Origin of the sequence: Streptomyces cirratus (assembly GCF_014650775.1) — a bacterium.
GTDB classification, from domain to species: Bacteria; Actinomycetota; Actinomycetes; order Streptomycetales; family Streptomycetaceae; genus Streptomyces; species Streptomyces cirratus.
On the sequence record NZ_BMVP01000028.1, the window covers coordinates 1 to 43,587 of the forward strand.

44 protein-coding genes and 7 pseudogenes are annotated in these 43,587 nt (G+C 70.0%); 22 read left to right on the top strand and 29 right to left on the bottom strand.

All coding sequences use genetic code 11. The annotated features are described in order from the left end of the window. The first annotated feature begins 167 nt into the window (after positions 1 to 167). Together IE207_RS31960 and IE207_RS31965 are read left to right on the top strand one after the other, a co-directional pair. On the top strand, positions 168 to 560 hold the full coding sequence (locus IE207_RS31960) for a peptidase inhibitor family I36 protein (protein WP_190187831.1): 393 nt from the start codon (positions 168 to 170) through the stop codon (positions 558 to 560). Positions 561 to 692: 132 nt separating this feature from the next. Further along, positions 693 to 1,250, top strand: a complete 558-nt coding sequence (locus tag IE207_RS31965) for a hypothetical protein (protein ID WP_229874244.1) — start codon at positions 693 to 695, stop codon at positions 1,248 to 1,250. Positions 1,251 to 1,470: 220 nt separating this feature from the next. Here IE207_RS31965 and nadC read toward each other — a convergent pair whose 3' ends face one another. Together nadC and IE207_RS31975 are read right to left on the bottom strand one after the other, a co-directional pair. Continuing rightward, positions 1,471 to 2,358: a carboxylating nicotinate-nucleotide diphosphorylase gene (gene nadC, locus IE207_RS31970; protein WP_190187832.1), complete on the bottom strand. Its 888-nt coding sequence runs from the start codon at positions 2,356 to 2,358 to the stop codon at positions 1,471 to 1,473. A gap of 280 nt (positions 2,359 to 2,638) precedes the next feature. Then, positions 2,639 to 2,944, bottom strand: a complete 306-nt coding sequence (locus IE207_RS31975) for a DUF1330 domain-containing protein (RefSeq protein WP_190187833.1) — start codon at positions 2,942 to 2,944, stop codon at positions 2,639 to 2,641. 116 nt (positions 2,945 to 3,060) lie between these two features. On the opposite strand from IE207_RS31975, the gene IE207_RS31980 reads away from it, so the two are divergent. Next, positions 3,061 to 4,035 (top strand): LysR family transcriptional regulator, encoded by a 975-nt coding sequence (locus IE207_RS31980; protein WP_308433701.1) that lies wholly within the window; start codon positions 3,061 to 3,063, stop codon positions 4,033 to 4,035. A 123-nt stretch (positions 4,036 to 4,158) separates the two neighbouring features. Here IE207_RS31980 and IE207_RS31985 read toward each other — a convergent pair. The 3 genes and pseudogenes from IE207_RS31985 to IE207_RS31995 form a co-directional block, all read right to left on the bottom strand. Beyond that, positions 4,159 to 4,862, bottom strand: a pseudogene (locus IE207_RS31985) (Tn3 family transposase); the annotation flags it as partial. Between the two features lie 434 nt (positions 4,863 to 5,296). Beyond that, positions 5,297 to 5,557: a hypothetical protein gene (locus IE207_RS31990; protein WP_190187834.1), complete on the bottom strand. Its 261-nt coding sequence runs from the start codon at positions 5,555 to 5,557 to the stop codon at positions 5,297 to 5,299. Then, positions 5,554 to 5,865: a DUF6247 family protein gene (locus tag IE207_RS31995; protein ID WP_190187835.1), complete on the bottom strand. Its 312-nt coding sequence runs from the start codon at positions 5,863 to 5,865 to the stop codon at positions 5,554 to 5,556. Before IE207_RS31995 ends, IE207_RS31990 begins: the two co-directional genes overlap by 4 nt. A gap of 302 nt (positions 5,866 to 6,167) precedes the next feature. Here IE207_RS31995 and IE207_RS33645 point away from each other — a divergent pair. After that, positions 6,168 to 6,579 (top strand): annotated as a pseudogene (locus IE207_RS33645) (actin-binding ADF family protein). Between the two features lie 381 nt (positions 6,580 to 6,960). Here the strand turns inward: IE207_RS33645 and IE207_RS32005 are convergent. The 5 genes from IE207_RS32005 to IE207_RS32025 form a co-directional block, all read right to left on the bottom strand. Next, entirely contained in the window at positions 6,961 to 7,284 is a 324-nt protein-coding gene (locus tag IE207_RS32005; protein WP_190187837.1) for a nuclear transport factor 2 family protein, read from the bottom strand. Between the two features lie 272 nt (positions 7,285 to 7,556). After that, on the bottom strand, positions 7,557 to 8,609 hold the full coding sequence (locus IE207_RS32010) for a phage tail sheath family protein (protein WP_229874249.1): 1,053 nt from the start codon (positions 8,607 to 8,609) through the stop codon (positions 7,557 to 7,559). 432 nt (positions 8,610 to 9,041) lie between these two features. Further along, a complete protein-coding gene (locus IE207_RS32015; protein WP_190187839.1) occupies positions 9,042 to 9,254 on the bottom strand; it encodes a cold-shock protein in 213 nt (70 codons plus the stop codon). 119 nt (positions 9,255 to 9,373) lie between these two features. Then, positions 9,374 to 9,949, bottom strand: coding sequence for a hypothetical protein (locus IE207_RS32020; protein ID WP_190187840.1), 576 nt, complete (start codon positions 9,947 to 9,949; stop codon positions 9,374 to 9,376). A 31-nt stretch (positions 9,950 to 9,980) separates the two neighbouring features. Continuing rightward, a complete protein-coding gene (locus tag IE207_RS32025) occupies positions 9,981 to 10,514 on the bottom strand; it encodes an EF-hand domain-containing protein (RefSeq protein ID WP_190187841.1) in 534 nt (177 codons plus the stop codon). Between the two features lie 329 nt (positions 10,515 to 10,843). Between IE207_RS32025 and cqsA the strand changes: the two genes are divergently transcribed. Continuing rightward, entirely contained in the window at positions 10,844 to 12,037 is a 1,194-nt protein-coding gene (gene cqsA / locus IE207_RS32030; protein WP_190187842.1) for an alpha-hydroxyketone-type quorum-sensing autoinducer synthase, read from the top strand. An 878-nt stretch (positions 12,038 to 12,915) separates the two neighbouring features. Here cqsA and IE207_RS32035 read toward each other — a convergent pair. Next, positions 12,916 to 13,368 (bottom strand): hypothetical protein, encoded by a 453-nt coding sequence (locus IE207_RS32035; RefSeq protein ID WP_190187843.1) that lies wholly within the window; start codon positions 13,366 to 13,368, stop codon positions 12,916 to 12,918. 505 nt (positions 13,369 to 13,873) lie between these two features. Between IE207_RS32035 and IE207_RS32040 the strand changes: the two genes are divergently transcribed. Next, positions 13,874 to 14,682 (top strand): IS5 family transposase gene (locus IE207_RS32040; protein ID WP_373304810.1). Its coding sequence is split into 2 segments (ribosomal slippage): positions 13,874 to 14,221 and positions 14,224 to 14,682, totalling 807 coding nucleotides; the frame shifts between segments, so codons are not numbered across the junction. 927 nt (positions 14,683 to 15,609) lie between these two features. Then, positions 15,610 to 15,765 carry a hypothetical protein gene (locus IE207_RS32045; protein ID WP_190187844.1) on the top strand — a complete coding sequence of 52 codons (156 nt, stop codon included), beginning with the start codon at positions 15,610 to 15,612 and terminating at the stop codon, positions 15,763 to 15,765. Between the two features lie 352 nt (positions 15,766 to 16,117). On the opposite strand, the gene IE207_RS32050 is transcribed toward IE207_RS32045, so the two are convergent. After that, positions 16,118 to 16,315: a hypothetical protein gene (locus IE207_RS32050; protein ID WP_190187845.1), complete on the bottom strand. Its 198-nt coding sequence runs from the start codon at positions 16,313 to 16,315 to the stop codon at positions 16,118 to 16,120. A 426-nt stretch (positions 16,316 to 16,741) separates the two neighbouring features. Between IE207_RS32050 and IE207_RS32055 the strand changes: the two genes are divergently transcribed. Next, positions 16,742 to 17,431, top strand: coding sequence for a HEAT repeat domain-containing protein (locus IE207_RS32055; protein WP_190187846.1), 690 nt, complete (start codon positions 16,742 to 16,744; stop codon positions 17,429 to 17,431). Positions 17,432 to 17,720: 289 nt separating this feature from the next. Here the strand turns inward: IE207_RS32055 and IE207_RS32060 are convergent, their stop codons facing one another. From IE207_RS32060 to IE207_RS32085, 6 genes are all read right to left on the bottom strand, one after another. Beyond that, positions 17,721 to 20,282, bottom strand: coding sequence for an ABC transporter permease (locus IE207_RS32060; RefSeq protein ID WP_190187847.1), 2,562 nt, complete (start codon positions 20,280 to 20,282; stop codon positions 17,721 to 17,723). A gap of 78 nt (positions 20,283 to 20,360) precedes the next feature. After that, on the bottom strand, positions 20,361 to 21,134 hold the full coding sequence (locus IE207_RS32065) for an ABC transporter ATP-binding protein (protein ID WP_190187848.1): 774 nt from the start codon (positions 21,132 to 21,134) through the stop codon (positions 20,361 to 20,363). Between the two features lie 198 nt (positions 21,135 to 21,332). Next, positions 21,333 to 21,521 carry a hypothetical protein gene (locus IE207_RS32070; protein WP_190187849.1) on the bottom strand — a complete coding sequence of 63 codons (189 nt, stop codon included), beginning with the start codon at positions 21,519 to 21,521 and terminating at the stop codon, positions 21,333 to 21,335. A 144-nt stretch (positions 21,522 to 21,665) separates the two neighbouring features. Then, on the bottom strand, positions 21,666 to 22,958 hold the full coding sequence (locus IE207_RS32075; RefSeq protein WP_190187870.1) for an ATP-binding protein: 1,293 nt from the start codon (positions 22,956 to 22,958) through the stop codon (positions 21,666 to 21,668). 17 nt (positions 22,959 to 22,975) lie between these two features. Beyond that, on the bottom strand, positions 22,976 to 23,704 hold the full coding sequence (gene cseB / locus IE207_RS32080; RefSeq protein WP_229874252.1) for a two-component system response regulator CseB: 729 nt from the start codon (positions 23,702 to 23,704) through the stop codon (positions 22,976 to 22,978). Between the two features lie 478 nt (positions 23,705 to 24,182). Further along, complete coding sequence (locus tag IE207_RS32085; protein ID WP_190187850.1) at positions 24,183 to 25,409, bottom strand: serine hydrolase domain-containing protein; 1,227 nt, start codon at positions 25,407 to 25,409, stop codon at positions 24,183 to 24,185. A 495-nt stretch (positions 25,410 to 25,904) separates the two neighbouring features. Between IE207_RS32085 and IE207_RS32090 the strand changes: the two genes are divergently transcribed. Then, on the top strand, positions 25,905 to 26,681 hold the full coding sequence (locus tag IE207_RS32090; RefSeq protein WP_229874254.1) for a polysaccharide deacetylase family protein: 777 nt from the start codon (positions 25,905 to 25,907) through the stop codon (positions 26,679 to 26,681). Positions 26,682 to 27,006: 325 nt separating this feature from the next. Here the strand turns inward: IE207_RS32090 and IE207_RS32095 are convergent. After that, positions 27,007 to 27,213: pseudogene (locus IE207_RS32095) on the bottom strand (transposase); the annotation flags it as partial. Between the two features lie 258 nt (positions 27,214 to 27,471). Between IE207_RS32095 and IE207_RS32100 the strand changes: the two are divergent. Further along, the gene (locus IE207_RS32100) at positions 27,472 to 28,188 is read left to right on the top strand and encodes a hypothetical protein (RefSeq protein ID WP_190187851.1); all 717 of its coding nucleotides are present in this window, start codon (positions 27,472 to 27,474) and stop codon (positions 28,186 to 28,188) included. A 122-nt stretch (positions 28,189 to 28,310) separates the two neighbouring features. Beyond that, positions 28,311 to 28,875: pseudogene (locus tag IE207_RS32105) on the top strand (GyrI-like domain-containing protein); the annotation flags it as partial. Positions 28,876 to 28,930: 55 nt separating this feature from the next. Here the strand turns inward: IE207_RS32105 and IE207_RS32110 are convergent. Next, entirely contained in the window at positions 28,931 to 29,872 is a 942-nt protein-coding gene (locus IE207_RS32110) for a GlxA family transcriptional regulator (RefSeq protein ID WP_190187852.1), read from the bottom strand. Positions 29,873 to 30,013: 141 nt separating this feature from the next. Here IE207_RS32110 and IE207_RS32115 point away from each other — a divergent pair. Beyond that, positions 30,014 to 30,916: pseudogene (locus IE207_RS32115) on the top strand (NAD-dependent epimerase/dehydratase family protein); the annotation flags it as partial. A gap of 294 nt (positions 30,917 to 31,210) precedes the next feature. Here IE207_RS32115 and IE207_RS32120 read toward each other — a convergent pair. Further along, on the bottom strand, positions 31,211 to 31,432 hold the full coding sequence (locus IE207_RS32120) for a Tn3 family transposase (RefSeq protein ID WP_190187854.1): 222 nt from the start codon (positions 31,430 to 31,432) through the stop codon (positions 31,211 to 31,213). Between the two features lie 83 nt (positions 31,433 to 31,515). On the opposite strand from IE207_RS32120, the pseudogene IE207_RS32125 reads away from it, so the two are divergent. The 5 genes and pseudogenes from IE207_RS32125 to IE207_RS32145 all read left to right on the top strand — a co-directional run. Then, a pseudogene (locus IE207_RS32125) lies at positions 31,516 to 31,785 on the top strand (XdhC family protein); the annotation flags it as partial. A 69-nt stretch (positions 31,786 to 31,854) separates the two neighbouring features. Further along, a complete protein-coding gene (locus IE207_RS32130) occupies positions 31,855 to 32,271 on the top strand; it encodes an SRPBCC family protein (RefSeq protein ID WP_373304809.1) in 417 nt (138 codons plus the stop codon). A gap of 161 nt (positions 32,272 to 32,432) precedes the next feature. Beyond that, positions 32,433 to 32,870 (top strand): hypothetical protein, encoded by a 438-nt coding sequence (locus IE207_RS32135; RefSeq protein ID WP_190187872.1) that lies wholly within the window; start codon positions 32,433 to 32,435, stop codon positions 32,868 to 32,870. Beyond that, positions 32,867 to 32,989: a hypothetical protein gene (locus IE207_RS32140; RefSeq protein ID WP_417814623.1), complete on the top strand. Its 123-nt coding sequence runs from the start codon at positions 32,867 to 32,869 to the stop codon at positions 32,987 to 32,989. The genes IE207_RS32135 and IE207_RS32140 overlap by 4 nt, the downstream gene beginning before the upstream one ends. Then, positions 32,986 to 33,570: an ABC-2 membrane transporter-related protein gene (locus IE207_RS32145; protein ID WP_190187856.1), complete on the top strand. Its 585-nt coding sequence runs from the start codon at positions 32,986 to 32,988 to the stop codon at positions 33,568 to 33,570. The genes IE207_RS32140 and IE207_RS32145 overlap by 4 nt, the downstream gene beginning before the upstream one ends. 191 nt (positions 33,571 to 33,761) lie before the next feature. Here IE207_RS32145 and IE207_RS32150 read toward each other — a convergent pair whose 3' ends face one another. Next, positions 33,762 to 35,681, bottom strand: coding sequence for an SMI1/KNR4 family protein (locus tag IE207_RS32150; protein ID WP_190187857.1), 1,920 nt, complete (start codon positions 35,679 to 35,681; stop codon positions 33,762 to 33,764). A 245-nt stretch (positions 35,682 to 35,926) separates the two neighbouring features. Between IE207_RS32150 and IE207_RS33655 the strand changes: the two are divergent. Both IE207_RS33655 and IE207_RS32155 read left to right on the top strand, forming a co-directional pair. Further along, a pseudogene (locus tag IE207_RS33655) lies at positions 35,927 to 36,108 on the top strand (antibiotic acetyltransferase); the annotation flags it as partial. A 219-nt stretch (positions 36,109 to 36,327) separates the two neighbouring features. Next, the gene (locus tag IE207_RS32155; protein WP_190187858.1) at positions 36,328 to 36,990 is read left to right on the top strand and encodes a DUF4232 domain-containing protein; all 663 of its coding nucleotides are present in this window, start codon (positions 36,328 to 36,330) and stop codon (positions 36,988 to 36,990) included. Positions 36,991 to 37,031: 41 nt separating this feature from the next. Here IE207_RS32155 and IE207_RS32160 read toward each other — a convergent pair whose 3' ends face one another. Then, entirely contained in the window at positions 37,032 to 37,547 is a 516-nt protein-coding gene (locus IE207_RS32160) for a pyridoxamine 5'-phosphate oxidase family protein (protein WP_190187859.1), read from the bottom strand. Between the two features lie 861 nt (positions 37,548 to 38,408). On the opposite strand from IE207_RS32160, the gene IE207_RS32165 reads away from it, so the two are divergent. Then, positions 38,409 to 38,570 carry a hypothetical protein gene (locus IE207_RS32165; protein WP_037792689.1) on the top strand — a complete coding sequence of 54 codons (162 nt, stop codon included), beginning with the start codon at positions 38,409 to 38,411 and terminating at the stop codon, positions 38,568 to 38,570. A 749-nt stretch (positions 38,571 to 39,319) separates the two neighbouring features. Here IE207_RS32165 and IE207_RS33660 read toward each other — a convergent pair. Both IE207_RS33660 and IE207_RS32175 read right to left on the bottom strand, forming a co-directional pair. Next, positions 39,320 to 39,511 carry a hypothetical protein gene (locus IE207_RS33660; RefSeq protein ID WP_229874256.1) on the bottom strand — a complete coding sequence of 64 codons (192 nt, stop codon included), beginning with the start codon at positions 39,509 to 39,511 and terminating at the stop codon, positions 39,320 to 39,322. Further along, positions 39,502 to 40,113 carry a Ku protein gene (locus IE207_RS32175; protein ID WP_229874258.1) on the bottom strand — a complete coding sequence of 204 codons (612 nt, stop codon included), beginning with the start codon at positions 40,111 to 40,113 and terminating at the stop codon, positions 39,502 to 39,504. Before IE207_RS32175 ends, IE207_RS33660 begins: the two co-directional genes overlap by 10 nt. Between IE207_RS32175 and IE207_RS32180 the strand changes: the two genes are divergently transcribed. Then, entirely contained in the window at positions 40,061 to 40,366 is a 306-nt protein-coding gene (locus IE207_RS32180) for a DUF1203 domain-containing protein (RefSeq protein WP_229874263.1), read from the top strand. The two genes, IE207_RS32175 and IE207_RS32180, sit on opposite strands and share 53 nt — an antisense overlap. 23 nt (positions 40,367 to 40,389) lie before the next feature. Here IE207_RS32180 and IE207_RS32185 read toward each other — a convergent pair whose 3' ends face one another. Genes IE207_RS32185 through IE207_RS32200 form a run of 4 tightly spaced genes read right to left on the bottom strand, consistent with a single transcriptional unit; the run spans position 40,390 to position 43,185 of the window. Further along, a complete protein-coding gene (locus tag IE207_RS32185) occupies positions 40,390 to 40,755 on the bottom strand; it encodes a VOC family protein (protein ID WP_190187861.1) in 366 nt (121 codons plus the stop codon). Between the two features lie 29 nt (positions 40,756 to 40,784). After that, positions 40,785 to 41,450 carry a response regulator transcription factor gene (locus IE207_RS32190; RefSeq protein WP_190187862.1) on the bottom strand — a complete coding sequence of 222 codons (666 nt, stop codon included), beginning with the start codon at positions 41,448 to 41,450 and terminating at the stop codon, positions 40,785 to 40,787. Then, positions 41,447 to 42,658, bottom strand: coding sequence for a sensor histidine kinase (locus IE207_RS32195; RefSeq protein WP_190187863.1), 1,212 nt, complete (start codon positions 42,656 to 42,658; stop codon positions 41,447 to 41,449). Before IE207_RS32195 ends, IE207_RS32190 begins: the two co-directional genes overlap by 4 nt. A gap of 2 nt (positions 42,659 to 42,660) precedes the next feature. Next, positions 42,661 to 43,185 carry a hypothetical protein gene (locus tag IE207_RS32200; protein ID WP_190187864.1) on the bottom strand — a complete coding sequence of 175 codons (525 nt, stop codon included), beginning with the start codon at positions 43,183 to 43,185 and terminating at the stop codon, positions 42,661 to 42,663. Positions 43,186 to 43,302: 117 nt separating this feature from the next. Here IE207_RS32200 and IE207_RS32205 point away from each other — a divergent pair, with 117 nt between their 5' ends. Continuing rightward, positions 43,303 to 43,467, top strand: a complete 165-nt coding sequence (locus IE207_RS32205; RefSeq protein WP_190187865.1) for a hypothetical protein — start codon at positions 43,303 to 43,305, stop codon at positions 43,465 to 43,467. The last annotated feature ends 120 nt before the right edge of the window (positions 43,468 to 43,587 follow it).

Genomic DNA, 43,587 nt, shown 5'->3' on the forward strand with positions numbered 1-43,587 from the left:
CGGTCAGTTCATGACGACGTATCACGAAAACATGATCCACCACCGAACGATCTTTTGAAGACAGACCCTAGACCGAAAGGGAGCGCATTTGGTTGTGATCAAGCGGAAGCTCGCCCTCTGGACGGTCCAGGTGATGACCTGCGGAGGGAGGGATCGTTGAGCCTGGCATGAAGCACACCAAGCGAATCCTTACCGGGCTGGCCAGCGCAGTGGCAGCCCTGAGCATGGCGTCGGTCTCCCCCGCCTACGCGGCCGACGGGTATGACCGATGTCCTGTGGGCTACTACTGCATGTTCTCGGGTCTGGACGGCACCGGAGACATGATCAAGCTGACGTCGAACACGCCGGACCTCGGGGCACTCGGGATGAACGACCGGGCCCAATCCGATTGGAACCGAACCTCTTCGACCATCCACCTGTGGTCCGACACGGGCTACACCGGGTGCACGACGGTCACGCCCGCTGGGCCGACCGGCAAGGGCAACTTCTTCCCGACCTATCGGGACTTCTTCAGCTCAGTGCAGTTCGACGGACCCGACAGCCCGATCTGTGCCTCCTGACGGAACGGGACACGTACGCATTGTCCCCGGCGACCGCGTCGGGGACAGTGCGGGGACGCGGCCGGCAGGCCGCAGGCATGAAGCAGGACGGATCGGAAGCCAGGGCCACGGGCTTCCAGAAGGACGGCGGCCATGAGGAACACCAAGGCGTTCAAAAAAGCGGTCGCCGACACGCTGGCCGAGCTGGCCCACCGGGGTCTAACCCTCCGCCCGGGCACGGTCGCCGACACCGTCGAGCGGAACATCCGTGCCGTCGCCGAGCGGCTGGGGAACCAGGAGCACTCCGCCTGGCGGTACTTCGACCCGGCCGGCCTCGCGGCCAGCATTGCCCAGCAACGGCAGGCAGCCGAGACCAACAGCCTGCCCGGCCAGGTGGGACGCGCGCCGATGCCGCCAGTCGACAACCCGGAGCTGGCGCTCATCCTCGGGGGCGTCCCCGACGCCTTGGAGGAGAGCGGCGGCGACCTCTACAGCGTCATCGTCAACGTCGCCGTCAACGCCTGGATGGCCGGCCACATCCACGGCGAGGACGGTTGCACCGGCTGCCAGGACAAACGACCCACCGGCACCGACTGGCAGGCCCGAATGGAAACCATCACCGCGATGCAGCCCGACATCACGAAGTGGTTCAACCGCGAGGTCTGGACGGCCGCCCTCAACGACACTGGCTACAGCGTCACCCGCCGCTGACCCAGGCCGTGCTCATCCAGCGGCGAGCGGGCGACTCTGCGAGGGCTCGGCGGTGGCTCCGCACCGGTCTCAGCCCCGCGACCGGTCCGGACGGTGGGGCCGGTGGGGCCGGCGCCGGCACGGAGTCCGGGACCTCTACCTGGCCGGGGTCCCGGATCTCGTCCGGCCACCGCGGTCGGGCTGCCGCCCCGGCCCTGCCGCTGACACGCGTCAATGACCACTACCTCGGGCATGGCACCGGGTCGGTCGTCAGCAGCATCGTCAGGTCCAGCGCGGGCGCGCTGTGCGTCAAAGCGCCGACCGAGATGAGGTCGACTCCCGTCTCGGCGATGGCGCGGACGCTGTCCAGACGGACGGTGCCCGAGGCCTCCAGCAGGATCCGGGAGGCGTCGGCACGCTCGGCCCGGATTTTCACGACCATTTCGATGTCGGCCACCGGCATGTTGTCGAGCATGATCCAGCTGGCCCCGGCACCGAGGGCCTCAACGGCCTGCGCCACGGTCTGCACCTCGACATCGGTCTCCACCTTCTGCCCGGTGCGCGCCATCCCGCGCCGGACCGCGTCGATCGCGGTGGTCACGCCGCCTACCGCGGCGATGTGGTTCTCCTTGAGCAGCACCATCGCCGCGAGGTTGAGCCGGTGGTTGCGGCCGCCGCCGACGGTCACCGCGTACTTGTCCAGGGCGCGCAGGCCCGGCGCCGTCTTGCGGGTGTCCAGGATGCGCGCCTCGGTCCCGGCCACGGCTTGGACGTAGCGGTCGGTGAGCGTCGCGATACCGCACATGCGCTGCAGGAAGTTCAGCGCCGTACGCTCCCCGGTGATCAGGCTGCGCGCCGAGCCGGACAGGTGCACCAGGACATCGTCGCCGGTCAGCCGGGCGCCGTCGGGGACGAGCGCTTCCACTGTGACCTCGGGGTCGACCTGGGCGAAAACCTCCGCGACCACGGGTAGGCCAGCGGCGATGCCGCATTCCCGGGCGCGGATCTCGGCCACGGCCGCCATGCCTTCGGGAACGCTCCACGCGGTGGTGATGTCCTGGCCCGACTCATCCTCGGCCAGGGCAGAGGCGACGGCGGTTCGCGCCGCCTGTGAGGGGAACTTTGTCATGGTCCGTGGTCTCCAGTCCTGTGGTTATGGGCCGGAAATCTGAGGTGTCCCGCGCGGGGACCGCTGTCAGAACCGGTTGCGCTGGCACCCTCGGCGGCGGTGGGCGGGGCGTCGGCAAGCTTGGCAGCCCACCGCTGCGACCACTCGGTGACCGAACGCAGGGCCTGGCGGCCGTCGTGGCCGAGCGAGGTGAGGGTGTAGCTGCCGTTGCAAAGCACCTCGGCGAGTCGAGCCTCTTGGAGCTCTGTGAGCCTTCAGTGAAGATCCGACTGGACCTCGGTCAGTCGATGCCGTCGATGATGCGGAAGTCGCGCTCGAAGCCGTCGGGGAGGGCCACCAGCGCCTTCTGGTACGCCTCGCTCTCGTATGCCGCGACGGCCTGTTCAAAGCTGTCGAACTCGATCAGAACGACGCGTTGCGTGATTCCGCCCTCGTGGGCGACGACTCGACCGCCACGGGACGGGATCCGGGACAGGACGCGGCCGCCCAAAGCCTGGACAGCCGGACCGGCCAGCTTGTCGTAGGCAGTCAGCCCCTCAGGGTCGGAAATGGCAGGGTAGACACTGACCCAGTAGCCCTTAGCCATGGAAACCTCCTGTGTTGGGCCGGACACTTCCGACTTCGAATTGACACTCAGATCGATCGATCCCGGCGACGGGTACTGCGGTCAGTTGAACCGTCATATGCGCAGGTTAGGGCTCGATGTGCGGGCGAGGGAAAGACCGGTACGGGATAGACTCAGAACGGATCGTTATCAATCTGCAGGGAGGGCACGTGGCGCCGGATACGGTGAGCCTGCGGTACTTCCTGGTGCTGGCGCAGGAGTTGAACTTCACACGTGCGGCCGCACGGATCGGTATCGCACAGCCCGCACTCAGCGCCCGGATGCGCCGATTGGAGGCGGAACTCGGTACGGCCCTGCTGGTCCGCGACACGCGTAGCGTCGTTTTGACCACGGCCGGTGCGGCTTTGGCGGAGTCCGCGCCGCCCGCGCTGGCGGCGCTGGACCGGGCATGGGACACCGCCCGGAGCGCGGCGGCCGGTGAACTGGGCACGCTGCGCATCGGATACAGCCTCAGCGCCGGGGCCGAGACGGCACCGGCGCTGGTGGACAGGCTGATTCGCGGCAACAGCGGACTCGGGGTCGGCGCGGTTCCGATGGCGACACCGGACATCTCCCCCGCGGTCGCCGACGGCCGCATCGATGCCGGGATCACCCGCGGTGAACAGCCGGGCCGTGGCGTGTGCCGGTTCCTGCTGCGGCGTGCGCGCGTCGGGGTCCAGCTGGCGCAGCACCATCCGCTGGCCGAACGCCCGGAGATCGAGATCGCCGACGCGGCCGCGTATCCGCTGCGACTCCCGGACCGTGCGGCCAACCCCGTGATCCACGATCAGCTGTCCGCGCTGTTCCGAGACATCCGACCGCACCCCCGATTCCAGACGCCCGCAGTCTCTTTCGACATGTCTCAGCGCGACCTGCGCGACGGGGTCACCCTCGCCCCGGCCGGAGAAGCCACGGTCACGGCACAACCGGCCGGTCTCACCTGGCGACCGCTGCGGGGCGCGCCCAGCCTGACGTTCCATCTGGTCCTCCCACGCGAGCAGTCGCCGCTACACCGCCGCATCCGTGCCGTCGCCAAAACCCTGGCGCACGAGCTGCACTGGCTGCCGGACTGACGCGCAAGAGGTCAAGCGAGACGGACGCCTGTGGTGGCGAGGCCGAAGTCCTTGCGTCCGGCGCGGACTTCGACGGGGGCCGCCGCCCTGAGCAGGCTGATCCGGCGACTATCAAGAAGCCGGTCACCGTCCGACGAACGCGTCCGCGAGGTCCTCCCCGCCGTCCTCATGGGCGTCGGCGGCCGGGTCGCGCAGGGGGCGCAGAGTGCCACCGCGGGGGCGGAGGCCAGGAAGCTGTAGCGGCCCAGGCAGTTGCGGTTCGCGTGCTTGAGCGGGGACAGGCGGGCCACGTCCTCGTCCAGGGCGTCGTGCTCACGCTGGTCGGCAGGCAGTGCCCGCAGCACGGTCACGGCGGCGTCCAGGTAGCGGGTAGTCCACAGCACAGCGGCGTTGAGGACCACGCCGAGCGCGCCGAGCTGGTCTTCCTGTCCCTCGCGGTACGCCTGCATGATCTGCCCGCGCTTGCCGTGGGAGATGTCCCGGGCCAGCTTGTGGCGAGACTCCTGGACAGTGAGCTGCCGGTTCATCTGTCGGCGGCAGGTGTCGTCGACCGGGTCGACCACGCGCAGCAGGTGGAGGGTCTTGGCGATCCGCCCGGACTCGGCGAACACCTGCCCCAGCGGCGTCGGACGCCCCTCCCGGCCAAACATCCGCAGCAGGTCGTACGCCCTGACCTGCCCGGTCACCAAGGAGCCAGCCACCCGCAGCATGTCCGCCCAGTGCGTGATGACCTTGTTCAGGTTCACCCGGTTGCGCGCGAGGGCTTCCAGCGGCCCGTAACCGCCGGTGGTGAGGCCGGGCATCTCGGCCCAACGGCGGGTATTCGAACTCCGCCACTACGTCGGCGCGTTCCTTCGGGGTTCCTTCTCGCACGAGGAACCTGACGTTCGGGCCGTTGATCGCGAGGCGTGCGGCCCGCACCTCCGGCGACGGCTGCGCGGCGGCTCCCCTGCGGGGATATTTGGTGCCGGTCAACTTGTCCGTGAAGCGACTCATGGTTACGCCCCGCCCGGCTGTCATGCCGAGCGGTAAGCGGATGGCTTCTGAGGCCGGGCGGGACGGATCTTGTCGTCCAGGTCATCCGCGACTCAAGCAGACGGCTCAGCTCCCTGCTCCTACCGCCAGCTCACCAACCAGGGAGCGCATTTGCTCTACGGACTGTTGTGTGCCAAAAGTACGGTAACGGGCACCGCAAGCGTTGCCCCCGCGCGCTCCTCCGCCCGCGTCTGGCGAGCGCTGTCAGCGGGCGTCCGGTCAGGAGCTAGCCAAGCCAGACGATGCTCAGGACCGAAAGGCCCTGCGTGCTTCTGTTGACTGCGTAGACGACGGACAGTTGCCCGACGGACGCGGCTCGGACGTCCTCGCCCTCCGGGTCGCCGGCGTCCCACTGCGGCCAGCTCCACGGGGAGCGCACCGCGATGTCGAGGACATCGCGGACCATCTCCCGGGCGGCCTCGGGAAGCTCGGCGATCGTCTTCGCGGCCTGTGGGGACAGGCGCACCGCCCACGGCTGATCGTTCACTCGCGGGCGCCGAGGAGGTCGTCGAGATTCACGAAGTCGGCTTCGTCGCGGCCGGAGTCCATAAAGGCATCGACGTCCGGGGCCGCCGCGACGCGTAGCTGCCAGGTGCGCACCACCTCGTGGAGGGGAGTGAGGCTGAAGGTGTGGCGGGCGTCGTCCAGGGCCTTGGCCCAGTCCCGCTCGAACGCCGGCACCCACGTCTGCGCCCGCCGCGCAGTACGGAGGTGGGCAAGGAGTTCGGCCGGCGCCCCGGGCGCAGGCGCGTACGGCGCGGCGGGAGGCGGGGTGTGATCGGGTTGGGCGCTCATCGGCTCCTCCTCGCGGACGGCTGCTACCCGCAACCGTAGAACGGCCTGGCCCAAGCCGCGACGGTTCCAGCGGATGCAACAGCGGTATCGGAAAACGCGCAAGCACGTTGACGCTGGTGGCCGGGTCAGTGTGGTCGACGGGGAGTTCAGAACGTCCCATCCCGATCCCCCCTTCTACCAGCCGGCCATCCTCAGCGCGGGAGGCAGGTTCACCGGCGTGATGGCTCCCGAGTGGCAGGGTGGGCCGGAAACGCAGCGCAGAGTCGGCGGAGACCCGCCCACCACCCCAAGGAGCAGCAGGAATGTCTCGAAGCGGAGTTGGCCTCTCCAACGAGTGCGTGACCGCGTTCGATGAACTCGCACGGAAGCATGCACTCAAGTACGTGATCTACAAGCTGAGCGACAACTATATGGAGATCATCGTCGAACAGACCGGCGACAGTGACTACGAGACGTTCGTCAAGACACTGCCGGCGGACGACTGCCGGTGGGCGGTGTACGACTTCGCCTACCAAGACAGCGAGGGCGCCCAGCGCAGCAAGGTCGTCTTCTTCGCCTGGTCTCCCGCAGGGTCGACGACCAAAGTTGCTGTACTCAAGCTCCAAGGACTCCCTCCGGCGCGCACTGGCCGCCGTCGACATCGAAGTCCATGCGATCGACTTGGACGAGGTCTCCCACGAATCCATCCTGGACAAGTGCCTGGGGGAGCCCTGACCAAGACTTACCGGCTATCGGGACAGCCGCGGGCGCCGAGAGCAGCCACCCGCAGGGTGCCACACGGCGGGCGGGAAAGCAGCCGGCACGGGCGCCCTGGACCCCAGCTCCGAAGCGCGGGTAACCGCAAACTGTGGCGACAGCCCCACCTCGTCCATCGTGATCACGGACGGCGGCACCGACCGGACCAGCACAGTGCAGATCAACGGCAGCCGGCCTCACCGCCATCGACCAGACCCACGAGAACGTGGCCGCCGACTTCGCAGAGCTGCGTGATGTCCCTTCACTGACTGGAATCCGCAGTATGGAGGGCCCACCGATCGGCGGGCCCTCCATACTGCCCGCGAGTTCACCGCGACAGGCCAGCCCAGGGGTTGTTGTTCAGGCCTGGCCGGTCTCAAAGCGGCTGATGCGTCCGTCGGCGGTTACGTCGAAACGCCACTTGGTGCGCATCGCACCCCAGGTGTCGTTGCGGTACTCGACGATCAGGGACCGTCCGTCGTCGGCTTCGGAGTCGACGTCCATGTGGCCGTTGGAGGAGAAGATTTCCCGATCCGCCCAATCGGTGATATCGCGGTCCGAACCGTCATCAGACATCGTCGCGCCCGGTGCGAGGACTTCCTCGAAGGCGCCCTTGTCGTTGTCGTTGACGGCCGTGACGAAAGCACGGACGGCAGGGTCGGTCAGCTGGCTCACATTGATCACGGGACCTCCAGTCAGATACACGGATACTGCTGCGCGACCAGGAAACACCAGCAGCGAAGACCGGAAAGGCAACTCCCCCCACAGCCACGCAGACGGGCTAGCCGCGGGTGCCTGCACGGGCGCGGGTAGCCGTGCCCGGCAGACGGGTACTCCTGACCGAGGGGTTCGGCGACGCCGTAGAGGACGGATACTCGGACTCCGACACCTCCCCCCTGGCGCCCAGCAGGGCCGGCCGCCGTGCGGCCGGCCCTGCTGGTGGGGGCTGGCGAGGGCTACTGGGTGGCGGCCTGCTGAGTGACCCGGAGATGGGTGAATTCAGCGGGCCGGACCGGGGCGAAGCCGACGTCGATGACGACCGTGCCCTCGGTGCTGCTCGCTGGGTTGTTGGTCTCGTCGCAGGTCACGTAGAAGGCTTCCTCCGGTGACTTGCCGGGGAGTGCGCCGGCGCGCCATTGGCTCATGAGGAATTCGGTGACGCTCGCGCGCACGGAGCTGAGGAGGTGTTCGTCGACCGGCTCGAAGGCCGCCCAGCGGGTGCCGTCGGTGATCGCCGAACGCAGGAAACTGGCCAGGCGCCGAACGCTCAGGTACTTCCACTCGTCATCCGTGGCGAGGGTACGGGCACCCCAGACGACAAGACCCTGGCCGGGGAAGACCCGCAGGCAGTTCACACCGACGCCGTTGATCTCGCCCTGTTCCTCGTCGGTGAGGACGCGCTGAAGGCCCAAGGCCCCGCGGACGCCCGTGTTCGCGGGCGCCCTGTGGACGCCTCGCTCAGCGTCGGTCCGCGCCCAGATACCGGCAACGTGTCCGCAGGGCGGCGCCATCTTCTCCTCGTCGCCCGGCACCTTCAGCCACGGGTAGTAGACCGTAGTGAACCGGGCCTCTTCCGGGCCGAGGCCCAAAAGCGCGGGCACCTTGGCGGGCTCGGCGTCCTGCGCGGTGTGCAGGAGGGCCATCCGGTTGCCTGCGGCCACGCAGTGGCCGGCGACCGCCTTCGCGATCACGGCGCCGTCGTCCCGTGTCTCCCACAGGTCCGGGGCCACCACGATGGTCACCTCAGGCGCCAGCGCCTCCAGGGCGGCCTCGTACCCGGAGAACGGACCACCCTCACCCGCCCCCGCGATCCAGCAGGGGCCTCCACCGTTGGCGAACCAGCCGTACACCGCGTCGGCCAGGTACGGCGACACCACCGCGGAACCGGCATCCTCCACCCCCTCGGTGAACTCAGTCCAGCTCCCGACCTTGCGAGGGGACTCCACATGGAGGTGCCCGATGAAAGCGGCAATCGAAGTGGCCGGTCCGGTGATCAGTCTGGCAGCCAATGAAGCAACTCCTTCTACAGGGAGCAGCCACGGCCCAGACGGCCGCACTGCCCGCGTTCGATGGCGATGAACTGCATCAATAGCGCAGCGTAGCCGCATGACCACAACTCTGGTACGCGGAAGCCAGCCACCGCGCTTCCGAACGGCGGCATACCGCCGCGCCCAGCCGAACCTCTTCAGAGCCTCCCGGCCTCGGAGACCGCCACCCCAGCCCCGATCCCATCAACCCCTCGCGGGGGTGATCGCCTTCCCACGCCAGCGGCACCTACCGCGCCCCCGCAGCCAAGCCAGACACAGCCGGCCCGGTCCCCGAGCCCAGGGCCGTTCCCGCCCGAGGCCGGCTGTCTGCCAAACACTCGCTCTCGCGTCGGCCCCGGAGCCGACCGTGCTCCGGGCCGGTCCGCTGTGTGCGACGGCGCTTGTGCGCCAGGCTCATCCCTCCGCGACGACCTCGTCCGCCTGCATGCCCTTCGGGCCCTGCACCGCAACGAAGGACACATTCTGCCCTTCCTTCAGGCTCTTGAAGCCGTTGCCCTGGATCGCCCTGAAATGCACGAAGAGGTCGGGACCGCTCTCGGGGGTAATGAAGCCGAACCCCTTCTCATCGTTGAACCACTTCACGGTGCCCTGCTGGCGCTCAGCCATGTCACTCCTCGATTGCGTACGTCGGTTGGGCGTAGAGGACGCCCAGCGGGTTGATCATCCCTGCTGGAAGAGACCGATGAAGGGATTCCGGGCGACTGGCTGGTAATCGCCGGACCCTGTTACCAGTTCCGAAGCCGGCGGATCGCCTGGCCAGGCACGACGTGCGCGGCCTCTGCACGGCAGCGGTGTAGCACCGCGCAGCGGATGCCGCCGCCGGGGTGCCACTCCATCACCGGGCCGGCACCATCTCCGTGTTCGGCGCAGCAGGACACCGGGACCAGGCCCCCGCAGTCGGACGGGCGCAACACGCACCCCTCCCCTGAGTCGACGGACGGCACCCCGTGACGAACCACCCAGCCCGCCGACCCCTCCACGGCGGCGCCCCGGAGGCCCGCCGGCCACGCAAACGTCACCCACAGGCCACCCGACCCCGACCGGAAACGCTCGATCAGCCGGACCTCCCCCGGCACCGTCAACGGGACCGTTCCCGGCGCCGTCAGCCGGCCCGCCGACGCCCCGAACTCCCCCGCCGCCAGTGCGGCCGACTCGCCGGCGTCCGCATCGGTGGACCAGCCCGACAACTCGTCCTCCCCCTCGGCACCCTCGGCCAGCTCCAGCCACCGACCGTCGAGCCGGAACCGCGACGTACCGCCCCCCGCGCCCACCACGACCGGCGAGGCCGCCGGCATGGCCACGGGCACCCCGATCTTGTCGTGAGCAGCCGTCTCAGACGGCTGGAGCAGCGACCATCAGGTCGCCGGGAATTCCGGCCTTCTGCGGGGCGTAGTAGTCCTTGATACCGGCGGCGAACGTGGCCACGGTGATGCGGTCCTGGGCGTCAGGGGCGAAGGCGTCGAAGACGGCGTGGCAGTTCGCCTCCTCGAAGCCGATCGCCGTCAGCAGCGATACGAACAGTGGGCGCTCGATCAGGCCGTCCTTGTCGGGGTCGCCGAGTGCGGAGAGCGCCTGGGCGAACCGGGTGATCGTGGGACCGAAGCGTTCGGGATCGAGCACGAAGGGACGGAACTCCTCCACGGTGATCGCCCCGTCGCCGTTGGTGTCCAGTTCCGTGGCCAGCGTCGTCCAGTAGCTGCGGAACGCTACCCGGATGTCGGCCCTGGCGCCGTCGTCCGATGCGGCCGCCGCCTTCAGAACACGGTCCGTCATGAGGTCGAAGTCGTTCGAGTCGATGACTGCGTTGCCGTTGACGTCCAGCAGGGTGAAAATCAGCTCGATTCGCTGAGCGGCCTCTGTTCGCATGCCCGTCACCTGTCTTCTGCGGCGGCCCGTGGAGTCCCGGCCTGGATCAATGTGTCCTTCACGTAACCGTGCCGGGAGGCAGGCGTGACGGTGAGACGGCCTGTGTTGCCGGAAGGAGTGAGCCCGCCGACTGTCCGTCCGGGTACGCGTGCCAAAGGCTTGTTCACTTCGCCTGCATGTTCGTCAGCTTGTTTCGTTGACCAGTTCGAAGGCGGCTCCGGATACGGTGCGACGCTGGTCCGCGGCTCGAACACAACCGCAGTGGATCACCCGGACGCGCCTTCGCGAGCAGCACCCTACGAGTTGGATGCGGGCCTACATTGCGCTGCATGAGCGATGCCTGTGCCGCCGGCCCCCTGCTGCCCACCTTCGTCCAGCAACGGGTGGAGACTTTCCACTCCAACGGGATCCGGGGCCGGTGGGGAGGCAGGCACATCCTGCGCGGCCGACGTCTGCCGGGTCCGGGCTCCACCGTCGTCGACAGCAACGACTACCTGCGCCTGGCCGGCGACAAACGCGTGGTGGACGCCGTCACCGAGTCGCTCCACGCGATGCGCGGAGCGCGGCTGGCCTCGGCCGTGCTGCTCTACGAGGAAAACCCGCAGACCGAGCTGGAGCGGCAGCTGGCCCGCTACCTCGGTTCAGGGGCGGGCGTTTTCTCCCAGTCGGGGTTCGACGCCAACGTCGGCCTCCTGCAGACCCTGGCCGGGCCCGAGGTACCGGTGTACGTGGACGTGCTGGCCCACATGTCGCTGTGGGCGGGTGCGAAGGCGGCCGGCGCCCCGGTGCGGCCTTTCCGGCACAACGACAGCGCGCACCTGGCGCGCCGTATCGAGGAGTACGGGCCCGGAGTGATCGCGGTCGATTCGATGTACAGCGTGTGCGGCAGCCTGGCGCCGCTGGGCGCGTTGTGCGAGGTGGCCGAGGAGACCGGCTGTGTCCTGGTCGTCGACGAGGCGCACTCGCTGGGCACCCACGGCCCGGAGGGTGCGGGCATGGTCGCGGAGGCCGGACTTTCGACGCGGGTGCATTTCCGCACGATGAGTTTGTCGAAGGCGTTCGCGAAGCGCGCCGGCTACATCACCTGCCCGGACGAGGACTTCGTCGAGTACTTCAAGATGACCTCCTACCCGGCTGTTTTCGCCTCCACCCTCGTACCGTCCGACCTGGTCCAGATCGCCGCCACCCTGGATGTCGTCCGCGCCGACGAATGGCGCCGCACCCGCCTGCACGAGGTAGCGGCGACCCTGCGCGAAGAGCTGACCGGCCTCGGATACGACCTACGGGGCTCGGGGGCCCACATCGTCTCCCTGCCCACCGGCCGGGACGAAACCGTCATCCAAGTACGCGACATCATGGAAGAACACGACGTGTTCGCCTCCGTCTTCTGTCCCCCAGCTACCCCCCACAACCGCACCGCACTACGCCTCTCCCTCCACTGCGACCTCACCGACCACGACATGGACCGCATCCTCCACGCCGCCGAGACCGTGCGTCCCCTGTGCACCCCGCCGACCACCTGACCTTGCAACCGCCCTACCGGCAAACGCACGACACCACCCCCACGTACCGCCGAAGCACGGCCGGCGCTACCCGATGCCCGACATCGCCCGGCATGCTCATGGACGGCGACGACATCGGACACTGGCTCCAGCAGCAGAAGCAGCCAGCCACCTGGGCACGGCTACTGCCCGAGCAGCAGAAGCGGCTCATCGCCCTGAGCCTAGAGCCCGACCAGACGCCGCCTCCGGCCCCGACAGCCGCTCGTGGAGCGGGAAGTCCGGGCAAGGGCAGTAGGTGGAGCGGGAGGGCGCGGACCGGCCGGTGCCCCGCGCGCACGGCGAGGAGATCGCGGTCGAGGGCGAGGCAGAGCCGGTGGTGGTGAAGCTGGACCTATGGGTCTCCAACACCAAGAGCCGGCGCGACAAGCTCACCGCCGACCAGCACGCCGCCTCGCGCAGCTGGGCGTGGACTGGGCGTGAGCAACCGCAGGATCTGAGAAAGGGTGTTGGGTCTAGTTACGCACAGCTACGTGGCGCCTGGTTCTACGAGCGGCTCACCACAAGGAGTGGACGCCGTCTTCCAGGTCCGCCATGTTCGCCGGCTCCCGGTCGTAGTCGTCCAGGCTGTGGCACGTGCAGATACGGCCGTCCTAGTCGAGCGCCCCACGCGTGCTGCGGCCCGGCTTCCCCCGCGCATGCCATGGCCACCCGGCGGCACACCCCGCCCCTACCAGGGGCCACGCGCCAGGGGCCCGCTAGAAGTGGGGCGGGTACTCGCCGGTGGCGCGCATGTGGTCGGGGTGGAGAGTTCGTCGGGCGTCATCTCGGGGAGGGGGCCCCTGCGGCATCGGCTGCCACGACTGCGCGGCACTGACGCGAACGCCGTCATCCCCTGAGCGTCAGTAGCTGAACGAGACGACCGCTTGGGGCGAGCAGATGTCGGACCAGTGCGCCCGATCGACACACACCTTGATGACCGCGCGTGCGCCGTGGGCGTCGTGGCGCAGCTTGCGCGACATGGAGCCGCTGGCGGAGGTGTCGGTGCGCGGGGTCTGGGTCGTCCCCGCGCTCTCCCACATCCCGTTCTTGAGGAAGAAGAACTCCGCTTCGACGTAGACGGGGTTGTGGTCGCTGCGGCGCAAATCGTCCCAGTTGGCGCCGACGGTGGCGTAGACGCCGCCGTTGTTGGCGAAGTCCCCGTAGGCGCGGGCGAGCTTCCCGGAGTCGTCGCGGGCATAGAGCTTGCCCCAGGACTTTCCGGCTGCTTCGGCCGGCGTGGTGGCCAGGACTGCGGTGAGCAGGGACGCGGCCACCACGGTGGAGGCGGTCAGAAGGTGCCGAAGTCGGGTCATGGCGTGCTCCTCGGGTTGCCGGTGGAGGGCAGCGTATCGAGGAAACCAGGCCGCTTTGAGGTGTTTCGGGGTACCGGCCCCGTACGAGGAAAGGACGCCAGAGCTGCGAGGCGTGCTCGCCGACTGCGACGGCGTGGCCCGGGGGAGCGCCTTGACGCCATTCCCGCCGTCGCAGCCAGCACAGGCCCGCGCCGAGACCGCACGCCAGCATGCACCGGCCGAGAAGAACGTAGCCACCGACGCCGCCCGGGATCAGGAGAGCACCGCGCCGTGGTGGGAGCTGGCCGCCCCGGTTGGTGTGCAGACCTCCACGCCGCGCCGACTGGACGGCACTCACTCTGGCGCCGACCGCTGGGCGGTGGTCGGCGAGACCTGGAAGCGTTTTCGGTCACACTTATGGCTTTCTGCACCATCGGAGCGCCGTATCAGCCGCTCGAAATCTGGAACGCCGTCCCGATTCCCTAAGACGTCGTTTCTTATGGCCGGATCGTTCGTTGAACCGCGCATGGCGGATTTGGTTGAGCGGCTGGTGCCGGACGAGTTGTGGGTACTGTTCCGACGGGTGGTGCCTCCGACGGAGGTGATACGTCCGCAGGGCGGCGGCCGGCGCCGGGCGGGTGACCGCGAGGCCCTGGCCGCGATCATCTTCGTGGCGACCTCGGGCTGCACGTGGCGGCAGCTGCCATCGGTGTTCGGGCCGAGCTGGCAGACGGTCTACCGGCGCTTCGCCCAATGGAGCCGGGCCCGTGTCTGGGCAAGGCTCCACCGCGTGATCCTTGACGAACTCGGCGCCCGCGGGGAACTGGACTGGTCCCGGTGCGCGATCGACTCGGTCAGCCTGCGGGCTGCAAAAGGGGGCCTCTGACGGGACCGAATCCGACCGACCGCGGCAAGCCGGGATCGAAAATCCACCTGATTACCGACCGGAACGGACTGCCGATCTCGTTGGGGATCTCGGGCGCCAACATGCACGACAGCCTCGGCCTTGAACCGCTCGTGCGCGGGATCCCGCCGATCCGGTCCCGGCGAGGACCTCGTCGACGACGGCCCGGCAAGCTCCACGCAGACAAGGGATACGACTACGACCACCTGCGGCGATGGCTTCGCAAACGCGGCATCCGCCACCGCATCGCCCGCAAGGGCATCGAGTCCTCGCAGCGGCTTGGCCGCCACCGATGGGTCGTCGAGCGGACCGTGTCCTGGCTCGCCGGCTGCCGGCGACTGCACCGACGGTACGAGCGCAAGGCCGAACACTTCCTCGCCTTCGTCGGCATAGCCGCCGCCCTCATCTGCCACCGCCGCCTCACCAAATGAAACCATGTCTAAGCGGGACCGCTAGTTCCTACGGCGCCCGGGCCCGGTAGCTCGCCAGCAACCAAGACGCGGAAGACCATGGTCAGCCCGGGATGATCGCGCGTATGGGACCGCCGCCTTCGACGGGGGTACGTCGGTCAGCACGAACGTCTGCTGACGTCCCAGGCCCCTACCGGACTTCGCGGTCGTGGGATCGAACGGGCCCTGGCTTTACCGAGCCGACGGCCGGTGGATCCCCGACGGGTCGAGCGGCCTGCTGTGCGCGAACGTCGGTCAGAGCAGCCCGGCGGTTCTCGTCGAGATCGAGAAACAGTTCTCCCGCTACTCCTTTGGCGGCGCTGCTGTCGTCCAGCCCACATGCAGATGGAACTGATGGGCCGCCTGTGCCAGGCCGTGGGCCGACCGTAGGACTTTGTCGCGCTGACCACGTGCGGCACGCTCGGCGTGGAGGTCGCGGTGCGCCTGGCGCGGAACATCGTGCGGGTGCGCGACGGGAAGCGGCGCGGGGACATCCTGACGCCCGACCTGAGCTACCACGGCACCAGCATGTTCACCCTCGGGTGGGGGGCAATCAGATCCGCAACCCCCCGTCCGGTAGACCGGTACGGTCTCGGTCCCGCTTTCCCCGCGCCCTACCCGCCGGCGCCCGGCCGGGCTCACGAGGGGCACGGCTGCGATGCCTCCTGTGCCGACGAGGTGGCAGGGCGATCGACGGCCGGGGTGCCGAGAACGTGGCCGCGGTCCTGATCGAGCCCATCAAGGCACCACAGGCGGAGCCGTCGTGCAACCCGGTGGATACCTACGGCGGGTCTCGGAGATCTGCCGGGAGCTGGGGCGTCCTGGTCATCCACGACGAGGCGCTGTCCGGGCTGTGGCACACCCGGCACCCCGCTGGCGAGCCAGCACTGGGACGGCTGGGAACCCGACATGGTCATCCTGTCCAAGGGCCTGGGCGCCGGCTACGTCGGGGACGGTGCAGTGCTGGTCTCGCCGAAGGTCACACCGCTGCTGCGGCACAAGGTGCTCGCCGCGATGCCGGACAAGCTTCGAGACTGGATGATCTCGCCGGGTCAGAGCCGGTGACGTCCTGGACCGAGCAGCGCTTGGCCAACATTGTCCTCAACCACGGCCGAGGCAGCGTGACCGAAGAGATGCTCGCCCGCCTCAAGGTCTGACCTGTCCTCACACAGCGGCAAGTCGGGTCCATCAAGCCGCCTCACGTTCGCCCGGCGATGGCACACCGTGTGATTCACGACCGCCTGCCCGTCGACAAGGGTGCTTCACTGAGCCTCGGCCGCCCAGCCGATCCCTTCGACAGACTCCCGACCTCACCGCGCTCCCGCCACTGGCGCCGCCACGCTCCATGGACCGCTCGTTGATCGGCCAGGTGGGGCTTTCTGCTCCTTTTCAAGAGGCCTTTTACGCAGTCTCGAATTCACAGCGGGTATCCGCTCGCGACCGCGGCCGTGAGGTTCGGGTTGCCGGCGAGGTCCTGGGCGGGCGCGGTTTCCGTGAGTTTCGGGTCGGCCTTCAGTGGGGCGCACCCGAACTTCGGACACGCCGTGTTGATCAGGTCGAGGAATCGCTGCTCCTCCTGGGGGTTCCGCTGGGGTGGGGTGCTTCTGCCGGGCACGGGGGCGCTGTTCGGTGGGGTGAGTACTGCACTGGCTGTGAGTGGACCAGGCGCCGTTCGCCCCGCTGTCCCACCAGTGGGATCTGACCGCGCCGTCAGGCCCCAGCGCCGCCCGTCGGCCATTCGCTGCCCGTTCGCCTTCCACTCGAGGGACGCAACGCTCATCCCTTCGCCGCCAAGCCGTCAAAACTTGGATGCGGCAAAGCCGCATCGGTCACGCTTCGTTGCTACTGGTCGGACTTCGTTGAGACGGATCATCGACCGCGCAGGCTGATTGGTCCGCCCCTGGCTGTCCCGTCTCTGCCGATCTGGCTGCTGTCTCAAGTGACCTGGTTCGAATCGCGTCGCGTGCGGTTCTGTTGGGGGGACAGGCTGAATCGGCGGATTCGGAGCCGATACTGGTGTCGAGAGACAGGGGGAGGCAACGTGGGATTCGATGAAGACGACATGGCCACGGACGACCTGTTCGCAGGAGCCTTGGACGAGATCGGTATGGACGAGGGGCCGGCCCCCTGTCTGGTTGCCCTGCACGGGAGGCCGACCCGGCACGTCTTCGAGGGTGCGGTAGGCCTGTTGGCGTGCGAGGAGCCGGCGAAACGGGAACTGGGGGCACGGATCCTGCGCGAGCTGGGTTCTTACGACACCGAGGGCCGACGGCCGTTCACCCGCGAGACGATCGAGGCCGCCGTGAGGGAGATACCCAGTGAACCCGACCCCGGCGTCCTCAGGTGGCTGATCTCCGTCCTCGGCTATCACAACGCCCACGAGACCCTAGACCTGGTGCTCGGTCATCAGAGCCACACCGCGCAACCGGTGCGCTTCGCGGTCGCCGCCGCACTTCCCTCCCTGGCCGATCCCGAACGCACGCAGGACCGAGTCGTAGAGGCCCTCCTGAAGCTGTCCGAGGACGAGGACGAGGCCGTCCGCTGGTACGCCCTGTACGCGCTGTTCCAGGAAACGGTCGCCGTGACCGACGAGCAGAGGACCGAGTGGGCGAGAGGCCTGATCGAACGCGGCGACACGGACCGGCGTGCCCAACTGCACCACCTCGGCACGACCCTCGACAACGCCGATACCGCCCTCCGTGAAGTCCTCGGGCGCGCTCCGGGCACCTGAGACGCCCCTGGGCGGGCAGTCCCTCCAGCTGATGATGTACCTGCGGGGACCAGATCACCTGAGATTCGCGTCGGCTGCCGGTCTCAGGCGATCTGGTCGTCACCGGTCAGGACCTCAGCGCGGGACCAGATCACCTGGCACGGGACACTGGCGCTGCGGTCGGTCACGGCGCGCCCCTGACCTGCGGTGATCAGAGTTCGATGGCACAAACCCGCGTCCGTCACAGTTCAGTGGCAAACGGTCAAGGTTCGATGGCACAGCACAGTCCCTCCCCTACCAGCCCTGGACGTCAGGTGTTCGCGGCAGCCTCCAGGGGGCTCAGGGCGGCTGCCCGGCGGGCGGGTGCGGCGGCCGCGAGGACGCCGATCACCAGGGAGAGCAGGCACACCAGGAGCAGGGTTCCCCAGGGCAGGGCCAGGGTGTACTGGTCGACGGCGCCGTGGGCGAGGGAGCCGACGGCCCAGGCGCCGAACAGGCCGCCCGTCAGGCCCAGGAGAGTTCCGAAACCGGCGACGGTCAGGGCCTCCAGGCGGATCATGCGGCGGACGCCGGCGCGGTCCATGCCGAGTGCGCGCAGCGCGCCAATCTCGCGGGTGCGTTCGGCGACGGACATGGCCAGTGTGTTCACGATGCCGAGGGCGCTGATGACGACACCGATGCCGAGCATGCCGTACATCACGTCCAACAGGTCGCCCATGGTGCCGGCGGCCTCGCGGACGAACTGTTCACGGTCCTGCACCTTGAGGAGCGGGCTGTTGCCGACGGCGGTGCGCAGCCTGTTCTCCAATGCCGCCGTCGCCTGGCCGTCGGTGCGCAGGAGCACGCGCTGGACGGAGTCCGGCCGGAAGCTGTTGGCCGCGACCTCGCTACGACTGCCGAGCGCGTCGTGGGCGACGGGGTTGTCCTTGTAGACGCCCATGACCTTGTACGAGGTGAACTTCCCCGCGCGACCCATCTGGACCTTCAGCAGACCGCCCGTCGTCACCCCGCTCTCCCGGGCGACGGTGGCGGAGATGGCGATCCGGCCCGGCGCCAGGTTCTCGGCGGAGCCGGAGACGAAGTCGAGCTTCATGGTGTCGCGCACGGTGGCGGGGTCGACGCCGGTGATCTGGCGGACGCCGCTTCCGGTGAACAGGGTCGAGTCGGCGATCGGGTGCGCGGCGCGCACGCCGGGAGTCTCGGCCAGCTGCCGTAGGACAGCGGGGTCGATGCCCGTCATTGTGGAGCGAGTGCTGACGACGTAGTCGGCGCCGAGCCCAGCCGCGGCTTGGCGGTCGAGTGCCTGTCCGGTGGAGTGCCCGATGACGGCGAGTCCGGTGACGAGGCCGGTGCTGATCAGCAGGGTGGCAGCGGTGGCCGCGGTGCGGCGCGGGTCGCGCAGGGCGTTCTCGCGGGCGAGGCGGCCAGTTACGCCGAAGCGCCCGGTCAGCTGCCCCGTCAGCCGGATCACCGGGCCGGCGAGCAGCGGCGCAAGCACGATCAGGGCGGCGGCCAACAGGCCACAACCGGCCATCGCGTCACGCAGGTTCTCCTCCGAGGCGTCCTTCGCGCCTCGGAGTGAGACCAGCCAGCCGGCGCCGAGCACGAGGAGGCCGAGGCCCACCGCGCCCCGCAGCCGCAACCGCTGTGCCGAAGGTGGCTGTTCGGCCGTGCGCAGCGCCTCCATGGGGGAGGTCCGCGCTGCCAGGCGGGAGGGCAGCCACGCCGCGAGCACGGTGACGCCGACGCCCACGCCGAGCGCGGCAACGACCGGGCGCGGGCCGATCACGAGAGGGCCACTGGGCAGGACATCACCGTCGGCGCCGAGGATGTCGGGCAGTACCGCCGCGATGCCGAGCCCCAGCAGGAAGCCGGTCACCGAGGCGGCAAGGCCGACCATCAGGGCCTCCAGAAGAACGGAGCGCGACACCTGGCGGCGCGTGGCGCCGATCGCCCGGAGCAGGGCGGTCTCGCGGGTGCGCCGCTTCACGAGCATGGTGAAGGTGTTGACGATGAGGAACGAGCCGATGAAGAGCGAGACCCCGGCGAAGACCATCGGCACCTTCTCGTAGCCGCGGGTCAGGGTGTCGACGAGGATGGCCTGCTGGGCTGCCTGGGCCTGGCCCGTGGTGGCCTCGGCGCGGCCGGCGGGCAGCAGGGCTGTGAGCCGGTCCGCGAGTTCGTACGCGGTGGTGCCGGGCGTGGCGGTCAGGTCAATGCCGGAGTAGCGGCCGGGGGCGGCGAACAGCCGCTGCGCGGTGGCCTTGTCGAAGAGGACGAGGGTGCCGCCGGCCGTGACCCGGGGGTCGTCCGCGGTGACGATGCCGACCAGCCGCGGGGTCACCACCGGGCCGTCCGTGGCCAGGGTGACCGTGTCGCCGAGCCGGAAACCGCCCGCGGAGGCGGTTCCGCTGTCCACGGCGATCTCACCGCTGTTCGTGGGGGCGCGGCCCTCGACCAGCGGATGGCGGCTGTCCTTGCCGTCCCGGTCCGGTACGTACGCGCCGGCCAGGTTGGACCAGGCTCGGCCGGCCCGCAGCGGGCTCCCGTCCGCCGCGTTCAGGGTGGCCGAGCCGTCGACCGACGGGCGCACGGCGGCGACACCGGGAACCCGGGCCAGTTGCGCGACGAGCGCGTCGTCAAGCACTCCGGCCCCCAATCCACCGCCGGCACCGGGTTCGGGGGCCTTCTCGGTCACAGTGACGTCGACCCCGGCGAAGTTCTTCGACGCGGCGGCACGGTGAGCGGCGGCGGTGGAGTCCGCGAAGACGAGGGTGCCGCTGACAAACGCGACGCCCAGGCAGACGGCTAGGACGGTCATGGACAGCCGGGCCTTGTGGGCCAGGAGGTTGCGTAGGGTTGTTCTCAACATGGGGCTTCAGGGCTTTCCGAGGGATTCTGGGGAGGTCGGTGACTTCCCCGGGCGGTACGGGGGGACGGCGGAGGCGGCTCAGCTGCCGTGGGAGCGGGAGCCCAGGCTCTTCATCAGGTCGAGGACGCGGTCCGGGGTCGGCCGGGCCATCTCCTCGACGAGTCGCCCATCGGAGAGGAACACGACGCGGTCGGCGTAGCCGGCGGCGACGGGGTCGTGGGTGACCATGACCACGGTCTGGCCCAGCTCGCGCACCGAGTCCCGGAGGAAGCCGAGGACCTCGGCCCCGGCGCGCGAGTCGAGGTTGCCGGTGGGCTCGTCGCCGAAGACGATCGCCGGGCGCGAGGCCAGGGCGCGGGCGACGGCAACGCGCTGCTGCTGGCCGCCGGACAGCTGGACGGGCCGGTGGCCGAGCCGGTCGGCGAGGCCGACCATGGAGACGATCCGGTCCAGCCACGCGCGATCGGGATGACGGCCTGCGATGTCCATCGGCAGGGTGATGTTCTCCAGGGCGGTCAGCGTCGGCAGCAGGTTGAACGCCTGGAAGACGAACCCGACGCGGTCCCGGCGCAGTTGCGTGAGCTGCCGGTCCCCGAGTCGGGCGAGTTCGGTGGTGCCGACGCGTACCGACCCGGACGTGGGCGAGTCGAGTCCGGCGGCGCAGTGCATCAGGGTGGATTTGCCGCAGCCCGAAGGGCCCATGATCGCGGTGAACTCGCCCTCCCGGAAGGCGACGCTGACCCGGTCCAGAGCGACCACCCGGGTGTCGCCGCTGCCATAGACCTTGGACAAGTCGGTGGTGGCGGCCGCGATGCCGGTCGTCGGGTGCGGCGACAGGAGGTCGGCGGTCATAGGGGGCTCCTCTTCTCGTACGGAAAGCGCACGTGAAGGGTCTCCGGGGAACGTATCGGGGCCTGGACCGCCGTGTATCGGTGGCCGCTCGGGCGTGCGGCAAGGCTGTAGCGAGCCGGGCACGGACAAGGGCCTCCCCGCGGTGTCCACACGTAGGGGGCGCGGACACCACGGGGAGGCCCGGGAGGGGCGCCGCCGTTACCGGTGTCCGGCCTGGCCGGCGACGAAGCGGGCAAGCGCGCCGACGGCCAGGAGCGTCCCGCCGAGGAACAACCCGATCACACCGGGCACTCCGGCGGTCTGTCCCGTCTCGCCCGCCGCGGGTTTCGCAGTGACACCGCCGCCGACGAGCAGCAGGGACAGGCCCGTGTGAGAGCGTCGATGCACAGGACGCCACGGGACAGGGCGGTGGTGCGGACGGACGGGTTCACGGTGGCCTCTTCGCAGTGGGTCCCGCGCCGGGTCCGGTACAGGAGACGGTGTCCGTCAAAGAGTGACGGAGCAAGGTATCGGCCCCTGGGCTGCCGTGTATCAGTGCCCGCTCCACGGCGTGCCGACCCCGCGGGCGTCCGTCACGGGGGGCAGCCGGAGGGTGGCGACGGCCCCGCCGTCCGGGGCGTTGGCCAGCAGCAGTTCGGCGCCGAGTACGCGTGCCTGGCCGAAGGCGATGGTGAGCCCCAGGCCGTGACCCGAGCCGCGTTCCCGGGCGCCGGTGTGGAAGCGGCGCGGGCCGTGGAGCAGCAGGTCGGACGGGAACCCGGGGCCGTGGTCACGGACGACGACCGTCGGTCCGTCGACGGTGACCTGGACCGGGCCGGCACCGTGGCGGTGCGCGTTGACGACGAGGTTGCCCACGATCCGCTCCAGGCGGCGCGGGTCGGTCTCCACCGTCCGCGCGCCGCCGTCGGCGACGGCCTCAGCGGCCTCGGTGACCTCGGCGGCGAGACCGGTACGGGAGACCGCCTCGGCGACCACGGCACCGAGCGGCACCCGGACGCGGACCGCTTCTTCGGCGCCGGCGTCCAGGCGGGAGATCTCCAGGAGGTCCTCGACCAGGTCGCGCAGGTCACGCACCCGGGCCCGCAGCAGGTCCTCGGTCTCGCCGTCAGGAAGGAGGTCGACGGCGGCGAGCAATCCCCCGACGGGGGTGCGCAGTTCGTGGGCCACGTCCGCGGTGAACCGGCGCTCGGTGCGCAGCCGCAGTGCAAGGCTGTCGGCCATCCGGTCGACGGTCGCGGCGATGTCCGCGACTTCGTCACGGCCCTTCGTAGGCCCGGAGCGGGCGTCCAGGTCCCCGGCGGAGATCCGCGCCGCCGTCTCGGCGACCCGGCCCAGTCTCCGGGACAGGAAGCCCGCGCCGTAGACGGCCAGGGGAACGGCGCCCGCGAGCGCGACGAGTGAGGCGACCGCCATGGCCGCGTCGAGGCGCGACAAGTTGGCGCGGTCCGGGCTCAGGTTGATCTGGACGGCGAGGACCGGGCTGCCCCGGCCACCGGTGCGCTGGGCCGCCCAGACGCTCGGCCCGACGTTGCCGTCGGCTTGCCCGTCGTAGACGTGGTGCCGTTCGCTGTCAGCCGGGGCCCCTAGGGCGGCGGGCAGGTCGTCGGGATCGAGTTCGGCGCCGTCGGTGAGGACGCCGGTGCGGCGGTAGACGTCCATGGCCGCGTACAGGGTGTTCATCGCCCGTGCCTCGCCCCGGCTGCGAATGTCCTGGGCGGTCCACAGGTGCACCAGGACGCCGACCGCCGCCACGACGAGCAGGGCCGTGGCCGCGGCGAGCGCGGCGATCTTCCGGCGCAGCGGGGCGCGGCCCGCCCACGGCATGCGGAGGGAACGCACGCTCACCGCCGGAACTTGTATCCAAAGCCCCGGACCGTCTCGACCCGGTCCCGGCCCACCTTCCGGCGCAGCCGCTGCACGCACAGGTCGACGACCCGACTGTCCCCGTCCCAGCCGTACTCCCAGACGTCCCTCAGGAGGGTGTGCCGCTCGAGCACGACCCCGGGGTGGGCGGCGAACTCCAGCAGCAGCTTGAGCTCCGTCGGGGTGAGCGCCACCGGCCGGCCAGCGAGGAACACCTCCATCCCGGCGGTGTCGATCCTCAGGTCCCCGAACTCCAGCACGTCCGCCCCGGCCGGCCGGCTGCCGGCCTGAGCCGGTCCCTCTGCGGGGACGGGCGAGTACGTGGCACGCCGCAGCAGCGAACGTATGCGGGCCACCAGGACGTAGGTCTCGACCGGTTTGACGATGTAGTCGTCCGCCCCGGCCTCCAGTCCGGCGACCACGTCCAGCCCGTCGCCGCGCGCGGACATCATCAGCACCGGCACCAGACTGGTCTCCCGGACCCGGCGGCACAGCCCGATCCCGTCGAGGCCGGGCAGCATCACGTCAAGGATCAACAGGTCGAAGTCGTGCTCACGGAAGGCTTCGAGCCCGGCGAGGCCGTCGGAGACGGCCCGCACGTCGTAGCCATAGCGCTCCAGGGCGATGGAGAACGACCGGCGGATCAGGTCATCGTCCTCAACGAGGAGCACGCGGGCGGTCTGCGCGGAGGAGACGGGCGACGACAAAGGCACTCCTGTTCAAACGACGGACGCGCGGACGGGCCGGCTTCACGGCCCCGACGTGCGGGCGACCGCCCCGCAATCGGAACGATACGGCAGCTAGCGGACAGGCCAGCGCCTCGTACGGACACCCGCAGCCATGGGGCCACCCTCCTCGCAGCCGGAGAAACCGCAGGTCGCGTCCCTGCCGGCCGTCAGGCGACGGCGCCCGGCATGCCGTCGGGTGACTCGCCGGACACTCCGGTTCGATACCAGCCCGAGCCCCCTCCGACACGCCCCGGATACAAAAGGCCACCGGGCTGCCGGCACAACAACGAAGGCCCTGATGTCTGACCAGGGCTTTCGTTCAAGAGCGGATGAGGGGAATCGAACCCGCGCTATAGGGTTGGGAACCCCTCAGGACATGATGATCATGGCCCGAGCATAGGAATCCGCGGGTCGGCGGTTCTCATGCCCGTAAGGTCACCGGAGGTCGTCGGAGGTCCTACGGTTTCGGCGACGCGGGCGGTGCGGACGGTTCCGGGAGCGCATTGGGCTGGGCCTCCTTCGGGAGGGACCAGACGTGCTTCGGTGTCACGATCTTGGTGATCCTGCTGGCGATGAGGGAACTGAGGTTGCCGAACTTCCCATCGACGTCGGAGTTCACGACGATCACCAGGGTGGCGCGGTCCTGCGGGAGGCGGACGGCGATGGTCTCGTAGCCGGGGAGCTCGCCGTTGTGGCCGATCCAGCCGTTGAAATCGGCGATGCCGAGCCCGTAGCCCAACCCAGGGTGCCCGGTGGGCAGCATGCGCAGCCGCTGCGCCTGGGTGTCCGGTGCCAGCAGCCGGTCGCCGTCCGGCAGCTGCCCGCGGACCAGGGTCGGAACCCAGGTGTGCAGGTCGTCGATGGTGGAGATCGTCGCGCCGGCCGCCCAGCCCCAGGACGGGTTCCAGCCGGCGGCGTCGACGGTCGCGCCGTCCGGGGTGAAGTTCGTGTAGCCGTGCACGTACGGACTGGTGATCTCAGCGCCGGTCGGCAGCGAGGTCGCGTGCATGCCGGCCGGTGCGAAGACGTGCCGCTGCAGGTAGGTGTGCAGTGGCTGCCCGCTGATCTTCTCGACGAGCAGGCCGAGCAGGACGGTGTTGGTGTTCGAGTACTCCCAGCGCGCCCCGGGCGTGAAGTTCGCCGGATGCCGGAAGGCGATGTCCAGCAGCTGCTGCGGGGTCCAGGCGCGGTACGGGTCGGCCTTGAAGGCGGCCAGCCAGCGCGGGTCCTCGGTGTAGTCGTAGAGGCCGCTGCGCATCTCGCCGAGCTGCCGGACGGTGATGCGGTCGCCGCCTGGCACCCCGTTGAGGTAAGTCGAGATCGGCGCGTCGAGCCGTACCTTCCCGTCGTCGACGAGCTGGAGGACGCCGGTGATGGTGAAGGTCTTGGTGACGCTGCCGACGCGGGTGTGCATGTCGGTCTTGATGGGGGTGCCGGTGGTCTTGTCGGAGGTGCCGAAGGCGCGTACGTAGGCGTCGTCGCCGTCGATCCACAGGCCGACGCCCACACCAGGGATGCCGGCCTCGCGCATGGCCCCAGTGATCGCGTCGTCGAGCTCCTCGGCGATTACGTCGTCGATGCCGACCCGGCCCGGCGGGGCGGCGGCGGGGGCCTGGCCCGCGCACAGCGCGGTCAGCAGGAGGGAGGCGGCGGCCGCGACGGTGAGCGTGCGGTACCGGCCCATGGAGCATCACCTCTGACGCACGTCTTCGAGCGGTATCCGAATCCCCGAGCCGACCTTCACAGCGTAGGAAACCGGATCCGGGGCGGCGACCTGGGCCGCGGGAGCGGCCGCGGACACCGGCACCGCCGGCGCCTCCAGATTCCTGCAAACCTCCGCAGAAGCCCTGATCGTGCCGGGCGGCGCGGGTCAGGCAAGATCCGGAAGAGACGGCTCAGTAGGACGGTGAACCACCGCCGGGTCACAGACGGGCACCCTGACGACGGGTCCGGCGAAGGGATCCCCGGCCCGCGGCGGCCGGGTGGGCGCACGGCGAACGGCCTCGCGCTCGTCGCGCCGGTGCAGACGTCAGCGCACCGCCTACACCGGGCCCCGTCGGTGCGGCTCGCAGAGATCACCCGGCTGCCCGGCACGGCCGCGCGGGACCCTCACCCGCTGCTCTCGCACACTCGTGGGAGCGCCGCGCGGGGTGGCGCGGTGCCCGAGGGAGCGACCGAGGTGACTGTGGGACGACGTGCCGTGTTGGAGGCGCTGCTGGCCGCGGGGCTGGGGCCCGGTCCGAACACTCTGGCCGCGCCGACGGCCCGGGGGCGCGGGACCGCTCCCGTCGCGGGCCCCCGGCCGCCGGCGGGGCTTCTCGGGCGAGAGATCCGGCGGCTACCCACGTCCCGCAGGGTGGTGGCGCTCACCTTCAACGCCGCGTGGGACGAGAGCGGCCTGGGCACGGTACTGGCGGAGCTGCGCCGACGAAGGGCGCCCGCCACGTTCTTCCCCACGGGGATGTACGCCGAGGCCCGTCGGGCGGCCGTGCGCGCGATGGCCGAGGCGGGGCACGGGCTGGGCAACCACTCCTACAGCCACCCCTACTTCGACGACCTGAGTACGCGGGAGCGGGCGCGGGAGGTCCGCGCGGCGGATGCGGCGATCCGTAAGGCGTCGGGGGCCGAGCCCCTGCCGTTCTTCCGGTTCCCGTACAGCTCGACGACCGAGGATTCGGTTGCGGACGTCAACGACCTGGGTTACGCGGCGATCGAGTTCACCAACGACACGAACGGCTACCTGGGGCCGGCCGGCGGCATGACCGTGAACGAGGCGGTACGCAGGGCGGTGGACTCGCTGGAGCCCGGGGCCGTCCTGCAGATGCATGTGGGGAGCAGCACGGGTGACGGGGTGGTACTCGACGCCGAGGCCCTGCCGAAGATCATCGACGCGGCCCTGGAGGAGGAGTACGCGGTCGTGGACCTGCGCGAGTTCCTCGCGTCGCAAGCTCCGTGACCGCGGCGGCGGGGCGCGGCTTGGCCTGCGATGTCGGCGGGATGGGCGTCCCGGTCCCGCCGACATCGCCCCCAGCCTCCCCCGCCGCCGTCGGTTCGTCGCCGGGTTGTCGCCTCGAGGCCATAGCCCCCGTGGTCGCCTCCGACCTCCTCGCCAAGGGATTCGCCGCCCGGCTGGCCGGCGGCCCCTCGGCGGACGCGTGGGAGGTCAAGCTGATGGCGTACGGGACGACTGCACGTCCATGGGCGCGGCCGACATCCATTGCCGCGTCGCCCCGTGGGGAACTCGTCGTCATCCAACAACAACGGGAGTAGCCGAGACGGGCGAAGACGCCGATCTGGTAGTTCTCGGTGCGGCCGGCGGTGCCGGAGTATTGGCGCTGGACCCCGGCCGGGGTGATGCCCTTCTTGACGAAGCCGGTGTCGTCGACAACGAGCACCCCGCCGTCCTCACCGAGATGCCCGTCGACATAGGACTGGAGGTCGTCGTCACGGACGCTGTCTGCGTCCCAGTTTGCCCTGTTCAGCAACCGCGCGGTGGGAGCGGTAGCGGCGTCGCTGAGGTACTGGAACATGACCCCTGACAGTGAGCATGGTGGAGGCATCGTTCGGGGGTCTGACTCGTTCCTTGACAGTGACGTCCCGGGCGAAGGGCGCTCTTGGGGGAACTGGTGCCTCCGGGGCAACTCTGACACCATCTCAGCCGAGATGATCAACAAGGGTTTGATCCGTCTCACCTGCATCGACCTAGTCATGCAGTCGTAGAGCACTGAGAAGATCTGAGGACGACCTTGAAGACCTTACGGACCCGCATACCGCACCTGGTGACGGCCGTGTTGCTGCTGCTGGGTGCGATGACCGCCGCGACCGCGCAGGCGCAGGCCGCCCCTCAGCGGGTTGCGGGCAGCGCGAACGTCTGCTCCGACGCCGCCATTCCGGCCGGCTGGGTCATCACCAGCTCGTACCGGGGCAGCGGCTGCACCACCGGTGTCTGGTACACCATCGCCGATACGAGCGGGTTCAACTCCGGCTCCGTGTGCTCCCAGTCCCCCATCCCGGCAGGGTGGGTCATCACGAGCTCGTACAGCACGAGCAACTGCGCCGGCACCGGGGTCGCCTACAACATCGGCAACACCGCCGGCCAGAACTCCGCCGCCGTGTGCTCCCAGTCCCCCATCCCCACCGGATGGGTCATCACCAGCTCGTACAGCACCAGCAACTGCACCGGCACCGGCGTCGCCTACAACATCGGCAACACCGCCGGCCAGAGCTACGGGGTCGTGTGCTCCCAGTCCCCCATCCCCGCAGGGTGGGTCGTCACTGGCGCGTACAGCACGAGCAACTGCACCGGCACCGGGGTCGCCTACAACATCGGCAACACCGCCGGCCAGAACTCCGCCACCGTGTGCTCCTACTCCCCCATCCCCACCGGATGGGTCGTCAGCGGCTCGTTCCGGAGCACCAGCTGCGTCGGCACGACCCTCGGCTACAACATCCGCAAGGCCTGACCGGCCGCCCTCGGGCCGGCCCAGCTCAACACGGCCCGGACCTGCCCGGCCCAGCCTGGTCGCAGCACAGAGCCCCGCACCGCCAGGTGCGGGGCTTTCCCATCCAACTTGCCTCAAGAATGGCCCGGCGCACCGGCGCGGCACTCAGCTCCCAGTCCCGGATGGCCTTCCGCCTCACAATCGAAGGGAGCAGCAGTATGCGGTACCGCATCGTGGACAAGGCGGACTTCACCGTCGTCGGGTTCAAGACCCGGGTACCGCTGGAGCACGCGGGCCCGAACCGGCGATCACGAACTTTGTCCGCGGGATCGCCCCGCAGGCTCTGGAGCGCCTGGAGAAACTGTCGGACCAGGAGCCGCACGGCATCGTTGCGGTCTGCGACGACCTGGACCCCAGCCGCGCCGAGGGCACCGAACTCGACTACCACCAAGGCGTGATCACCTCCGCTGCCGCTCCGGAGGGCACGACCGCCTTGCTCGTCCCGGCAGGCACCTGGGCAGTCTTCACCACCTCCGGGCCGGCGCCGCAGGCCATCCAGGAGCTATGGGGGACGTGTTCACCGAGTGGTTCCCGTCGAACCCGCACCACACCTGCGCCGGCCCCGAAATCCTGCGCACCCGCCCGTCGTCGGACAGGACCAGGGCCGACGCCGAACTGTGGCTCCCGGTGGAGCCGGCGCACGGCTGAACACAGCGGCATCAAAAAAACCTCTGCCGACGCCGAGCCGTCATATTGCCTTGATCTACTGGTTCTGAGTGAAGGCGGCGCGGTACGCGCTGGGAGTGAGTCCCGTCCTTCTCGACAGGTGCTGGCGCAGGGAGTCCGTGGTGGCGAGGCCACTGAGCTGGGCAACCTGGCCCATCGGCAGGTCCGTTGTCTCCAGGAGCTCCTGCGCCCGGATCACGCGCTGGTGGAGAAGCCACTGCAACGGGCTCAGGCCTGTTTCGTCGTGGAACCTGCGCGTCAGCGTGCGGACGCTGGTCGTCGCATGAGCGGCGAGGTCAGCACGGGTGAGCGGTTCGTGCAGGCGATCGAGCGCCCATGCCCGGGTCGCGGCCAGCGAGGTGCCCGTCTCGGGGGGCAGTGGCCTCGCAATGAACTGTGCCTGCCCACCCGGTCGCACCGGTGCCGCCACGACCAGTCTGGCGACGGCGTTGGCCGTCGCGGCGCCGTAGTCGGAACGGACCAGGTGCAGGCACAGATCGATGCCGGCGGACAGCCCCGCGGAAGTCAGGACATTGCCGTCCTCGACGTAAAGCACGTCGGGCCGCAGCTGGACAGAGGGGAAGCGGGCGGAGAACTCCTCGGACTTGGCCCAGTAGGTGGTGGCGCTGCGGCCGTCGAGCAGCCCGGCCTGGGCGAGAACGAACGCTCCTGTGCAGATCGCGGCTATGCGTTTACCCGCGGCCGACGCGCGGCGCAGCGCCGCGAGGACACTCGGCTCGATGTCCTCGCGGGCACCGGTTCCGGTCACGATGACGGTGTCGGCGTCGTCGACGACCTCCAGTCCATGGCGGACGGTGACCTCCAGACTGCTGGTGGCAACGGGACCGGGGTAGGCGGTGCAGACGCGCACCTGGTAGCCCGGGCGACCGTCTTTGATCGTCTCGCCGAGGACGAGCTCCGGAATCGACAGGTCGAAGGTGGTGGCAGGGGGTACCGCGACGACGGCAACTCGGTGCATGGCCCGAACCTCCGGTTGTTTGGCATTCGGGCCACTACCTTACGGATCACCCATGGCCGAGGGTGGAGCCGTTGGGGCGGGCCAGTCCCAACTCTTCGACCAGGGAGTGCGCACGTGTCCTTGTACGTCATCGTTGGAGCCGGAGCCGCGGGATCGGCCGCCGCACGGCTGTTGGCGGACGCCGACCAGCAGGTCCGGCTCATCACTCGCCGGGGCAGCGGACCAGCGCACGATCGGATCGAGCGGGTGGCCGCCGACGCCACCGATACCGCGCGGCTGATCGAGCTGACCCGCGGGGCGGCGGCCCTGTTCAACTGCGCCATGCCGGCCTACGACCGTTGGCCGTCCGAGTTCCCACCGCTCGCCGCCTCGTTGCTGGCGGCAGCGGAACGAAGCGGAGCGGACTACGTCATGCTCGGGAACACCTACGGCTACGGCCCCGTTGACGGACCCGCCACGGAGGACCTTCCCATGGCGCCAATCAGCGTCAAGGGTCGCGTCCGGGCCCAGATGTGGCACGACGCACTCGCCGCCCAGGAGAAGGGCCGGGTGCGGGTGACCGAGGTCCGGGCCAGTGACTACCTCGGTGCGGTCGCGTACTCGCCGTTCACGCTCATGGTGGGGGCACAGGTGCTGAGAGGTGGGCCCGCCTCGTACCCGGGAGATCTCGACGCCCCACACAGCTGGACCTACACCACGGACGCGGCCCGGACACTGATCGCCGCCGCCCGCAATGAGAAGTCCTGGGGCCGCGCCTGGCATGTGCCGTCCATCTCCCAGGCCCCGGTTCGCGAGCTGGCCGCACATCTGGCCCGGGCAGCTGCCGTACCCAGCCCCGAGCTGACACACATGACGAAGGCCGAGTTGCAGGCGATCGGACGAACCGATTCGGTCATGGCGGAGTTCCCGGAAATGCTGTATCTGTATGATCGCCCCAACATCCTTGATGCGTCGTTCACCGCAGAGCTCTTGAACATCGCGCCCACCCCGCTCGATACGGTCCTCGGCGAGATGGCGGCGGAGCACGGCCGGCCCGGAGCCTGACGAACGGTAGGTAGGCCGCACTGGGGGAATGCTGTGACGCACATGGGGGGCACCCGCGATCAAGCGGGGGTGGACACCAACAGGTCCGCTTTGTCCGCTGTTGGGCGTGTGCTCGGCAGAGCACCGTGGCCCGGGCCGGTGTTCTGCCCGGTCAGGCGGCTGTATCGAAACCGGAGGCGGCCGGTTCGTCTCCGCGGAGCTGGGTGAAGTCGACGTTCAGCTCCGGATCGTAAGCCTCAGGCTGGATGCCGAGTTCGTCGGTGGAGTACTCGCCGAACCGCTTGATGTGCTCGGTCAGGTACGGCGAGATCCGGGCCAGGTCCTCGGGGCCGACGGCGTGGCCTCCTCCTGGAGCTGGCGCACGATCTCGGCGATGTCCAGGGCGTTGTGGAAGATCACCGCGTTCGTGAGCAGCGCATTGAATTTCGCGGTCTTCTCCTGCTCGCCGGGATCGTTGTCGGTGATGACGCCGCCTTGGCCGAAGCCGATCCACTGGGAGAAGCCGATGTCGAGCATGCGGAAGACGATGGACGGTGCGAAGGCCGAGCGGGACGGCCAGCGTTCGCCGGGCCCGGCCGGCTGGCCGTCGTTGACCCAAGACCCACGACCACGCCGAGAACGCCGCACTGTGCGACGCCGCCCTGCGCACCGCAGGTCTCGGCACGATCGGACTGATCGGCTCAGCTGCCAAATGGGCGCGGTTCCGGCAACACCTGTCCAGCGAGGGCGACCACGACGACGCCGCCATCGTTCGGATCAAGACCCCCATTGGAATCACGGAGATCACTGGCAAGGAAACCGCCACGATCGCGGTGAGCGTCGCGGCCGACCTGCTCCGGACCTTCGAACAGGAAGAACGTGCTGAGTGAACGTCACCACGCGACTGGCCGTACCGTGGGGGATCGGCTTCGAAGAGGGGAACGCAACTGCGGTACAAGGTGACGGTGGATGTCGCGGCAGCGCCGGAGCGGGTGTGGGAGTTGCTGGCCGACATCGAGGGCTGGCCTCGCTGGACGGTGTCGAAGACGAGCGTACGGCTGTTGTCCGGCGGCCCGGTGGCGGTCGGGAGCGAGGCGGAGGTCCGGCAGCTCAAGCTGGCGACCGAGGTGTGGCAGGTCACCGAGATGGAGGCCGGGCGCAGCTTCGAGTGGCGCTCCCAGAACCCGGTGTTCACCACGATCAGTACGCACCGGATCGAGCCGCTCGGCGCGGGCCGGTCCCGCGTCGTGCTCGGCCTGCGGCAGAAGGGTTTCATGGCGCCGCTGCTCGCGCTGGCGTACGGCAAGCTGACTCGCCGGTACGTGGACATGGAGGCGGCCGGGCTGAAGCGGTACTGCGAGGCGATGAGCGGCTGAGCGCACGGGGCCGGAGCCCCGCACCGCCCCGCTCAGGCGCGCCACTTGCGGAAGACGCGCCGTACTGCGGTGCCGCGACTGGGCATGCCGCGGCACGGAGCACGGTCCTGAACTGGATCGTGGCTGTCCCGGCCAGGCCCGCGGCGTAGCCGGGCGGCGACATGACGACCAGCACGGAACAGATCGCCGGCGAAACGGGCGCCCTGGATCTGATGCGCGGGTACCTCGCCGCTGACCCGGAAGCCGTCGTTGCCGCCGCGGCGGCGGGCGCCGTGAGCCCGACCGCGGCCGCCTGCATGCGCCAGCGGGCCTCGGGGCTGCTGACCGAATCCGTCCTGGCCGGCCCCGACTTCTTCCCATGCCGCCGCGTGGTAATGGGGCCGGCGGACATCGAGTGGCTGGAGAGCATCCCCATGGAAACGGCCGTCGCCGAAGCCGTCCTGGCCCTCGCTGGCGACGGCGCAACACCGCGTCTCGCTCTGGACGACGCGCAGCTGGCCACTGTGTTCGCCCTGTCTGCTGTCGCCCGCTGTGTTGCCGTGTACGGACGGGAGGGCACCACCAACTCACTGCCCTCATCCGTCCGGAGGGGCCCGTGAGTACCGACGGCGAAGGCCGGCAGGTGGACGAACCCACCCTGGAGGAACTGGTGCTCGCCCACCTGGGCGCCCCGGGCGTCCCGGCCCTGCTCACCACGGCCATGGAGGCTGGGGCATGACCCTCCTGGACCTGCGCGGCCCTGTTCGAGTCACGATCGGCCTGCACCGCCGCGTGTTGTGGGCGGCTCTCGCCCTCGTGCTGCTGGCCGCCATCGCCCTGCCCGCCGGCCGCTGGTACATCCAGTCACTGGCAGAGGACCTGGCTGCGACCGGCCGGCCGCGGACTCGGATGCCGCATCCGGGCACGGTGTTCTCCACCTTGCTCCAGTGGCACGAAGTCCCCGTCTACCAGGTGATCGGGCCGGTGGCGGTGAGTTATGCCCTCCTCGGCGTCGCCGTGGGCACCCTGGCCGGTCTGCTGATCGGACGCACGGTACCCGCCATGGCCGCGGCCGTCACCATGGTCGGGATCGTCACGGCGGCCCTCGTCCTGACCCGCCCCTGGTTCTGGCCCACCCTCGACGGGCCCGCGCGAGGGGGCGAGGGGAACATTTCCGGTCCGGTCGACTTCATCGGGACCCGCTATCACCCCGAGTCCCACTTCTGGCCGCTGCAACCGGTCGAGAGTGCGCTCGTGCCGGCCCTCGCCGCCGCCGCGATCGTCGCGGCCTTCGCGCTCCTGCGCCGCCGGCACCGCTGACCGCTGCAACATGGAGACATCGTGACCGACAGCGCTTGACGTGTACCACTTGTGTGTACCGGCGGTACACACAAGCGGTACAGAGCAGTTCTCGAAACTGGTTGTATCTACCAGACCCACAAGCGGAATCATCACTGCCGCCACCCACTGTTCTGTTGGTCCTACCAGTCCCGAGGCCGGGGCCAGCGGGGTTAGCTGATGCTGATCGTCAAGTACGTCTCTCCGGGGCCGGGAGGGCGGCTCCAGGAGAGCGACTCGAAGGTGTGCAGCCGGCCCTCGGTGAGGGCGAGGCGAGGCAGGGTGACACCGTGGAGGCAGGCGATGGCGTCCAGGACGCGGGCTGCCGCCGCGGCCTGACCGTCCCCGTCGGGGGCATCGAACCCGAGGGTGGCCGAGGCCAGTTCGCCAGGTACGTCGCCGACGGTGGCTTCGAGCGTCCCGGCGCGCACGGTGAACGCGTAGCGCAGGGTGCCGCCCTTGGCGGCCGACACGTGGAAGAGCGGGATGCCCTGGCGCCACTCGTGCCAGATCACGATCGCCCACCCCCCGCCGGCCGAGACGGCCGGCGCGGGAGAGACGAAGCGCGCGGTGTCGAATCCTGCGGAAGGGACCTGTTCGAAGGCGAAACTCCAGCCCGACCCGGCCCGTCCGACGCTGAGAAGCGCCTTGTCGTCGTAGCTGGAGAAGACCTGCTGGCCGGATCGGTGGTGCCGGGTGACATCCCACTGCCGCAGGGGCGGGGAGAGCACCGTGCCGGGCGATGAGCCGAGCAGCGCGGGCAGCTCGTCCGGGGCTACGCCTTCGACGAGGATCATCCGGTAGTCGCTGACCGATGTCTGCCAGGGGCGCAGCCCGCCGGGCCGGACGAGCCAGGACAGGCCGTCGGGGTTCCGGTCGCCGGCGGGAACCGGGGCCGGGCCGCTCTCGCCGCCGCGCGGGGTCCGCAGGAGTTCGAGGCGCCGTTCCGCGGTCAGTACAGGGGCGAGCAGCGGGTCGGCGAGCAGGCCCACCGGCGCGATGTGGCCCGGGCCGAGCGGCTCCCACAACGGGATCGCGGCACGCAGAATGTGCCAGGCGGCATCGGTGTCGCCCCACCGGGCCTGCTCGCGGGCCTCATGGACGGCCGCGCCGAACGCTCCGCCGGGCCGGTAGCGGTACGTCCCCTCGCGTACGGCGCGCTGGATGTCAGCTGCGGCCCGGGCGGTGTCGGGGAAGATGGCAGGGTCGGAGTAATGCCAGTCCTCTGCGGGCCGGCCGCTGTTGAGCAGATCGGCGGCCGTCAAGGGGAGCTGTTCGCTGAGGAAGCGTGGGTTGTCGGGGTGCGGTGGCTGGACCCCGCGCCCACGCGATCCCTCCAGCTGCGCTATCTGATTCAGGAGTTCGAGTGCGTACGGCCGGCCGTACTTCTGCGCTTCCTCCAGCAGGGCGGCCGCCTCTTCGTGCCGGCCGCGCAGTGCTGCGGTCCGGGCCCGGGATACGGCGGCGTCCTGGGCCCGGGTCGTCCCGTTGACGAATGCGGGGCTGTCCTCGCCGTCCCGGCCGGGCGCGTGCGCGTGGAACTCCTGGTGCATGGCGACCATGAACGCCGCGAACGACGGATAGCGCTCAGGGTCCCCCTGGGCCCGCCAGGAAGCCCACACCCGCACCGCCCACTCGCCGTCCGGTCCCACGTCCTGCGGGTCGAGTAGCACGAAGGTGATATCCGACTCGACGTCCAGTTGCAGCGCCCGGGACCACAGGCCCACCTGCGCCCGCACTTCCTCGGGGTTGTCCTCCTCGCCCCAAAATTCGTCGAAATCCTCGCCGAGGCCCATCGCGTCGTCGTGCCAGTGCGCCTCGCGGGTGCCGGCCAGTTTCCAGACGAAGGCGCCGGCGTGCCGCCAGCCGTCGCTGACCCGCAGGAACTCGCGGTAGGAGGGCGGCATCGCGCGGCCGAGCCGGTTCTCCATCGCAGCGATGTCTGCCTCGGTGGCCGGATCGACGCCGAGCCATCTGCCCTGCCATGCTGCGACGTCGTCAGGGCTCAGCTCTTCAACGTCACCGTGCGCGTCCGCCCACTCCTCGCTCCACCGGGCCAGAAAGTTCCGCCAGTCGACATGTTTGATCTCCATGCCGGTGATCCTCGCAGCGGGCACCGACAACGGGGTGTCGCGATGTCATCCGGCACCGTAGGACTCCACATAGCCGAGACCTTCTCCAGGACGGCTTCGTCGAACTTGACGAGGATGCGGCGCTCGCCGCTGCGGTTGTTGAGGTACACGCGTTCCATCATGATTCCTCCTCGGTGGCTGGCTGTGGTGCGGTGAGGATCAGCGGCTGCTCGTGACGAGCGTGAGGGCGGCGGCGACCGTGTCGGCCAGGGTGGTGCATCGTCGGTGGCAACCCGGCCGGACTCATCCGCACCCGCCACAACGACGACATCGCCCGTCTCTCGACCTCGCCTGGTGGGACTGGCCCGCAGAGCACTTCACCGCACACATCCGGGCCATCATGTCCGGCACCGTCGACGACCTCGAAGAGATCGCTCCCCGGACCTGAGCACCGGCCCCTCACGAACAGCAGACGAGGAGGGGGCGAACGTTGCCTGAGGCGGCACTGGCTCGCGCGGCGGGCGCGGCGCGCCGAGGCGATCGTGGTGGACTCGGCAACACACCGTCATCAACCTGTGAAGGTTCTGCCGGACGCTGGTGCTCAGCTCGAATCCTCAGGCCCAGTCCAGCCGGCGCACTTCGCGCTTCTCATCGGGGGGAACCACACATGAGCACCGTACCCAGAGCCGCTGCCGTCCTCGCCGCCGTATCCGCACTGGCCGCCCTGACTGCCTGTGGACCCTCCGAGGACACCGCGGGGGGCGGGGCCGGCGGGTCGACCGCGAGCCCGGCGAAGTCCGCGACGCCGGCCGTACCGCCGACGCCGGCCAAGCCGACCGCGTCGGCCAAGCCGTCGACGACGTCGAAGCCGGCGAAGCTGCCGAAGCCGACGAAGTCCTCCACCGATCCCGGCTTCGACGTCTTCCCGTGCAGCACCTTCGACGTGAAGTTCACCGCGACCCTGGCGGAGCCCACGACGAGCAGCTACCTGCTGAAGATCACCAACAAGGGCACCAAGGCGTGCAGGGCACTGGGGCATCCGATCGTGACCTTCGGGGACCTGGCCGGCCGGGCCACCGAGCGCGGCACGGCTCCCGGAATCGAGGACGCGATCAGGCTCGACCCGGGGGAGTCGGCGTACGCCGGGCTGATGGGCGGCGCCAACGACGGCAAGGGCAAGACCGTCAACTCGATCGGGCTGACCATGAACACGGAGTCGGACCTGGAGCAGACCCCGCTGAAGGCGTCGACTCCCGGTCTGTACGTCTCGCCCGACAAGAACTCCGTGACGGCCTGGATGGTCAACGCCGAGGACGCTCTCAGCCTCTAGCGCTGTGTCGCGCGTGCCCTGGACCCGCCCGGCGCCGAAGCTCAGGCGAAGCGCCAGCGGGTCTGGCTGTACGGGGCCTTGCCGAAGCCGAAGACCGTGCGCGGGGCGACCGCGAAGACCACCGCCTCCCCGGTACCGGGGTTGACGAAGACGCCGTCGCCGACGTCGAAGTGCCATTCCGCGCCGTACTTCGCCTCCCACGCCGCGGCGAGCGCACGCAACCGTCCGGCGTCGGTCACCCGCACCGCCTCGCCCTCGACGACCAGGTCGAGGCCCCCGTGGAGGGAGTTGCTTCCGGTGGTGAGCGCGACGTTCGGATTGCCGCGGAGGTTCTCGGCCTTGCGCTCGTACGAACCCGTGCAGAAGTGAAGCGCGCCGTCCGCCCAGACACCGATGAGCGGCGTGACGTGCGGGCGCGCGTCGGGACGTACGGTCGTGAGCCAGTACAGCTCGGCCGCGGTCAGCTCCGCCACGGCCGTCGACCACGGGACGGCGGCCGCTTCCTCGTCGCTGTAGCGCTCGTCCAACCGGGTGTCGGGCATGGGTGAGGTGTTCATGGGCCTCCAGCCTCGCCCGAAGATGCGGGGAGTGCACGGCCGACATGCCCGTGCCTTCGGACGTCACCCGATCGGTTTCGGGCGCCGACCGGCGGCGGCCACGCCGTGGCGGCGAGCCACATAAATCAGGTAACTGTTGCGCTCGGGGTTGGGACAGCCGGGGGGGGGCAGCCCAGGACCGCCCTGCCCGTAGCGACGTCCAGGCCGAACTCGACGTTGGTGGTCATGCCCGGCATGGTGCGTCCATATGAGAGTGCGCCGCCTGCCCAAGAGCCCGCTCCTGGCGGGCCCCTTTCGCAGACCGGCCGCGAAGCCGGGTGAGGTGCCCGCACCTCCCCCGGCACCGCCAACGGCCCCGTGCCGGGGGAGGTCAGCCGGCGCAGCGACGCCCCGAACTCCCCCGCCGCAAACTCCGCCAGTGCGTCGGCGTCCTCGTCGGTGGAGCAGCCGGACAGCCCGTCAGGTCGTCGGCCAGGGCCGGCCACCGGTCACCGGTCACCGGTCACCGAGGCGGAACCGGCGCATCACGCCCCGGGGAGGGCCAGCACCTGTGAAGCGACCGTCGGCCCCGCGGGGACTCGATCTCGTCGTGGGCCAGCAGCCGGGCAACCAATCGACCGCGGCATCGAGGCGTTCACCCCGTACGCCACAGGCGAAGGACGCGTCGTCGTTCCCGGGGCACACACCGGGCCTCCCCGAGTGATACCACCCCGGTCACGGCCCGGCCGGTCCGGCACGGCACAGTGCGGGGCGGTGCGGTGCGGCGGTATCTCGTGCCCAGCTGCCGGGATAAGAAACGCATAAGATCGAACGCATGGGCGGGCAGGAGCAGGGCAAGCGAGGGCTCGGAGGTTGATAACTATGGTTCCCCTGCTTCTCGTTCTTCTGCTGGCTCTGATCCTCTTCGGCGCGGGATTCGCGGTGAAGATCCTCTGGTGGGTCGCCATCGCCGTCCTGGTGCTGTGGCTCATCGGCTTCGTCGCCCGACCCAAGGGCGGCAGCGGACGCTGGTACCGCTGGTAGCAGCACCAGCCGACGTCACTTTCACACCAGCGCAGCGGTACAACGGCGGCGGCCCGTCCCCAGAGCGGGGGCAGGCCGCCGCCGTTGTACCGTCGGGTCCGCAGGCACCCGGTACGCGGTAAAAATCCCAGGTACGGGGTATGCGCGCGGCAACCGGGAGAGCCGCCGGGACGCAGCAGGGGGAACCTGCTCACCTCCAACCACCAGCGGCCTCCCGGCCCCGCACCCCGCAGGACACGCAAGGCACCGGGCAAGGAGACCGCTGCGCGCCGCCCGCGCTCGCACCGCCCTAAGCGGTGCGCCGGTCGAGGCGCTGCCCGCGCGATCGGGAGGGGTGGCCGACAGGACACCGGCCCGTCTCGGGAACGAGGAAGGTCTCGTCTCCTTCCTCTGGAAGGAGACGAGACCTTGTGGAGCGCTGGGCAGGCCTTGCACCTGCATCCCCCCACGGGAAGTGGGGTGTCTTTCCTTGGACCACCAACGCCAGGCCCGGCAACTGGTGAAGCTGCGGACTCAAGATCAATCATACGGCATACCCGACGAGGTCACGCGGCTCGGGGGGGCCGTTGCCGGGCGGGGGGTGCCTGGAAACCAGCGGGACCGGCCAGCGTCACCCAGGTGAGGTGACCGGCTCGGTCGGGGCAGAGCAGAGCCCGGAAGAAGGAGTTCCCGCCCTGCAGGCACCATGCTCGAGGCGAAGCCGAGTCGGACGATGAGGCCCACACCGGGCGTGTAGGCACCACCCCCGGTCAGGCGCTGCGGGGTTTGCGGCCGGCTGTCTTCTTCGCCGGAGTCTGCTTCGCGGCGGTCTTCTTTGCCGCTGCCGTCTTCTTGGTCTTCTTCGCGGGCAGGTCGTGGACAGTGGCGTCGGTGCCCCCGGTGCTGCTGCGGGAGGCTTGGGCCTCACTGACGGACTTCTCCAGCACGGCCATCAGGTCCACGACCTCCGCCGAGGCGGGTGCCGGTGCCTCGACCGGTTCGGGTCGGGTGCCTGCGGCTTGGCCTCGATCAGCTTCTCCAAAGCCTCGCGGTACTTGCCGTGCATCTCGCCGAGATCCCTCCCGGAAAGGGTGTCCGCGAGCGCGACCGCCTCCTCGACCTCCTCGTCGGAGACCTCCACCTCGGGGACGTCGACGAGGGAGGGTTCCCGGATCTCGTCCGACCAACGCATCCCGCGCAAAACGATCACATCGTCCAGCACCCGCAGCAGCCCGAGCCGCTCACGGTCACGCATCGCGAACTTCGCCACCGCCACCTTCGGAGACAGCTCCAACGCCTGGCGCAGCAGTTCGTACGGTTTCGCGGCGACGCCCTCGGCGGCCAGGTAGGAGGAGGAGCCGATACGGATGAGGTCGATGCTCTCCGTGGGCACGAACGCGACGATCTCAATCACCTTCGCGGTGGGCAGGGGCAGCGCGTCCAAGTCCTCGTCGGTGACCGGGATGAGGGCGCCTGTCGCAGTCGCCCCGCTGCGCAGGTGAGCGGCGGGGGTGGGCGCCGAACCGGGAGCCCATGACGAAGCGGTCCCGGTCTTCCTGCACACCGGCCCGTGTGAGGGGCCGGATCCCGCCGCCGGCCATCCGTTCGCCGAGACCGGAGCGCTGCGGGCGTTCCGACGGTACACCGGCGAGGATCGCAGCGGGTGGGGGATCATACGGGTGCCGGACGATCCTGCGCGGGCGCAGGAGGCCGTGGACCAGGCCCTGCGCGCGGCCTTCCCCTCCCCGGAGGTCGCGCTCGTGCACGTACGGGCGGTGGAGTGCGGCTGTTTCCTCTACGAGGTGCGCCGGCCTTGACGGATCATCCTTCCGGTTTGAGTTCAGCCAGGCACCGGATCTGATCGGTGGCCCAGTACGTTGATCACCCGGCCGTTGGGGTCGCGGACGAAGAAGCGGCGTACCCCCCATTCCTCGTCCCGCAGGGAGTGGACGATCTCCGCGCCGCTCTCGCGCACGGCCGCGTAGGCCGCGTCCACGTCGTCCACCTCGATGCTCATGTCGGGGGTGACGGGTGCGGTCTTGTCCCCGGCCATGAGGCTGATCTGCGCCGTCGGGTTGGAAGGGGAGGCGAGCATCATGACCCAGCCGTGGTTCATGACCTCCTCGAAGCCGAGCAGGCCGTAGAACTCCCGGCTCTCCTCCATGGCCTCCGACCGGACATGGGGTACGACGCGGCGGACGGACATCGGCGACTCCTGGGTGGGTGGGTGACAGCTCAGGCCAGACCCGCGGCGATGGCGCGGCGGACGGCGTCCGCACGGTCGCGGATCCCGGCCTTGGCGAACAGGTTGTTGATGTGCGTCTTGACCGTGGCCTCGCTGATGAAGAGCCGCTCGGCGATGCCCCGGTTGGGCAGGCCCTCGCCGATCAGCGCGAGGACTTCGCGTTCGCGCGGGGTGAGGTCCTCGGGCAGGGGACGGTCGGCCGGGGGCGCGTGGGTCCTGGCGGTGGCGAGGAGGCGGTCCTGGACCTCGCGGTCGAGTACGGACTGGCCGGCGGCCGCGGCCCGGATCGCGCGGGTGATGTCCTGGCGTCCGGCGTTCTTGGTCAGGTAGCCGCGGGCCCCCGCGCCCAGCGCGCCGAGGATCGAGTCGTCGTCGGCGAAGGTCGTCAGGACCACCACGGCGACGGCCGGGTACTCACCGGCCAGCCGGCGGGTCGTCTCGATCCCGTCCATGACGGGCATCCTCAGATCCATGAGCACCACGTCCACCGGGCCGGCCGCGACCGCCGCCAGCACCTCGGTGGGGTTCGCCGCCGCCGCGACGACCTCGATGCCCTCGGCCAGGGCGAGGACCGCGGCGAGGGGCTCGCGGACGGCGGCCTGGTCGTCGGCGACGACCACCTTCAACTTCTGCGCCTGTGCTGCGGGTCCGGTCATTGAGGGATCACTGCCTCCACCTGCCAGTCGCCCTGGTGCGGGCCTTCCGTGACCGGGCCCGCGGTCAGCGTTCCCCCGAGCAAGGCTACGCGTTCGCGCATGCCGATCAGTCCCATCCCGCTGCCCGCGCCCGGGACCGCCGGGCGGGTGGCGGGGCGGTTGCGGATCCTCAGCACGGTCGACGCCGGGGCGAACTCCAGCTCCATGGAGACGGCTCCTCCGGGAGCGTGCCGGGCCGCGTTGGTCAGGGCCTCCTGGGCGATCCGCAGCAGGTTCTGGACCGTCTGGGCGGGCACCTCGCGCACCGTCCCGGTGACGGTGAGGACGTCCCGGTGGCCCGAGGAGGCGAGCATCGAGGCCAGGGTCTCCCGCAGCGGCAGCGCGTCCTCACGCAGGGCGTGGACGGTCCACTGTGCTTGCTTCAGGCTCTCCTTGACGAGGCGGTGGGCCTTGGTGTGGGCCTCGCGCACCTTCTCCAGGTCCCCCGTGTCGATCAGCGCGTCGGCCAGCTCCAGCTGCATGTTGATCCCGGCGAGGGAATGCGCCAGGACGTCGTGCACGTCCCGGGCGATCCGGCCGCGTTCGGTCAGCACGGCGGTGCGCGCCTCGGCGCGGGCGGCGCGTTCGGCCGACTCCGCCGCGTCGATCGCCGCCCGTACGGCCTGTCGCTGGCTGCGGTTGACGATGCCGATCAGGACTGGGGCGCCGGTGGTGAGGCCGAACACCCAGGGCAGCGCCTCGTGCCCCGGTCCCAGGCGGAAGTACAGCACGGCACCGCAGAGCAGGCTGCAGAATCCCGCCACGACGAGGGCCTGCCTGGTCTCCAGCCGGTATCCGATGTGGCCGGCGAGGAAGAAGGCGAAGAGGTAGCCCGTTCCGCTGCTGCTGAGGCCGATCAGGGCGGCCGCCGCGACGACCCCGAGCGTGAGCCAGCCGACGGCGATGCGCGGCGGGACCTTGTGTTCGGGCAGCCGGCGGGCCAGCAGCGCGGCGGAGTTGACCACGAACAGGGCTGCCACGGCCAGGCCCCGGCCGCTCGGCCCCATGGGCCGGATCGTCAGGAGTCCCACGACGACGACCGCGAGGGAGACCACCCACTGCACGCGCACGTCGTGCCCCGGTACAGGGCGCGCGCCCGCACTCCGGCCGGTGTCGTCGCCGGGGTGCGGGGCGCTCTGGTCTGCGGGCACAGGCCGAAGATACGGCACGGTCAGACCGTGGTGCCGAGCACGGGGCGGGTAGCGGCCGTCGCCACGGCCCGGCTGCGGATGTAGATCGTGGCCACCCGGGTGACGACCTCGGTGAGCGCCATCAGGACGAAGGCCGTGACCCACGCCTGCTGGCTGGTGATGTGGTGGGTGAGGCTGAACCGGGCCACGTCGTCGGCGCCTCCGCCGTGCTCCACCCAGGTCTGGAAGCCCATCCGGGCCCCCATCCCGGCGATCCAGAGGACCGCCGACACGGCGCCCGCCTTGATCAGGAGATCTCCGTCGAGGCTGCGGATCCGGGTGTAGATGCCGCCGGCGATGCCGAGCGCGGCGCCCACGGCCGTCAGGGCGCCGATCAGGACGAGGTCGTTGCCGTCGGTGGGGACGGAGTCCAGGTACGAGTACCCCACGAAGGCCACGATCGCCAGCGGGAGCAGGAAGGTCTTCTGGTCCAGACGGCCCTCCCGCAGCTGCCGGAAGACGATCAGGACGAGGGCTATGTCGGTGATCCACTCGGTTGCTGTCATGCCTCCAGACTGCTGCGGAGCCGCCTTCCGCACCTGGACCCGGGGGTGGAGAAGGGGGTGGAGATCCGGGCCGGGCGTCGCCGTGGCGGCGGCCCGCTCCGGCGGGCCGGACCGGGCGTGTCTGCACGGGTCCTGTCGGTGGCCACGGACGGGAAGGACCAGGGCGATTCGTTCGAAATGAGCGTCTGGCGGACCGATGGCGGCCTCCTGGACGACGCGGCACTGCTGCGCGTCGCGGAGAAGGTCCTGCCGGCCCTCCCGGGGTGGTCCCCGGCCGGCTGACGCCACGGCCGGCCGGCGCATGGGCCATGTTTCGGGCGCGGTCCCGTGCTCTCGCTCCTAGTACTCCAGCAGCGTTTCGCTATCTGGCCTGGTCAGGAGGGCGCGTCGGGAGTGTAGTGG

Excerpts from the sequence above, each read along its gene's own strand:
- IE207_RS31960 (WP_190187831.1), top strand. The coding sequence starts at position 168 with ATGAAGCACACCAAGCGAATCCTTACCGGGCTGGCCAGCGCAGTGGCA.
- IE207_RS31965 (WP_229874244.1), top strand. The coding sequence starts at position 693 with ATGAGGAACACCAAGGCGTTCAAAAAAGCGGTCGCCGACACGCTGGCC.
- nadC (WP_190187832.1), bottom strand. The coding sequence starts at position 2,358 with ATGACAAAGTTCCCCTCACAGGCGGCGCGAACCGCCGTCGCCTCTGCC.
- IE207_RS31975 (WP_190187833.1), bottom strand. The coding sequence starts at position 2,944 with ATGGCTAAGGGCTACTGGGTCAGTGTCTACCCTGCCATTTCCGACCCT.
- IE207_RS31980 (WP_308433701.1), top strand. The coding sequence starts at position 3,061 with ATGTGCGGGCGAGGGAAAGACCGGTACGGGATAGACTCAGAACGGATC.
- IE207_RS31995 (WP_190187835.1), bottom strand. The coding sequence starts at position 5,865 with ATGAGCGCCCAACCCGATCACACCCCGCCTCCCGCCGCGCCGTACGCG.
- IE207_RS32015 (WP_190187839.1), bottom strand. The coding sequence starts at position 9,254 with ATGGCTGAGCGCCAGCAGGGCACCGTGAAGTGGTTCAACGATGAGAAG.
- IE207_RS32025 (WP_190187841.1), bottom strand. The coding sequence starts at position 10,514 with ATGCGAACAGAGGCCGCTCAGCGAATCGAGCTGATTTTCACCCTGCTG.
- cqsA (WP_190187842.1), top strand. The coding sequence starts at position 10,844 with ATGAGCGATGCCTGTGCCGCCGGCCCCCTGCTGCCCACCTTCGTCCAG.
- IE207_RS32035 (WP_190187843.1), bottom strand. The coding sequence starts at position 13,368 with ATGACCCGACTTCGGCACCTTCTGACCGCCTCCACCGTGGTGGCCGCG.
- IE207_RS32045 (WP_190187844.1), top strand. The coding sequence starts at position 15,610 with ATGGTCATCCTGTCCAAGGGCCTGGGCGCCGGCTACGTCGGGGACGGT.
- IE207_RS32060 (WP_190187847.1), bottom strand. The coding sequence starts at position 20,282 with ATGTTGAGAACAACCCTACGCAACCTCCTGGCCCACAAGGCCCGGCTG.
- IE207_RS32065 (WP_190187848.1), bottom strand. The coding sequence starts at position 21,134 with ATGACCGCCGACCTCCTGTCGCCGCACCCGACGACCGGCATCGCGGCC.
- IE207_RS32075 (WP_190187870.1), bottom strand. The coding sequence starts at position 22,958 with ATGCCGTGGGCGGGCCGCGCCCCGCTGCGCCGGAAGATCGCCGCGCTC.
- IE207_RS32085 (WP_190187850.1), bottom strand. The coding sequence starts at position 25,409 with ATGGGCCGGTACCGCACGCTCACCGTCGCGGCCGCCGCCTCCCTCCTG.
- IE207_RS32110 (WP_190187852.1), bottom strand. The coding sequence starts at position 29,872 with ATGCACCGAGTTGCCGTCGTCGCGGTACCCCCTGCCACCACCTTCGAC.
- IE207_RS32120 (WP_190187854.1), bottom strand. The coding sequence starts at position 31,432 with ATGCTCGACATCGGCTTCTCCCAGTGGATCGGCTTCGGCCAAGGCGGC.
- IE207_RS32135 (WP_190187872.1), top strand. The coding sequence starts at position 32,433 with ATGACGACCAGCACGGAACAGATCGCCGGCGAAACGGGCGCCCTGGAT.
- IE207_RS32145 (WP_190187856.1), top strand. The coding sequence starts at position 32,986 with ATGACCCTCCTGGACCTGCGCGGCCCTGTTCGAGTCACGATCGGCCTG.
- IE207_RS32150 (WP_190187857.1), bottom strand. The coding sequence starts at position 35,681 with ATGGAGATCAAACATGTCGACTGGCGGAACTTTCTGGCCCGGTGGAGC.
- IE207_RS32155 (WP_190187858.1), top strand. The coding sequence starts at position 36,328 with ATGAGCACCGTACCCAGAGCCGCTGCCGTCCTCGCCGCCGTATCCGCA.
- IE207_RS32160 (WP_190187859.1), bottom strand. The coding sequence starts at position 37,547 with ATGAACACCTCACCCATGCCCGACACCCGGTTGGACGAGCGCTACAGC.
- IE207_RS32165 (WP_037792689.1), top strand. The coding sequence starts at position 38,409 with ATGGTTCCCCTGCTTCTCGTTCTTCTGCTGGCTCTGATCCTCTTCGGC.
- IE207_RS32185 (WP_190187861.1), bottom strand. The coding sequence starts at position 40,755 with ATGTCCGTCCGCCGCGTCGTACCCCATGTCCGGTCGGAGGCCATGGAG.
- IE207_RS32190 (WP_190187862.1), bottom strand. The coding sequence starts at position 41,450 with ATGACCGGACCCGCAGCACAGGCGCAGAAGTTGAAGGTGGTCGTCGCC.
- IE207_RS32200 (WP_190187864.1), bottom strand. The coding sequence starts at position 43,185 with ATGACAGCAACCGAGTGGATCACCGACATAGCCCTCGTCCTGATCGTC.